This window comes from Umezawaea endophytica (genome assembly GCF_025061645.1).
GTDB classification, from domain to species: domain Bacteria; phylum Actinomycetota; class Actinomycetes; order Mycobacteriales; family Pseudonocardiaceae; genus Umezawaea; species Umezawaea endophytica.
Genome location: NZ_JANYMP010000034.1, coordinates 1 through 57,671 on the forward strand (window position 1 = coordinate 1; position 57,671 = coordinate 57,671).

Sequence of the window (57,671 nt, forward strand, 5' to 3'; positions counted from 1 at the left end):
GAGCTCCAGCACCGCCTCCGCGGCCTGCGAGTGCACCACGATGCTCGTCACGTAGTGCGCCACCACGTCGTGCAACTCACGGGCCAACGCCATCCGCTCGGCGTGCTGCGCCGCCAGCACCTCCGCCTCGACCGACCGCCTGCGCTTCTCGTTGCGGAGCCGGAGGTACAGGCTGGCGCCGATCGAGACGAGCAGCAGGGCGCCGCCCACTTCGAGGCTGATCCTCAGGTTGGGGTCGTAGGAGTAGGTGACGCCGCCGAACTCGGCCTGGAAGTCGGGCCGGAGCCACCAGGTCGACGCGGACGCCGCCACGATCGCGGTCACGCCGATCGCGGCCCGCGACGTCGACTCCCGGTGGACCAGGATCGCGATCAGCGCCAGCAGCGCCGCGATCTCGGTGACGAGCAGCTTGCTGATGAACGTCGGCAGCACCGGCAGGTCGCCGATCCCGACCGCCACCGAGCTGACCACCACGGCCGCCGCGGCGACGAGCGCGGCGGCGAACGGCCTGCGCGGCGCCAGCACGACGATCACGAACAGCGCGGCGGCGGCGGGGAACTGCGCGACCTTGGCCGCGGCGCTGGAGAAGACCGGGTCCGCCAGGACGAACTCGTAGCAGAAGAGGAAAAGCAGGCCGCACACGAGTGGCCACTGGCGTCCGATCGCGGCCGGCCAGTCCGGTGTCGCTCTTTCCACGTGCACAACCTAGGTCCTGCGGGAGGGCACCGCGTCCGACCCAGGGTGGACGGCGGGTCAGCCCGGAGGGTGATCCCGGTCGTCGGGGACGGGTCGGGTCAGCGTGGCGAAGAGGCCCGCGAAGCCGTCCAGGGTCTCCACGGCGGTGGTCGCGTCCCGGTGGGAGAGCCAGGAATCGATGACCCCGCCGAGCGCGGCGACGACCATCTCGGCGAAGGCGCGCGTGTCGATCGTCAGGTGCAGGCGCGCCTCGGCCGCGAAGTGGTCCACACGGGACACGGCCTTGTCCAGGTACGTGCGGTGGCCCCAGGCGGGCAGCTCGCCCAGTTCCGGGTCCCGCAGCGCGAGGTTGACCAGTTCGGACAGGACCAGTTGGGCCTCCGGGTCGGTTTCCACCGCCGACCACCAGGAGCGCAGCAGCGTTCGCAGGTTCTCGACCGGTTCGGCGCGCGGGTCGACGGCGGGCCACTCCACGTCCAGGGTGATGTTGATGTCGGTCGCCAGCAGGGCGGCGTACAGCTCCTGCTTCGAGCGGAAGCAGTAGTGGAAGGCGCCGTGGGGCATGCCCGCCTCCGCGCAGATCGCCCGCGTGGTCGCCGCGGCGATGCCCTCGCGCTTCATCACGCGCAGTGCCGCGGCCACCAGCATCCGACGGCGCGTGTCCGCGTCGATGTGCTTCTTCGTCGTCTTGTCCACCGGCGCCGAGACCATGCGGTCAACCTAGCAGGTTGGCCAGTCGACTTGGCCATGTGACCAAGTCGCTTGACTTGGTCACATGGCCAACATTAGTTTCGGAGGGGAGCGGGGCGCGTCGACGGTCACGGGCCGTCCGCCTCGCGGCACGTCGGGAGAAGGGAATCCCCATGTCCACAGCCACTCCACCGGCGCGGGCCGACGCCGTGATGCCGGGTCCGAAGGCGCTGCCGCTGCTGGTGGGCAGCCTGGCCGAGATGATGAGCGGGTCGGACGAGACGAGGAACATCGACTTCGCCAGGGAGAACCACGGCAGGTACGGCCCGATCTTCGCGCTGTCGACGGGCGGCGAGCGGGTGGTCTTCGTCGCCGGTCACGCGCTGGTCGCGGAGATGTGCTCCAGTCCACTGTGGACCAAGTCGGTGCACGCGACCCTCGCGGAGGTGCGGGCCTTCGCCGGGGACGGCCTGTTCACCGCACACAACCACGAGCCGAACTGGGCGGTCGCCCACCGGCTGCTCATGCCCGCCTTCAGCGCGGTCGCGATGAGGGACTACTTCCCGGCGATGCTCGACATCGCCGACCAGATGTTCACCCGCTGGGAGCGCTTCGGGTCCGGCGCCCGCGTCGACGTGCCCGACGACATGACGCGCCTGACGTTGGACACCCTCGCCCTGTGCGCCTTCGACGTGCGGCTGAACTCCTTCTACAGCGAGGACCTGCACCCGTTCGTCGGTGCGATGGTCCGCAGCCTCGTCGAGGCGGGCGCGCGCGGCGAACGGCTGCCCGGCGTGCAACCGCTGCTGTTCAAGACCAATCGCCGGTACCGGGACGACATCGCCCTCATGCGCCGGATCACCGAGGAGATCGTCGCGGAGCGGAAAGCGCTACCCGCGCACGCGCGCCCCGACGACCTGCTGGAGCGCATGCTCACCGCGGTCGACCCCGTCACCGGGGCGGGGCTGCCCGAGGAGAACGTCCAGTACCAGCTCGCGACCTTCCTGATCGCCGGGCACGAGACGACCTCCGGCCTGCTCTCGTTCGTCACCTACGAACTGCTCGCCCACCCCGACGTGCTGCGCCGGGCCCGGCAGGCCGTCGACGACGCGCTCGGCGCGCGCACGCCCGGCTTCGACGACCTGTCCCGCCTCGGGTACCTCGGCCAGGTCCTGCGCGAAACGCTGCGGCTGCACCCGACCGCGCCCGCCATCGCGCTCACGCCCAGCGAGGACACCACGCTCGGCGGGCACGTCGTGCGGCAGGGCGAGGACGTGCTGATCATGCTCCCGATGCTGCATCACGACCCGGCCGTCTGGGAGGCCGCCGAGGTGTTCGACCCGGACCGCTTCGCCCCCGAGCGGATGGCCGAGATCCCCGAGTACGCGTGGCTGCCGTTCGGCCACGGCGCCCGCGCGTGCATCGGCAGGCCGTTCGCGCTCCAGGAGGCGACCCTGGTGCTGGCCATGATGTTGCAGCGCTTCGACATCGAGTTCGCCGACCCCGGCTACGAACTGGTCGTCCAGGAGACCCTGTCGATCAAGCCCAAGGACTTCGCCATCCGTGCCACGCCGCGCACCCCCGTACGGCCGCGGGAGGCAAAACCGTCCACTGTGGACACGGTCGTCGACCCCGTTCCGGGGCACGGGACCCCGCTGCTGGTGCTGTACGGCTCCAACGGGGGGAGCAGCGAGAGCCTGGCGCGGACCATCGCCGCCGACGGGGAGCTGCGGGGCTGGAAGACGACCACCGCGCCGCTGGACGACCACACCGGGCGTCTGCCCACGACCGGGCCGGTCGTGATCGTCACCGCCTCCTACAACGGGACCCCGCCGGACAACGCGCGGCGGTTCGTCACCTGGCTCACCACGGCCGAACCCGACCTGAGCGGGGTCGACTACCTCGTGCTCGGCTGCGGGAGCCTGGACTGGGCGGCCACCTACCAGCGCGTCCCCACGATCGTCGACGAGGCGCTGCGGGCCGCCGGGGCACGTCCGCTCCGCGACCGGGGCGCGATCGACGCCCGCACGGACTTCTTCGGGGACTGGGAGCGCTGGAGCGGGACGCTGTGGCCGCTGCTGGCCGAGGAGTACCAGGTCGAGGACGTCACCCGGACCGGTCCCCGGTTCCGCCTCGTCGAAGCGGTCGGCGAGCCCGAGGACAGCGGCGCGATCGCGGTCGTGCTGGAGAACCGCGAACTCGTGCGCGGCGCGGGGGAAGGGTCGAAGCGCCACCTGGAGATCCGCCTGCCCGACGGCGTGCGGTACCGAACCGGCGACTACCTCTCGGTGCTGCCGCACAACGACCCCGGCGTGGTCGCCAGGATGATCGCCCGGCTGGGCACCCGCGCGGACCGCGGGTACACCGTGGAGTCGAGCGCGCCGCTGGGGCTCGTGCCGATCGGGCGTGCGCTGCGCGTGGACGAACTGCTGACCCGGTACGTCGACCTGGCTGCTCCCGCTTCGCCGGGCGTGGTGGGGCGGTTGGCGCGCACCACCGGCTGCCCGCCCGAACGAGCGGAGCTCGAACGGCTCGCCGCCGACCAGGAGCCGCACCGCGGGCCCGCGCTGGTCGACCTGCTGGAGGCGTTCCCGTCGTGCCGGGTGGACCTCGCCCTCGCCCTCGAACTGCTGCCCGCGCCACGGCCGCGGTTGTACTCGATCAGCTCCGCCGCCGAGGTGCGGGACCACGCGGCCCTGACCGTGTCGGTCCTGGAGGTGCCCGCCGCGTCCGGCGTGGTCCACGGCACCGCGTCGGGCTACCTGCGGCGCGTGCGGCCCGGTGACCGCGTCGTCGCCACCGTCACCTCACCCCCGGAGGCGTTCCGGCCGCCCGTCGACGCCGGCACCCCGGTCGTCATGATCGCCGCGGGCACGGGCATCGCCCCGTTCCGCGGGTTCATCCAGTCGCGGGTGGCCGCCGCGGCGGCCGGACCGACGGTGCTGTTCTTCGGCTGCCGGCACCCGGACTGGGACGACCTCTACGCCGACGAGTTCACCGAGCACGTGGCGGCCGGCCGCCTCGAGGTGCACCGCGCGTACTCCCGGATGGCCGACGACGGCGTCCGCCACGTCCAGCACCGGTTGTGGGACCAGCGCGACCGCGTGCGGGCCCTGGTCCGCGCCGGCGCGCACGTGTACGTCTGCGGCGACGCCGCGGGCATGGGAGCGGCCGTCGAGGAGACGCTGCGGCGGATCGGCGCGGACGAGGGCAGCGGGTGGCTGGAGGGGCTGCGAGCGCAGGGGCGCTACGCCACGGACGTGTACTGACGGCACGCGGGCTCAGCGGGTCGGCGCGACCGCCCGGCGCAGTTCGTCGGCGGCCTGGACGATGAGGTCGGCCAGTGCCGCGTCCGGGTCGGCCAGCCAGCGGGACGTGGCGCGCCGGGAGACCGCTATCGCCACGTCGATGGTGAAGCGCGCCTCGCCGGGCTCGACGCCGCGGCGTTCCAGCGCCCCTGTCAGGGCGTCGGCGATGTCGGCGAGCTTGATCAGGTCCCGCTCGGCCAACGCCGGGTTGGCGGCGACCACCGCGACGCGGCGCAGCAGGAAGTCGCGCGGGCGGAAGATCTCGTCGGCGGTCCCCAGAGCGGTCAGCAGCGCCTCGAACGGCGTGAGGCCCGGATCGGCCGCCTCGACCCCGGCGACGAGGTGGGCTTCGAGTTCGTCACCCGCGAAGAGGACCTCCCGCTTGTCGGGGAAGTAGCGGTAGAAGGAGCGCTCGGTCAGACCGGCGGCGCGGGCGATCTGCGCGACCGAGGTCCGCTCGAACCCCTGGCTCTCGAACAGGTCGAGAGCGGCGCGTTCGAGACGGCCCTGCGCGTCGGATTCCCATCTCGGCATGCCCGCCAGGATATGACAGCAGGGGCTGTCATCGCGGTGCTACGGTTGATGACAACAGATGCTGTCATCACTGGGAGGTCGTTGTGAAGGCTCTTCAGTTCGACCGGTTCGGCTCCCCGGACGTGATCGTGCTCCGCGAGGTCCCGCGGCCGGAGCCGGGACCGGGCCTGATCCGGATCGCGGTGCGGGCGTGCGGGGTGAACCCGGCCGACTGGGTGGTCGTCGACGGCCTCTTCGCCGACCGGTTGCCGCCGCTGCCGCGCGGGCTCGGCCTGGAGGTCGCGGGCACCGTCGACGCGCTCGGTGAGGGCGTCACCGGCGTCGAGGTCGGCGACCGGGTGTTCGGGCCCGCGACCTTCGACGGCCCCACGGCGGGGGCCGCCGAGTACGCGCTGATGGCGGCCTGGGCGCACGTTCCCGAGGGCGTCACCTTCGAGCAGGCCGCCGCGCTGCCGATGGCCGCCGAGACGGCGTGGCGCGCGCTCGACGACCTCGGTGTCCAGCCGGGAGAACTCCTGCTCGTCCACGGCGCGGGCAGCACGGTGGGCGAGGCGGCGGTGCGCCTCGCGCTGCACCGGGGCGTCCGGGTGATCGCCACGGCCGGACCAGCGCGGGCAGGCGCGCTGGAGGAGATCGGCGCCGCGGTGACCGGTTACGGCGAGGGCATGGCCGACCGCGTCACCGCGCTGGCCGGAGGCCGGGTCGACCGCGCCCTCGACGCGGCCCCGACCGGCGGCCGGATCGACCGCGCCGACCAGGTCAGCCCGGCGGGCGGTGCGCTGCCGACCCTGGTCGGGCTGACCGGCGACCCGGACCGGGTCCTCACCGTCTCGGACTTCGCCGCCGCGACCGACCTGGGCGTCCGGACCACCACCGAGATCCGCTACGACCTGATGGACGCGGTCGCCCGACTGGCGGGTGAAGGGGTCCTGGTCGTGTCGATCGCCCGCACCTTCCCGCTCGACGGGATCCAGGAGGCGGCGGCGCTCAGCCGGTCCCGCCGGGCGGGTGGCAAGCTCGTGCTCGTCCTGTGAAGCCCCGCACGACGCCGTCAGCCCAGCGGGATCTCGTCCTTGTGCGCGGCCAGCCACGCGTCCAGGGGTTCGAGGTCGGGGTTCAGTCCTCGGACCACGTCAAGGTCCCGCGCGCCGGTGAAGTACTCGGACGCCTCGGTGAAGAACTGGAAGGTGTTGGCGATCTCCTCCGCGCCGGGGTACCCGGCCGCGCGGGCCTCGGCGTGGGTGACGGGCCGGTAGACGACCTCCTCGCCGAGCACGGCGGTGAACGTCGCGGCGAGTTCGACGCCGGTCGCGTGCGTGCCCGCGATGCTGACCGTCCGCCCGACGAACTCGGCACCGCGACGGAGGATCCCGAGCGCGGTGCGGCCGATGTCCTCGGCCGCGATGAGCGACATCCGGGCGTCGGCCATCGGGATGGTCAGCGCCAGCCCGCCCCGCTCGTCCCGGCGCGGGCCCTGGCCGCCGACGACGAACGCCTCGTAGTAGAACGTGGTCTGGAGGAACGTGGTGGGCACGCCGAGGTCGGTGAACACCGCGTTCGCCTCGCCCTTCGCGTCGAAGTGCGGCACCTTGTACCCGCCGAACAGGTCCGGAACGTCGCTGCCCAGCCGGGCGAAGTGCGGTCGGGTGTCCTCCAGGGTGGACCACACGACGTGCCGAAGGCCCGCGTCCTTCGCGGCCCGCGCCGCGGTGGAGGCCTGGCGGAACTCCATCTCGGCGCGCGTGCTCGCTGCTTCCTCCTCCGGCGTGCGCGGCGCCCAGAAGTTCGTGACCACGAACGCGCCGTGGGCTCCGTTGAAAGCCTTGCGGATGCTGGACTCGTCGTCCAGGTCCGCCTGGACGACCTCGGCGCCGCGGGCGGCGAGGTCGCGCGCCGCGGCCGAGTCGGGGTTCCTGGTGAGCGCTCGCAGGGCGAACGGCCCGTCGGGGTCGGCCAGGACCGCCCGTGCCAGGCCCCCGCCCTGCGCCCCGGTGGCGCCCACCACGGCGATGATCTTCTTCTCGGACATCCCGGTACTCCCTCCGCGCCCTTTCGGGCGGTGGTCCTCCTTGGTCACCACCACTTTCACCCCGAGCGGGGACACGCGCCGCCCCCTGTCGTGGGTACCCACCACAGGGGACGGCAGAGCCGGACGGCGCGGCCTCAGCCGGTGGTCAGCGCGCGGTCGAGGAGCGGGAGCAGGCGGTCCCAGTGGCGGCGCAGCGCGTCGGCGTTGAAGGCGTCGGTGTCGGCCATGGTGAAGCCGTGGACCGAATCGGGGTAGACCTCGCACGTGTGGTCGACACCCGCGCTGTCGAGCGCCCGGTTCAGCTCGGCGATCGTCTCCGGTGTCATGTCGTTCTCGGCGAGTCCGATGTGGACACTGGCGGCGAGGTGCGGGACGAGGCGGTGCGGGCTGTCGGGCGCCTCGGTGACCAGTTGGCCGGGGTGGAACCCGGCGACGGCGGCGACCTGCTCGGGGTGGGCCGCGGCGGTGCGCAGCGCGAGGACGGCGCCCATGCAGTAGCCCATGGCGGCGACCGGGCCCGCGGTGACCTCCGGCTGGGAGGTGAGGAACGCGAGGTAGGCCTCGGCGTCGCGCAGGGCGTGGTCCGTGGTGTGCGCCTTGAGCAGCGGCAGCACCCTGGCGAACACCTCGGGCCGCACGTCCTGGCCGATGTGGTCGGGGAGCTCGACGACCGGCGCGGGGCCGTGGCGGTAGTAGACGTTGGGCACGAGCACGTAGTAGCCGTGCTCGGCCAGTTCGCGGGCCATCTCCCGCAGCACGGGCCGGAGACCGAAGGCGTCCATGTAGAGCAGGACGCCGGGGTGGCGGCCTCCGCCGTCGGGGAAGACGGCGAAGGCGTCGGCCTGGCCGTCACCGGTGGGGATCTGCACTTCCTTGGTGGGAATGACGAGCCTGCTTTCCTCGGAACGGTGTCACCGCTGAGCTTTCACCACCGACGCGCCCGCCGCTCGGTGGCCTGGTCCTCCGAGCGGAGGGTCATTCCGCGTGGTCGTAGGCGTTCTGCGACGCCGACACGTCGCCCAGGTGCTCGATCGACCACTTCTGGAGCGCCCGCAGCGGTTCCAGGAGGGTGCGGCCCGCTTCGGTGAGCGCGTACTCGACGCGCACCGGCACGGTGGGGTGGACCGTGCGGCGGACGAGGCCGTCGCGTTCGAGGCCGCGGAGGGTCTGGGTCAGCATCTTCTGCGAGACGCCGTCGACGCGCCGCCGGATCTCGGAGAAGCGGGCCTCGCCGTCGCCGAGGACACCGACGACGAGGACGGTCCACCGGTCGCCGATGCGGTCGAGGATGCGGCGGGTCGCGCAGTTGGCGTCGTACGGGTCGCCGCGGAGCGCCGCGGCCGACGATGTGGTTACCAAAAGGTGCCTTCTTCCCGATGGTGATCTGCTCTCCTACGGTAACCGAAGCGGGCCGACCACGGCTCGTGGAAACCAAGGGAGAGAGGCAACCCGATGTCCAGGATCACCGTTCTTGGCGGCACCGGCTACGCGGGGTCGGCCATTGTCGCGGAGGCCGCCGCGCGAGGTCACGAGGTCACCGCGTTCAGCCGCTCGCTGCCCGCCGAGCGCGTTCCCGGCGTGAACTACGTCGAGGGTGACGCCACGGACGAGGCGGCGCTGTCGTCGGTCGTGTCCGGTGCGGACGTCGTGGTGGGCGCGCTCGCGCCACGGGGTCCGCTCGCCGACTCCTTCCGCGACGTCCACCGCACGATCGCGCGCCTCGCCGACGCCGAGGGGGTCCCGCTGTTCGTCGTCGGCGGGTTCTCGTCGCTGCGCCCGGCGGCGGGGGCACCGCGCTTCGTGGAGGACCTCGGCCACGCTCCCGCCGAGTTCCACCACGAACTCGTCACCGTGGCGGCCCTCGTCGTCGACGACCTCCCCGCCACCCCGCCGACGCTCGACTGGGTCTTCGTGAGCCCGGCCGGGAAGTTCGGCTCGTTCGCGCCAGGCGAGCGGCTGGGCGAGTACCGGGTCGGTGACGACGTCGCCGTCCAGCCCGACGGTGGCGGGGCGATCTCCGGCGCGGACTACGCGCTCGGCTTCGTCGACCTCGTCGAGGCCCGGAACCACCACCGGGCCCACGTCAACCTGGCGTACTGAGGCGTTTCTCGCCCACCGCGCCCGCCACCAGGAGCACCATGACCGACCAGCGCTTCCCCCTGCCGACGGCGAAGGGCACCCTGCCGATCGCCGACTCCCACCTGTTCCCCGACCTGCTCCCGCCGGAAGCGGCGTCCGAGCTGGACGCCCTCTTCCGACGCCACCTGGAGCCGTACGTCGGCGTCACCGACGACGGCACCCCGCGCCGGGACCTCTACCGACTCGACGCCGCCGGGACGGCACCGAGGGCCGCCGTCGTGGCGGCCGAGGCCTACCTCGACGGGCTCGCGCCGCACCAGCGGATCGTCGGCGCGCTGCCCATGGACGCCACCGAGTGGCGCTTGTGGACGAACGCCGTCCCGACCTGGCACCCCAAGGGGATGCGGCTGGAACGGCTCGCCGAATCCGACCGCGACCGGGCCCTCGCCGTCGTCGAGGCGAGCCTGAGCCCGGCGGGATACGCCCAGGTGCGGGCGGCCATGGCGCTCAACGCGAACCTGGGTGAGCTCATCGACGACTACCGGGACACCCTCACCGAGTTCGCCTACTGGTTCACCGTGTTCGGCACCCCCTCCGCGGACTCCCCGTGGGGGTGGCAGTTGATGGGCCACCACGTGGACCTGCACTGCGTGTTCGTCGGCGGGCAGGTCGTGCTCGCGCCGGTGTTCCTCGGCGCCGAGCCGACGACCGGGACCGGGCGGTTCGAGGGGGTGCGGGCGTTCGACGAGGAGACCGAGGTGGCGCTGGCGTTCCGCCGCACCCTGGACGCCGACCGCGCGGGGGAGTTCCTGATGGGACCGTCGCTGCGCGCGGAGGACCTGCCGCCGGAGCTGGCCGGTCCGTGGAACGGGCGGCACGTCGCCGGGGCGGGTGGCGACAACCTCGTGCTGCCACCGGAGGGGATCGTCGCGGCGAGCCTGACGGCCGATCAGCTCGACGGTCTGGTGGACCTGGTCCGCGTCTACCTCGGCCGCCTGCCGCCCGCCCAGGCCGAACGCGACCTGGCGCTGGTCCGCGAGCACCTCGACAAGACGAGGTTCGCCTGGCGGGGCGGCCACGACGACGAGTGCGCCTTCTACTACCGCGTCCACTCGCCCGTGCTGCTGGTCGAGTACGACAACCACCCCGGTGTCTTCCTCGGCAATCCCGAGCCCGCCCGGTTCCACGTCCACACCATCGTGCGGGCGCCGAACGGGAACGACTACGGACGTGACCTCCTCGACCAGCACTACCGGCTGCACCACGGCGGGCGGTGACGGCGCGAGCGCCCGGATTTGGGCCCTGGACGTGCGCTGGCTGGGACTTTCGACTCACGACCCGCGCGGTGCCGCGCCCTACCTTTCGGCTCGTGGTCCCGTTTCCCGCGGGCGAAGGAGGAAGCTGTGCCAGGTGACCGGAAAGATCCTTCTCAGGCTGTACGGCGGATCGGCAGGGTGGTGACCGCCGGACGGATCGGGTTGTCCGTCGCGGCCGCCGCGGTGGCCGTGCTGGGCCTCGTGCTGGTGCCGAACGGAGGGACGGCGGCGGTCTCGCAGCACGGGTACCAGCACGCCGGGATGACGATGGCGGCCGGGACGTGGATACCGGTCGACCAGGCGAAGTGGAACGCGCAACTGGCCGCGTTCCGGGCCATGACGCCGAGGCCCGTGCCGCCGAACCCGAACCGGAACGCCGAGTTCAACGCCACCTGCGCGTACAGCCACTCCGCGCCGGACGACCCGATCGTGTTCCCCGGCCAGCCGGGGGCCTCGCACCTGCACTCGTTCATCGGCAACGACGGCACCGGCGCGCGCACCACGTTCGAGGACCTGATGCGCTTCACCGCGTCGAGCTGCCAGCCGTTGCAGGACCACTCGGCGTACTGGGTCCCCACCCTGTTCGAGCACGAGCAGCCCGTTCAACCCAAGCAGGTGGTGGTCTACTACGGATCGCTGCTCAACGACAAGTCCAAGACCGTCCCGATGCCGCAGGGGCTGCGGATGATCGTGGGCGACGCGGCGCGCCAGGTGCCGACCCCGGTCGGCGCGGTCAACCAGTTCTACTGCGCGGGTGGGCCCCTGGAGGGGAAGAGCCGGAGCCGGGACGGCAACTGGCCGGTGTGCGACGGCGGCACGCTGCACTTCACGATGCGCTTCCCCGACTGCTGGGACGGCAGGAACCTGGACAGCCCGGACCACAAGAGCCACGTCGCGTGGGGTCAGGGCGGCCAGTGCACCGAGCAGTTCCCGGTGCCGATCCCGGCGGTGACGTTCTCCATCTCCTACCCCACCAGCGGGAGCGTGGACGGTTTCCGGCTGGCCTCGGGAATGGCGTCGTCGATGCACGGCGACGGGTTCTTTGCCTGGGACGAGGACGCGCTGGGGCACCGGGTGAAGGACTGCGTCGTGCAGGTGGTGCAGTGCAACACCGCGGGCGGGTACTGATCTCCGGCCTCAGCCCAGCACGATCTCGTTGATGTCCGGTGCCGAACCGGTGTCGTTGAAGAACCTGATCCAACTGTCCCCGGCGGGCACGAAGACCTCGACCGACGTGGTCGCCGGGATCAGCAGGCTCGCGGCACCGGTCAGCCGCCTGCTCTGCGCGGCGCCGTCGTTCACGGCGACCATGAGCGTCCGCGGTTCCTCGGTCTCGTAGACGATCGTCAGCGTTCGGGTCCCGGCGGTGGCCACCCCGGCGACGCGGACGGCGAGGGTGTTCGGGCCGCCGATGTAGCCCACCCGGCTGCCACCGCGACAGGTCGCGCACTCGATGACGCGCGCGCCGGACCGGAGGTTCGCCGGATCGGCCGCGTGGACGGTGGTGCTCCGGAACGGGAGCGGCTGGGACGACGTCGCGGGCGGCGGTGGATCGGCCTCCGGCGAGTGGGCGGGCGGAGCCGCGGCGGACGGGGTGACCACGGGTGGGACGGCGGTCGGGATGACCGAAACCGTTGAGGTGACGACGGATGGGGGAGCGGGAGCGGTGGACGAGGGTGGTTGCGCCACCGGTGGGGACGGCACGATCAACGGCGGCACGAGGACCGCCGTCGCCGCCACCCCGACGGCGAGCACCGTCCACCCCAGACACCGCAGCGCCCGCCTGCTCGACCCGTCCCGGTCCACCCCGCCTACCGCTCGCCCGTCCAGCGCAGGGCGGCCTCGGTGCGGTTGCCCACGCGCAGCTTCGTGAAGGCGTGGTGCAGGTGGTTCTTCACCGTCTTCTCGGTGAGCACCAGCCTGCGGGCGATGGCCGCGTTGGACAACCCCTCCGCCACCAGCCCGAGGACGTCCTCCTCTCGCCGGGTCAGTCCCAACCGGACTCGGTCCCGCCGCTGCCACTCCCGCAGGTCGCGCTGGGCCCGTTCACGATCCGCCTGCTCGCGCACGGCGGACACGGCGACGGCGGCGGCGGGCGCGGACAGCCAACCCTGACCGCGGGCGACCGCGAGCACCGCCCGGTGCAGCTCGTCGGGGTCGAACTCGCCGTGCACCAGGTAACCGCGCGCGCCACCGCGCAGCATGTCGCCCACGAGGTCGGGGTCCGCGTCGCTGGTCAGCACGAGCACGGCGGTGTACCGGCACAGCTCGCCGAGCACCGACAGCCCGTCCGCGATCGGCATGCGGTGGTCCAGCAGGGTCACGGCGGGGCGCAGCCGCCGCGCGGAGGTGAGCGCCTGCCGCCCGTCCCCGGCCTCGGCGACGACCCGCACGGACCCGGTGCTGTCGAGGAAACCGCGCAGCGCCGCCCGGACGATCGGGTTGTCGTCCACGACGAGGACGTCGGTCACGACGCCATCCGGACCGGCTGGGCGACGGGCACCGACACCTCGACCGTCGTGCCGTGACCGGGTTTCGACGTCACGTGCAGCACACCGCCCGCGTACCGGGCGCGTTCCGCCATGCCCACGATCCCGTAGTGGCTCCCGGTGGTGAGGACGGAGAGGTCGCCGGGCACGCGGAAGCCGCCGCCGTCGTCGTGCACGCGCAGGCGGAGCCGGTCGGTCTGGGTGAGGGTGACGGTGATCAGCTCGGGTCGGCCGTGCCGCACGGCGTTGCGCAGGGCCTCGTCGAGGACGCGACTCAGTTCGTAGCGCACGTCGGCGGGCGGGTCCACGGGTGCGGCGGTGAGGCGCACCGCGATCCCGGACGACTCGCCGCAGCTCTCGCAGATCCGCCGCAGCGTGGCGGCGAAGTCCTGGTCCGGGGCGTCGAGTCGAAGCCCGGTCAGCAGTTCACGCGCTTCGCGGGCTGCCGCCACGGCCCCCTGGGACACCGTGCTCGCCAACCGCTCGGCGAGTTCGGGGTGCCTGCGCAACGAGGACGGCAGCGCGAGCGCGGCGAACGACACCCCGCGCAGGGTCTTGCCGACCGAGTCGTGCAGTTCGCGGGCGAGGCGGGCCCGCTCCGAGGCCGCCGCCGAACGCTGGGCCGAGGCGACCACGTCCACGGAGAGGTCGACGTACCGCCCGAGGGCTCCGGTGGCGACGGCGGCGCCGATCCCGGCGAGGACGTCCACCGGCGGGAAGGCCAGCGCGAACACGGCGACGTTCGGGCTCGGCGTGCCGGTCCGCAGCAGAAGGGCGGCCACGGAGTAACCGAGTGCGACGTGCGGTGCCCAGACCAGCAGCCCGCGCATGCCGAGCACCACGCCGCCCAGCGCGCACGCTCCGGCCGCGAAGCAGAAGAAGGGCACACCACCCCGGCTGGCGACGAGCACTCCCAGCACGACCACCGAGTCCACCAAGACCACGGGCACCGGATGCCGCACCACCTCGGGACGGCGGGCGAGGACCACGAGCCCCACGGCCGTGGTGACCACCACGACGACGAGCACGGCGAGCGCTGTCCGAGGATCGGGGAGGACCCGCAGCCCGACCCCGGCGGCCGTCAGGGTGAGCGCGGCCCGGCCCAGCAGCACGGCGCGGCCGAGCGCGGCAGCGGCCACGACCCGGTTGGCGGGGAGAGCCACGCGCCTACCACCTCCCGCCACTCACATGACCTCGTCGTCGAGGCTCCAGCACTGAGGGTGACAGCACTGTAGCGCAGATCGACGATGGTGAGAGAGCGCTCTCTGAGACCTGTCCGCCGCACCGGCGCGATCACCGGTGCGGCGGATTCCCGGTCAGCGGGAGGTGGGGGAGCGGGGCCCTGGAGAACCCTCGGCGGGAAAGGTCAGATGTAGTCCAGGTAGAGATCCCAGACGGTGCCGAGAGGCCTGTTGTTCTGCTCGCAGTAATAAGCGCGGGCGTGTCCCACCGCGACTTCCCCGATACCGCTCAACTCGCAGGCGGACGGCGTGCCGTAACTGCCCTGCTTCGCCCAGAGCTGAATGGTCACGGGTGAATCGGCCACGGCGACACCCGCTGTACCCAGCGCCGCTCCCGCGGTGAGCAGTACCGCGGAGATGGCAGTCCTCAGCTTCATGGAGAATGTCCTCATTCCATTGTGGGAATCGAACGATGGAACTGGGCCGGCTTCTCGGCTCGGCGTCGATGAATGCGTTCGTCCGCTTTCGTCGAATCGGGCCGACTTCATCCTGGCATAGGTGATCTTGCCTCACAAGAAGATCGTTCGCGGCGATCTCAGGTTCCACCGAAGGATGCAACCACCCCGGTTTCCCGTGACGAATCGGAGTCGGAGGGCGTGGACGCAACGCCGTGGAGGGCTGCGGGGACTTCAGGGTATGAGGACCACCGCGGAGCGAGAGTGGGAGTGGGGCATGCGGGCAGAGCCCGAGAGCGTCGGTGCGGAGGACGGCCCGCCGTCGCCCCCGGCCGACGACCAGGCGTTGTGGGGGCGGGCCGCGGACGGTGACGTCGAGGCGTTCGGGGAGCTGTTCCGGCGGCACTCCGGCGCGGTGTGGAACTACGCCTACCGGTTGACCGGATCTTGGTCGGTGGCGGAGGACCTCACGTCGGCGGCGTTCCTCACCGCGTGCCGTCGGCTGGGCGAGGTGACGCTGGTCAACCGGAGCGTGCGGCCCTGGCTGTTCGCCGTGACCGGCAACCTGGCCCGCCGGGAGCGCCGTGGGCGTGGGCGGCTCGCGGCGGCGCTGTCCCGCGTGCCGCGAGGCGGGACCGTGCGGGACCACGCCGACGACGTGGCGGGCAAGGTCGACGCGGACCACCGGCTGCGCGAGGTGCTCGACGCCGTCGCCCGGCTGCCCAAGGCCGAACGCGAGGCCGTCGAGCTGTGCCTGATGGGCGACCTGCCCACCGCCGAGGCCGCGGCGGTGCTCGGCGTGGCCGAGGCGAGCGTTCGCTCACGGCTGTCCCGCGCCCGCGGCCGGCTGCGGACCCTGCTGCACCACACCACCCTGGACGCTGCGACCACCGAGGAGCGGTCATGAACAACGACGTGGATCTGCCAACGAACCGCCCGATGCCCATCGAACTGCAAGAACACCTGTGGAACCGGCTCAGGCCGGAGGTGGCGGAGGCACTGGCGGGCAGGCGTCGCCGGTCGCCGGTCCTGCCGCTGGTGGCCGCGGCCGCCGTGGGGACGCTCGTCGTCGGGGGCGTGCTGGTGTTCGGCCAGGCCGGGCCGTCCGAGCGGGTGGTCCCCGCGGCCGACCCGGCTGACGCGCGGCTCGCGCGGGACTGCGTGGACGCCACCATCGCGGCCGGGGTCGACGTGCCCGATCCGGGGGACTGGGTGCCGGCCGTCAAGATCGAGGCGGGAACGGCCGCGGACAACGGCGCCGTCTGGCCGGAGTTCCTGGTGGTCCGCACCGACGCGGCCGCGGCGATCTGCCTGGTCTCCGGTCAGGCGACCGGCGGCATGACGGGTGCCGACGTGGCCACCATGGAGGGGCGCGGCAGGCACGGCTACGCCACGCTCACCGCCGCGCGCCCGTTCGACTACATCGACGCGTGGAACTTCCACGACGGCACGAGCATCCAGTTCGGGATCGCCTCCGCCGACGTGGTCTCGGTCTCGGTGGTGCGGCAGGACGGCACCGAGACGCCCGCGCTGCTGCGCGACGGCACGTTCGCGGTGAAGATCGACCGTGGTGAGCTGTGCGGCACGCCCCCGGACTTCGCGACGTCGGCCGAGGACTCCGTGGTGTCGCCCGCGGGGAGCAACGTGCTGCGGGTGACGCTCAGCGGCGGGCAGGTCGTCGAAGGTCCGCTGTGCAAGCCCGCCGCATAGGCAGCGCGCTCCGTTAACCCAGGGGCTCCGCGTCGCCCGTCCGCACGATCCCGCGTTCGATCGCACCCGTGGCGAACGCGATCAGGTGGGCGGGCCGGACGCGGCTGGTCCGCGATCCCCGGAGCAGCAGGTCGTCGGCCAGGCCGATCAGCGAGTCCCACACCCAGTGCGGCAGGGCGGGGTCGTCGATCAGGGTCTGGCCGCACGCCTGCGCCGCCTCCGTCAACGTCGTGGCCAGCAGGGTGATCGTCGTGCGGTAGACCTTCACCGAGCCCGCGGCGCCCTTGCCGCGCGGGCCGCCCGCGAGCACCTTGGCCTCCCACTGCGCGGCGGAGCGGCCGAACCGCCGCCACAGCTCGGTGACCTGCGGCTCGATCTCCCGGAGGACCCCGGCGACGCCCAGGCCCCGGTCCACCTCCGCGAGGGTGCGCTGGAGGTCGTCCAGCCGCCGGGCCATGAGCGCGGCGAACACGGCCTCCTTGCCGTCGAAGTACTGGTAGACGGTCCCGGTGCTGACGCCCGCGCCGACGGCTATCGCGCGCATGGTCAGGCCCGAGTACCCGCCGTCCTCGAGGATCACCTCGGCGGAGGACAGGATGTCGCGGCGCCTGCCCGCCGCGTCGCCCCAGGCGGTGGTCTGCTGCTCGGTCTCGGCGCTCACCGGGGAAGCCTACAATGAACAACGTTCAGATTCATATTGAACGTTGTCCAGTTTCCTTGCTACGGTGCCGCCATGGCAGCGGGCGGGGTGACCTCCTGGCGGGTGCGGAGCGGTGGAACGCCGGACGACGCCCGCGTGGCGGCGGGGGTGGTCCGGTGACGCTCGACCACCTCGCCCGGCTGGAGGCCGACAGCATCGACATCTTCCGCGAGGCCGTCGCGGAGAGCGAGCGGCCGGTGCTGCTGTACTCGATCGGCAAGGACAGCTCGGTGCTGCTCCACCTGGCGCGCAAGGCGTTCCACCCGTCCCGGCCGCCGTTCCCGCTGCTGCACGTCGACACCACGTGGAAGTTCCGGGAGATGATCGAGTTCCGGGACGCGACGGTCGCGCGGCTCGGGCTGGAGCTGATCGTGCACCGCAACCCGGAGTGCGTGGCGCTGGGCGTCAACCCGTTCGACCACGGCTCCGCGCGGCACACCGACCTGTGGAAGACCCAGGGGCTGCGCCAAGCGCTGGACGAGCACCGGTTCGACCTGGCCTTCGGCGGCGCGCGCCGGGACGAGGAAGCTTCCCGCGCCAAGGAGAGGGTGTTCTCCTTCCGCACCGCGTCGCACCGCTGGGACCCGAAGAACCAGCGCCCTGAGCTGTGGCGGCTCTACAACGCCCGCGTCGCGCCGGGGGAGAGCATCCGGGTGTTCCCGCTGTCCAACTGGACCGAGCTGGACGTCTGGCGCTACGTCGACCGCGAGCGGATCCCCGTGGTGCCGCTGTACTTCGCGGCCGAACGCCCGGTCGTCGACCGCGACGGCACGCTGATCATGGTCGACGACGGGCGGATGCCGCTGCGCGACGGCGAGGTGCCGTCGCGGGAGGTGGTGCGGTTCCGCACGCTGGGCTGCTACCCGCTGACCGGAGCGGTGCGCAGCGCCGCGGCGACCGTGCCGGAGGTCATCGAGGAGATGCGGACCGCGACCACCTCCGAGCGGCAGGGCCGGGTGATCGACCACGACGGGAGCGGGTCGATGGAGCGCAAGAAGCAGGAGGGGTACTTCTGATGGACGACCTGCTCCGCTTCATCACCTGCGGCAGCGTGGACGACGGCAAGAGCACGCTGATCGGCAGGCTGCTGTACGAGTCGAAACTGCTCTGCTCGGACCACCTCGCGGCACTGGCGGTCGACTCCAGGCGCGTCGGCACCCGCGGCGACGAACTGGACTTCGCGCTGCTCGTGGACGGGCTGGCCGCGGAACGCGAGCAGGGCATCACCATCGACGTCGCCTACCGCTTCTTCGCCACCGGGGCTCGCTTGTTCATCGCGGCGGACACGCCGGGGCACGAGCAGTACACCCGGAACATGGTCACCGGCGCGTCCACCGCGGACGCCGCGGTGATCCTGCTCGACGCGCGCAAAGGCGTGCTCAGCCAGACCCGCAGGCACGCGCACCTGGTGTCGCTGCTGGGAATCCGGTACGTCGCGCTCGCGGTGAACAAGCTCGACCTGGTCGGCTACTCGCGCGAGGTGTTCGACTCGATCAGCGCCGAGTTCGCCGAGTTCGCCACCGAGCTGGAGTTCGACGAGGTGACCTGCGTGCCGATGTCCGCGGCGGACGGCGTCAACGTGGTCGGCGGCGGTGAGCTGACCCCTTGGTACGAGGGGAAGACGCTGCTGCGGTGGCTGGAGTCGGTCGAGGTCGGCGGCACCGGCGCGGACGACCCGGCCCGGTTCCTGGTGCAGTGGGTCAACCGGCCGGACGCGGACTTCCGCGGCTTCTCCGGGCGGGTGCTGCGCGGCAGGCTGCGCGCGGGTGACCGGGTCCGGGTGGTGCCCGGCGGTCAACTGTCCAGTGTGGACCGGATCGTCACCATGGGCGGCGACCTCGCCGAGGCGCCGACCGGGTCGTCGGTGACCGTGGTGCTCGCCGACGAGGTGGACGTGAGCCGCGGGGACGTGCTGGCGGCGGCGGGCGACCCGCCGGAGGCGGCGAACGCGTTCCAGGCGCACCTCGTCTGGCTCGCCGACGACGACCTGCTCCCCGGCAGGCACTACCTGGCCAAGGTCGGCGCCCGCACGACCGGCTTCACCGCCGATCCGCCGAAGTACCGCGTCGAGATCGACTCGCGCAGGCGCGCACCCGCGAAAGTGCTGCGGTGCAACGAGATCGGTGTCGCCAACGTCCACTTCGACGTGCCCGTTCCGTACGAGCGCTACCGCGTCAACCGGGACCTCGGCTCGTTCGTGGTGCTCGACCGGATGACCAACGCCACCGTCGGCGCCGGCATGATCGACTTCGCGCTGCGCCGCTCGGCGAACGTGCGCAGGCAGCGCCTCACGGTGGACAAGCGGGCGCGGGCCGAGCGCAACGGGCACCGCCCCTGCGTGGTCTGGTTCACCGGCCTGTCCGGGTCGGGCAAGTCCACCATCGCGGACCTGGTCGAGAGGATCTTGCACGCCGAGGGCAGGAACACGTTCTTGTTGGACGGCGACAACGTGCGCAACGGGTTGAACAGGGACCTGGGGTTCACCGACGCGGACCGCGTGGAGAACATCCGCCGCATCGCCGAGGTGGCCGCGCTGATGGTGGACGCCGGGCTGATCGTGCTGGTCTCGTTCATCTCGCCGTTCCGCACCGAACGCGCGCTGGCCAGGGACCTGGTGGCCGAGGGCGAGTTCTGCGAGGTGTTCGTCGACACCCCGCTCGCGGTCGCCGAGCAGCGCGATCCGAAAGGCCTGTACGCCAAGGCGCGGCGGGGCGAGCTGGCCAACTTCACCGGTATCGATTCACCCTACGAGCCACCGGAGTCCCCGGACGTCCGGCTGGACACCACGGCGCTGACCCCCGTGGAAGCGGCGCGCGCGGTGGTGGCCGGACTGCGCGGCCTCGACGTCTGGTGAACGATGTTCGGAATCGCTATCTTCAACTAGAACACGTTCTAATAGGAGGTCTGCGTGCCGGATCAGACGTGGTCGGAGTTCTGCCAGGCGCTGGAGCGGGCGGGCCAGGTGATCCTCTCCGAGAAGGCCCCGGACACCCCACTGGACCGTGCCGAGGGCTTCCGCTACCTCACCAGGCTGACCCGCGAGATGCTCTACTCGTGCGTGGACAACGCCGACCCGGACTTCCCCCGGTTCCACGAGCTCGACCTGGTCAAGATCGGCGCGGACAACCCGGACAACGTGTACCTCTCGGCGAACATCCGCGGCGACCGGACCTACCGGATCACCGGCACCCGCGGCACCATCGCGTACTTCAGCATCGGCTCCAAGGCCAACCGCTACGCCAAGGACGGCACCATGGCCTCCACCGGCGAGCTGTCCGACGCCGACCTCGTCGTCGAACCCGACGGCACGGTCGAGATCCTGGCCTGCGCGGAGAAACCCGACTCCGGCGGCCGGAACTGGCTGCCGCTCGCCCCGGACTCGACCGGTCTGGTGGTGCGCCAGACCTTCCTGGACCGCACCACCGAAACGCCGGGCACGTGGCACGTCGAGCAGGTCGACGGCCCCGCCGAACCGGCACCGCTCACCCCGGAGTCCCTCGCCAAGGCGCTCCGGCGCGCGGCGCTGTCCGTGCACGGGACGGCGGCCACCTTCGCCCACTGGACCGAGACGTTCGCGAGCAGGCCCAACGAGCTGGTCGACTTCGGGCAGGAGATGTTCCAGCGGGCGGGCGGCGACCCGGAGATCTTCTACCTGCACGGGTACTGGTCGCTGCGGCCCGGCGAGGCGTGGGTGATCGAGACCGACGTGCCGGACTGCCCGTACTGGAACTTCCAGTTGAACAACTGGTGGATGGAGTCCCTCGACCACCACCGCGCGATCACTCTCAACAAGCACACCGCGACCCTCGACCCGAGCGGTCGCCTGACCATCGTGGTGGCCGAGCGCGATCCCGGCGTGGGCAACTGGATCGACACCTGCGAGCACGGCTCCGGCACGGCACTGCTGCGCTGGCTCGGCGCCGCGGTCCACCCGGTGCCGACCAGCCGAGTGGTCTCGCTGGACTCGCTCACGGCCAGGGTGGGGTGACGGCGGTGACCGCCACCCTGGACGTCGACGAGCTGCTCGCCAAGGCCGCGGCCAAGACCGGCCTCGACGACTTCGGCGACGACTGGTTCCGCGAACCGCTGGACGTGCTCGTCACGAGCCTGAACACCGAGGCGGCCCTGTCGCCCCTCGGCCTGGAGCTGACCAGGCGCAGGCTGACCGCGCTGCTGGGCGACCGGCTGCGGCTGCGCGCGCTGCAACGCGAGCACCCGGAGGTCCTCGACCTGGAGGTGCGGGTCGCGGCCGAGATCTGCGGTCTTCCCCGCACCGGTTCGACGCTGCTGCACCGGTTGCTGGCCGCGTCGCCCAAGCTCGCCGCCGCGCTGTCCTGGGAGGTGGCGTACCCGATCCCGTTCCCCGGCGAGGGGCCGGACGCCCCGGAGCGCAAGCGCCGTGCCCAGGAGCGGATGCGGGTGTTCGCCGAGTTCTCGCCCGGCTTCGGCGGCATCCACTCGGTGGTGTGGGACGGCCCGGAGGAGGAAGTGATCCTGCTGGACCGGACGTTCGTGTCGATGAGCTTCGACACGTTCTACTGGGTTCCCGGCTACGGCGACTGGCTGCGCGCGGCCGACCAGGGCAAGGCCTACGGCGAGCTGCGCGAGTGGTTGCAGGTCTTGCAGTGGCAGAACCCGGCGCGCGCGAGCCGCCCGTGGGTGCTCAAGTCGCCGCACCACCTGACCGCGGTGGACACCGTGCTGGACACCTTCGACGACTGCAAGATCGTGATGACGCACCGGTCGCCGGTCAGCGCCGTGCCCTCGTTCGCCTCGATGGTGCGGACGATCTCCCGGCAGCACAGCGAGGACGTCGACCCGCTCCGCCTCGGGCCGTACTGGTCGAACCGGTTCGCCGTGGCGCTGCGGGACTTCACGGCGGCGCGTGCCGCGCGACCGGAGCGGTTCGTGGACGTGAGGTTCACCGACACGGTCCGCGAGCCCACGGCGGTCGCCCGCCGGGTGCTCCGCGAACTCGGGGCGCACCCGGACGCGGCCGACGACACGGCGTTCGAGGCCTACCTGACCCGCAACCGAGCGGAACGGCACGAGTCCCACTCCTACACGCCGCAGGACTTCGGTCTGTCCGAGGCGGAACTGGCCGAGGAGTTCGCGTTCTACACGGAGGTGTACCTGTGATGCTCGACGACGAGGTCGTGGTGATCACCGGGGTGGGCCCCGGCCTGGGGTCGAAACTGGCCGTCCGGGCCGCGGCCGAGGGCGCGAAGGTGGTGATGGCCGCGCGGTCCGGCGACGTGATGGCCCAGGCGGAGAAGGACATCGCGGCGGCGGGCGGCGAAGCGATCAGCGTGCTGTGCGACGTGCGCAGGTCCGAGGACGTCGCCCGGCTCGCGCGGGCCGCCGTCGACCGGTTCGGCACCATCACCGGCCTGGTCAACTCGGCGTTCGGGCACCCCGGTTTCGCCGACCTGCTGGACACGCCGGAGAAGGCGATCCGCCGGTCGGTGGACGTCATCCTGCACGGCGCGCTGGGCGTCACCCGCGAGGTGGTGCCGCACATGAAGGCGGCGGGGCGGGGCTCGATCGTCACCATCGGCACGATGGCCACCCGCAAGCCGAACCGCGGCGAAGGCGGGTACGCGGTCGCGAAGGCGGCCATGGCCACCGCGACCCAGTACCTCGCGGCGGAACTCGGTGAGCACGGCATCCGCGCCAACCAGGCGGTCCTGGGCTGGCTGGACGGGCCGGGCGTGCGCTTCTACCTCAAGATGACCGCCGACGCGCGCGGCGTCACCGTGCAGGACGTCTACGACGAGATCGCCTCGCGCAACCCGCTCGGCCGGATCCCGACCGACGAGGCGTGCACGGGCGCCGTGCTGTTCCTGCTGTCCCGCGCCGCGTCGGAGATCACCGGCGCGACGCTGGACGTCAACGCGGGGGAGCACATGCCGGCATGAACCCCGTCATCGAGTCGGTCGCGGTCGAGATCGACGTCCCGGCGGCGTTCGCCTGGGACGTGCTGACCGACTACGCCCGCTACCCGCTGTGGAACCCCTACACGATCGAGGTGGACACCACCCTGGTCATCGGTTCGCCGATCGACCTCACCCTGCCGAACCCGAACGGCGGCGGCGGGACCTTCGTCAGCCGCGAGTACGTCCGGGTCGTCGACCCGCCCCGGCTGCTGCGCTACGACACCGGCGACACCTTCCCCGGCCTGACCGGCGTGCGCGACCAGTGGCTCACCGCGCTGGGTCCGGCCCGCTGCCGCTACCTCACCCGCGAGACCTTCACCGGTCGACTCGCCGACGTGGTCCTGGCCGCGCAGGGCGCCTGGGTCAAGACCGGGTTCGACGCCGTGGCCCACGCCCTGCGCGACCGCGCCACGACGTTGTTCGCCTCACGGGAGGCGGGCGGCTGACCGCGGCTCGGTGGCCTCCCGCTTCGGCGCCTTCGTGGCTTCAGTGTTGACCAAAACAAACGACCGGTGGGGAGCCGTCAGGCACCGCACGCCTCTGACGCCGGGTCGGCCGCGGTCGCGGCTTCCTCCCCGTCCAGCTCCCAGCCCGTGGCGTACGCGGCGGCGAACTCGGCCTCGCCCAGTGCGGCCCGACCTCGGCGGGTGAGGTCCCGGACCTGTGGGTCGGTGTGGTCGTGCGCGCCCCGGAGGCGGGCGGCGGCTCCGAGCAGCACGGCGGACCTGCGCGGCAGGCCACGCGCCGCGGCGAGCGCGGCCCCGGTCACCGCCACCGTCGACAGGACCGGCAGTTCACGGGTGGCGAGCGCGGCCGTGTGCGCGGCCCGCAGCGCCTCGTCCGCGCCGGGCAGGTCGCCCAGCGCCAGGCGGAGCGCGGCCCGTGCGGTGCCGACCTGCGTCCGGGCGTGGTCCGAGAGGGCCGTGGTGTCGACGTGCGGGTGGTCGAGCAGGGCACGTGCCCGGTCCAGGTCGCCCAGCCGCACCCGGAACGCGGCCTCCTGGGCGTCGACCAGGGCCAGCATCTCCGTCAAGGACGCGCGTCGCGCTCGGGCGCGGGCCGCGTCGATCATCGTCATGGCCTCGTCGGTGTCGCCGCGCCGCAGGAGCACGTCGATCCAGCGCAGGTCGCCGTAGAGCTGGTCGCCGAGGCTCTGCGCGCCGAACTCGTCCGCCAGCGCGCGAGCCTCGCGCAGGTCGGCCAGCGCGCCGTCGAGGTCGTCGTACCGCCGCAGCCGGGCGCGCATCGGCAGGGTCGCGGACTGGCCCCACCGATCGCCCACCTGCCGGAAGGACGCCAGCGAGGCGTCCACGTGGGTGCGCGCCCGGTCGAGCGCCGCCGCGTTCTCGGCGATCTCGGCCAGGAACATGTGGGCCAGCCCGGACAGCCACACGTCGTCGCCGTCGGCCAGGAGCCGGAAGCTCGCGAGCGCGGCCTCCTCGTCCAGCAGGAAGAGCAGGATCGGGCCGAACACGCGGTGGTGGCCCGGCATCTCCGGGTGCGCGAGCAGCCGTTCGGCCAGTCCGCGCATCTCCGCGCGGTCGGCGGCGGCTTCGCCGGTGGAGATCCCGGACAGGGCGTCCGCCCGGTTGAGCAGGTGGACGGCTCGGGCGCAGTCGCGGTCGGGCGTCGGCTCGCCGCCGGGCACCGCCAGGACCTCGCCCATCCGGTGGGCGCCGTCGGACTGGCGGCCGGACATCTGCCAGTACCAGGTCAGGGACAGCGCGAGCGCGGTCGCGCCGGGGGCGTCACGGGTCGCGCACAGGTGCCGCAGGGCGGCGAGCGCGTTGTCGTGCTCGGCGCCGATGACCGCCATGGCCGCCAGTTGGTCGGGGCCGCGGAGCAGGGCGTCCTGGCGGGCCACCAGCCCGGTGAAGTGGGCGGCGGCCAGGCCGGTGGCCGTGGCGAGGTCGCCGGTGCCGGTCAAGCGGTCGACGCCGTACTCGCGGATGGTCTCGAGCATGCGGTGACGGCCGGTGTCGGGCGCGAGCCGCAGCAGTGACCGGTCGACGAGGGTGGCGAGCAGGTCGGGGACGTCGGCCGGGGGCACGGCGGAACCCGCGCAGACGGCGGCGGCCGAGGCGGGCGTGACGCCGCCGGGCAGGACGGAGATCCGCTCCGTGACGGTGCGCTCGTGCTCGCTGAGCAGGTCCCAGCTCCAGGCGATGACCGCGCGCAGGGTGCGGTGCCGGGGTGGCGCGGTGCGGGTGCCGGTGTTGAGCAGCCGGAACCGGTCGGAGAGCCCGTCGGCCAGGTCGGGCAGCGACAGCGTCCGCAACCGGGCGGCGGCCAGTTCGAGTGCGAGCGGCAGGCCGTCCAGGCCGCGCACCACGCGGACCACGTCGGACAGCGTGGTGTCGTCGACGGCGAAACCGGGGCGCACGGCGGCGGCCCGCTCGGTGAACAGCCGCACCGAGGCCGCCCTGCCTGCCTCCTCGACGCCGTCGTCCTCGCCGGGCAGCGCGAGCGGGGCCAGCGGCAGGAGCACCTCGCCGTCGACCGCCAGTGGTTCCCGGCTGGTGGCGAGCACGCGCAGCGCGGGGCAGCGGGCCAGCAGCGCCGCGACCAGGTGGGCGACGGCGTCGACCAGGTGCTCGCAGTTGTCGACGAGCAGCAGGGTGTCCGAGCCGCGCAGTTCGCCGACGAGGACGTCCACCTCGTCGCCCTCGACCCGCTTGCCCGCGTCGAGCATCGCGCCGCTCCGCGACCCGATCGCGGCGAGCACGGCCGCGGCGATCTTCGCGGGCTCGGCGACGGGGGCGAGGTCCACGAGCCGGACGTCCTCGTGGTGTTCGCGCCGACGGGCGGCCTCCAGCGCGAGCCGGGTCTTGCCCGCGCCGCCGGGGCCGAGGACGGTGACCAGACGTCCGGCGGTGAGCAGGGCGTCGACGCGGGCGAGGTCGTCGTCACGGCCGATGAAGCTGGTCAGCGACGCGGGCAGGGCGCTCTGCCTGCTGACCGGGACCGACCGCAGGAGGCGCAGGTGGCGTTCCCGCAGTGCCGTGCCGGGATCGGCGCCGAGGGTGTCGGCCAAGGCCTCGCGGACCCGCTCGTACTCGGCGAGCGCCTCGGCTTGGCGCCCCAGGGCGGTGAGCGCGTCCACCAGCAGCGCCGCTGCCCGCTCGTGGGTCGCCCGCGCGGCCGACAACCCGGTCAACCGGGCGGCGGCAGGCTCGGCCCGCCCCAGCGACAGTTCGGCGTCGGCGAGGTCGACGACCGCCTCGACCGAGACCTGCGCCAACCGCGTCGCGACGCCGGGCGCGACCGCGGCGACGAGCGCGGGTTCGGCGCCGGGACGGGGGCCCCACAGCGCGACGGCCTCGGCCAGCACGACGTGGGCGGCCCCCGGATCACCCGCCCGGAGCCCGTCCCGACCGGCGGCGGCGAGCCGCTCGAAGCGCACCGCGTCCACGTCGGCCGCGTCCACCGCCAAGCGGTACCCGCCCGCGACCTTCACGACCGCGTCGGGCGAGGCGAGGGCGCGGCGCAGCCGGGTGACGAGGGCGTGCAGGGCCGGGACGGCACCGGGCGGCGGCTCCTCGCCCCAGATCGCGTCGACCAGCGCACCCGGTTCGACCGCGTGGCCACCGGCGAGCGCGAGCCGGACGAGCAGGCCCCGCAGCCGCTCGCCGGGAACGGGCAGGACCTCGCTGCCGCGGGTCACCTCGAACGCGCCGAGCACCGTGACGCGAAGCCGCGCACCCCCGTCCATCTCCCGATCTTCCCGCGCTCGCGGGCGGGACCCCAAATCAGGACGGCCGTGTCCGCCCGGCCGCTACTCCCAGATCGCGATGCTGCGCCTGGTGGGCGCCGTGGTGGAGTTGGAGGAGAACAGCTCCGGCGAGCGGGCCCTGATCCGTTCGACGTCGTCGAACACGGCCCGCAGGTGGGCGCGCATCGCGGTCCGCGCCTGCTCGGCGTCGCCGCGCGTGACGGCGTCGAGGATGTCCGCGTGCTGGTGGACGAACGTGCCCGGTGAGTCGGCCTCGTAGAGGCCCAATCGGCGGGCCCGGTCCAGGTGGCCCTTGGCGGCGACGACGGTCGCCCAGGCGTTCGCGTGCCCGCTCAGCCGCAGCAGCCCGTGGTGGAACTCCTCGTCGAGCGCGAAGAACTCCTCCAGGTCGATCCCCGGTCGGCGCTGCCTCTCCACGTTCGACCGGAGGTCGGCCACCACGGCCGGGTCCAGCGCGGCAGGCAGGTCGTCCAGCGCGGCCAGTTCGACGGCCTCGCGCAGGAACTGGGCGTCGGCGACCTTGACCGGGTCCACGCGGGAGACGAACGAGCCCACCTGCGGGAACACCTGGACCAGGCCTTCCTCGGCCAGCAGGATCAGGCTCTCGCGCACGGGGGTGCGGCTGACGCCGAGGGTGGCCGCCAGTTCGTTCTCCGACAGTGCCGCGCCCGGCGGGAGTTCCATGGTCAACACCTGCCTGCGGAGGACTTCGTACACCGCTCGGCGGCTCGTCTTCCGCTCGTTCGCTTTGACCACGCGGCCCATCATAGTGCGCCGTTCCGCTTGACTATCTGGTCGACAAGTACTTGTATACCAGTACTGCTCGACAGGGAGTCGCGCCTGGTCGGCGGCGTCGTAGTCACAAGGGAGTGAACTCGTGAGCACCATCGCCCGCGCGGAAGTCCTCGTCTCCTCACCCGGCCGCAACTTCGTCACGCTGCGGATCACCACCTCCGACGGCGTCACCGGGTTGGGCGACGCCACGCTGAACGGACGTGAGCTGGCCGTGGCGTCCTACCTGCGGGACCACCTCGTCCCGCTGCTGATCGGCCGCGACCCGGCCCGCATCGAGGACACCTGGCAGTACCTCTACCGCGGCGCCTACTGGCGTCGTGGCCCGGTGACGATGACCGCCATCGCGGCGGTGGACACGGCGCTGTGGGACATCAAGGGCAAGGTCGCCGGACTGCCCGTCTACCAGCTCCTCGGCGGCCGGTCGCGCAACGGCGTGCTGGTCTACTCCCACGCCAGCGGCGTGGACGTGCCGTCGCTGCTCGACGACGTGGCCCGGTTCCGGGACCTCGGCTACCTCGCCGTGCGGGCGCAGGCCGCCGTGCCGGACATCGGCGGTTCCTACGGCGTCCGCAAGGGCGAGGTGTACGAGCCCGCGGCGACGTCGTTGCCCGACGAGCAGCCGTGGAGCACCGAGGCCTACCTGAACTTCGCGCCCGGCTACCTGCGCGCGGTGCGCGACCGCTTCGGCTTCGACTTCCACCTGCTGCACGACGTGCACCACCGGCTGACCCCGATCGAGGCGGCCCGGTTCGGCAAGGACGTCGAGGAGTGCCGGTTGTTCTGGATGGAGGACCCCACTCCCGCGGAGAACCAGGAGGCGTTCCGGCTCATCCGGCAGCACACCACCACGCCGATCGCGGTGGGGGAGAACCTGACATCCATCTGGGACGTGCAGCACCTCATCACCGAGCAGCTCATCGACTACGTGCGCACCACGGTCGTGCACGCGGGCGGCATCACGCACCTGCGGCGGATCTTCGACCTGGCCGCGCTCTACCAGGTCCGGACCGGCTCGCACGGCGCCACCGACCTGTCGCCGATCTCCCTGGCCGCCGCCGTCCACGTCGACATCTCCGTGCCGAACTTCGGCATCCAGGAGTACATGGGGCACGCGGCGGAGACCGCGGAGGTGTTCCGCAGCGGGGTGCGGTTCGAGAACGGGATGCTGCTGCCGTCGGAGGAACCCGGTCTCGGTGTCGAGTACGACGACGAGGCGGCGGAGCGGTTCCCGTACGAGCCCAAGTACCTGCCCGTGGCGCGGCGCCTCGACGGCTCCGTCCACGACTGGTGACCGGCATGACGAGACTCACCGCGACCACCGCGCGCGACCTCGCCCCGGCGCTGCGGCCACTGGTCGACCCCGGCGCGTCGGAGCCCCGGATCGTCCACTTCGGACTCGGTGCGTTCCACCGCGCCCACCAGGCCGTGTACACCGAGGCCGCCGCCGCGCGCACCGGTGAACCCTGGGGCATCACGGTCGTGGCGCCGCGCTCCGAGACGTCGGTGGCCGCGCTGCGCGCCCAGGACTGCCTCTACTCCGTCACCGAACGCCACCCGGACGGACCGCGCACGCGGGTCGTGGGCTCGATCGTCGGCGCGTTGCTGATGCGGCGGGACGCGGCCGAGGTCGACGCGCTGCTGGCCGCGCCCGCCACCACCGTCGTCACCCTCACCATCACGGAGAAGGGCTACCACCGGCGTCCCGGCACGACCGACCTGGACACCGCCGCCCCGGAGATCGCCGCCGACCTCGTGGCGGACGCGGGTGACCAGCGCACCGCCGTGGCGCGGCTGGCGGGTGGCCTGGCGGCCCGGTACCGCGCGCACGGCGCGCCGATCAGCGTCGTCTCGTGCGACAACGCCACCGCGAACGGAGCCGTGCTGCGGGGTGTGGTGCGCGGCTTCGTGGAGGCGTCGCCGTGGCCGGATCGGCGCGCGCTGCTGGCCTGGCTGGACGAGTCGGTCGCGTTCCCGTCCACGGTGGTCGACCGCATCGTGCCCGCGACCACCGACGAGGACGAGGAGGCGGCGTCCGCGGCGCTCGGCCTGCGCGACCGGATGCCGGTGGTGGGCGAGCCCTACCGGCAGTGGGTGCTGGAGGACTCCTTCACCGCGGCCCGACCCGCGTGGGAACTCGACGGGGCGGTGTTGACCGGCGACGTCGCCCCCTACCAGTCGATGAAGTTGAGGCTGCTCAACGGATCGCACTCCGCGCTGGCCTACCTCGGGTTGGCGGCGGGGCACGGTTCCGTCCGCGCGGTCCTGCACACCACGTGGGGCGAGCGGTTCGTCCGCGACTTCGGCGCCGAGGTCGCGCGCACCCTCCCGGAGGGCGGGCCCGACGCGACCGCCTACGTCGAGGACCTGGTGCGCAGGTTCCGCAACCCGGCCATGCGGCACCTGCTGCGGCAGATCGGGTCCGACGGCTCGCTGAAGATCCCCGAGCGGTGGTTCGGCGCACTGCGGGAAGCACGCGGGGACACGCCGCTGCTGGAACTGGCGCTCGCCGGCTGGGTCAACTCGACCCGGCCCGACGACCGCCACCCGGTGTTCGGCACGACCGATCCGCTCGCCGAACCACTGGCCCGCTGCTGGTACGACCGCCCCGACCACGTCGAGCTGGTCGCCAGGCTGCTCCACCTCGTCGGCGCCCCGGACCTGGCCGAGCGCGCGGACCTCGTGAAAGCCGTGGCCGCCCGGCTGCCCGCACTGCGGGCCGGGCGGATCGAACTCTGACCACCACTCCCCGCTGAGCAACGGAGCACAGGATGACGGGCACCCCCGGCGCGACGCACGACGCGCCCGCGACGCGCACCACGAGAGACCTGACCAGGGCCGCGATGTCCGGCTGGCTCGGCACGGCCATGGAGTTCATGGACTTCCAGCTCTACTCGCTGGCCGCCGCGATCGTGTTCAACAAGATCTTCTTCCCGGACGTCAGCCCGGCCATCGGCCTGATCGCCGCGATGGCCACCTACGGCGTCGGCTACGTGGCCCGCCTCGCGGGCGCCGTCTACTTCGGACGGATGGGCGACCGGATCGGCCGCAAGAAGGTCCTGTTCATCACCATCGCGCTCATGGGCGCGTCGACCACCCTGATCGGCGCGCTGCCGAGCTACCAGACGATCGGCATCGCCGCGCCGATCCTGCTGGTCGCGCTGCGGCTCGTGCAGGGCTTCGGCGCGGGCGCGGAGATCGCCGGTGCCACGGTGATGCTGGCCGAGTACGCGCCGGTGCGGCGCCGGGGCCTGGTCTCCTCGCTGGTGTCGCTGGGCACGAACTCCGGCACCCTCGCCGCCTCCGGGCTGTGGGCGATCCTGATCGCGGTCCTGTCCGAGGAGCAGTTGATCTCCTGGGGCTGGCGCCTGCCGTTCCTGCTCAGCTTCGTGCTGATGGTGTTCGCGGTGTGGTTGCGGCGCAACCTCAAGGAGAGCCCCGTCTTCGAGGAGCGCGCGGATGTCGTCGACGGGGTCGCGCTGTCGCGCACCGAGGCCGAGGAGGCCGCCGCCGCGAGTGGTGACGACGTGCTGCGGCAGGGTCTGCGGCAGCGCAAGGGCAGGGCGTTCTTCGTCGCGCTGGGCCTGCGCTTCGGCCAGGCGGGCAACTCCGGGCTCGTCCAGACGTTCCTCGTCGGCTACATCGCCACGACGCTGCTGGTGAGCAAGACGGTGCCCACCACCGCCATCGTCTACGGGTCCCTGGTGGGGTTCGCGACCGTGCCGGTGGTCGGGTTGCTCGGCGACCGCTTCGGCCGCCGACCGGTCTACCTGGCGCTGACGCTGCTGACCGCCGCGTTCGCGTTCCCGATGATGCTGCTGATCACCAGCGGCAGCACGGTGGCGATCGTCGTCGCGATGGTGCTGGGCCTCAACATCGGTGTGCTCGGCCTGTTCTCGCTGGAGAGCGTCACGATGGCCGAGCTGTTCGGCTCCCGCACGCGGTTCACGCAGTTGGCGCTGGCCAAGGAGATCGGCGGCATCCTCGCCACCGCGATCGGCCCGGTCGTGGCCGCCACCCTCACCGCGGTCACCGGCCACTGGTGGCCCGTCGCGGCGATGCTCGTCGTCTACTCGCTGATCACGTTCGTGTCGGCGTACCTGGCCCCGGAGACCCGCGGGCGCGACCTGGTCCGGTTGGAGGACGCGGTATGAAGGCGGTCGTCGTGCACGGTCCGGAGGACCTGAGGATCGACGAGGTGCCCGACCCCGTGCCGGGGCCGGGGGAGGTGCTGCTGGCCGTGGAGTTCGGCGGGGTCTGCGGCTCCGACCTCGCGTACTGGAAGAACGGCGCCTCCGGCACGGCGGTGCTCCGGCACCCGCTCGTGCTCGGCCACGAGGTCGCCGGACGCGTTTCGGCCACCGGCCCCGGCGTCACCGGGTTCGCCGTCGGCCAGGCCGCGACCGTGCACCCGGCCACCCCGCTCGGGACCCTCCCGCAGCGGCTCGCGGGGCGAACCAACCTGCACGAGCGGGTCCGCTACCTGGGGTCGGCGGCGTTCGACCCGCACACCGACGGCGGTTTCAGCGAGTACGTCAAGGTGCGCGCCGACCAGGTGCGCCCGCTGCCCGACGGGGTCGGCACCCGGCTCGGGGCACTTGCCGAACCGCTGGCCGTCGCGCTGCACGCGGTCCGGCGGGCGGGCGACGTGCGCGGACGCGACGTGCTGGTCAACGGAGCCGGGCCCATCGGCTGCCTGGTGGTCGCCTCGGCGAAGCTCGCGGGCGCGGCGGGCGTCGTGGTGGCCGACGTCGCCGACCAGCCGCTGGCGATAGCGCGCGCCCTGGGAGCGGACGACGTGCGGAACCTCGCCACGGGGGACCGGCTGCCCGAGGACGTCGAACTCGTCTTCGAGGCGTCCGGAGCCCCGGCCGCGCTGGCCGGGGTCCTCCGCGCCACGGCACGCGGCGGCACCGTCGTGCAGGTCGGCAACCTGCCCGGCGCGCAGGCGCGCAGCGCGCTCGGCGACCTCGTCACCAGGGAGATCACCTGGATAGGCTCCTACCGGTTCGCGGACGAGATCACCGACGCCGTGCGGGCGCTCGGCGACGGACTGGACCTGGAGCCGCTCATCACCCGCACGTTCGACCTGGCCGACGCGGCGGCGGCGCTCGACTTCGCCGCGTCCTCGCACGGCGGCAAGGTGCTGCTGCGGATGGGAGGAGGGGCATGACCGGTGTCGTCACGCTCGGGGAGACGATGGCGCTGCTGGCGCTCCCGGAGGGCCGGATCGGCGTCGGCACGCCGGTCGTGGTCGGCATCGGGGGAGCCGAGTCCAACGTCGCCATCGCGCTGGCCCGCCTCGACGTGCCGTGCACGTGGATCAGCCGCGTGGGCGACGACGCGCTGGGAACGCTGGTGGGCAGGGAGATCCGTGCCGAGGGCGTCGCGGTGCGGGCGCGGCGCAGCACCGACGCGCCGACCGGGATGATGGTCAAGGAGCACCTCGGCGGCCGTCCCTCGCGCGTCCGGTACTACCGGAGCGGCAGCGCGGCCTCCCGGATGTCGCCCGCCGACGTCGACGAGGCGGTGGTGGCGGAGGCCGACGTCCTGCACGTCACCGGGATCACCGCCGCGCTGGGACCGGGGCCCCGTGCCGCGCTCGCCAAGGCGGTGGAGGTCGCCCGCGCCAACGGGACGCTGGTGTCGTTCGACGTCAACCACCGCAGCACCCTGTGGGGGTCGGACGAGGCGGTACCCGTGCTGTCCGGCCTGATCGCCGCCGCGGACCTGGTCTTCGCCGGCAGCGACGAGGCCGCCCTCGTGCTGGGACGGCCCGGTCCCGACCCGCTGACTCCGGAGAGCGGCGCGGAGCTGGCGGAAGCGCTCGTCGGGCTCGGGCCCGCCACCGCCGTGGTGAAGCTCGGTGAGCTGGGTTCGGTGGCGAACCGGGCGGACGAGTCGGTCTTCGCCCCCACCGAGCCGGTGCGGGTCGTCGACCCGGTGGGCGCGGGTGACGCGTTCGTCGGCGGCTACCTGGCCGAGCTGCTCCGCGGCGGGTCGCTCGCCCGGTGCCTGGCCGCGGGCAACGTCCTGGGCGGGATCGTCTGCACGGTGCCCGGCGACTGGGAGGGGCTGCCCACCAGGGCCGAGCTGGCCGCGAGGGGAAACCCGCACGAGGTGGTCCGCTGATCGTCCGCGGGGCGGTTCTCCCGCCACTTCCCATTGTGGACCGCTGGGGCAGGTGGTCCTGTTCACAGGTCGAAGGCGTGATCCGCGGCTTTCCGCAGCATTGTGGTTGTCCGATGGTCGCGGGATTCACCGTTGGCGTTTAGAGCAGTGGCGGCGAAACGCGTGGTAGTGGTTTCGTAACTTTGTTACCGATGTGTTCGAGTACGGTGATGGCTCTGCTCTATTGAGATGCGCGACCCCAGGGTTTCAGGGAGTGGAATAACCCTTGACCTGCGGTTTTGCCCCTGTCGTGGGATCGCGTGGGAGAGCTGTTGAAGTTTGTTCAGCGCTGCGGGATGATCTGCCGCGGGCGGGCTATTCCGGTTTTGTCGATGGGAGTGTTCGACCGGCCGACTCGGAAAAACGGTGATGGCTGACCGGTATGTCCGATTGTCCGAGTGCGGCCATCCGAAAGCGTGGGGCAGCGATAGTGTCGAGGAGGGTGATCATCGCTCTTTGTTCGCACGGGCTTGGTCGAGCGCGGCGTGGCGGCGCAATCCTATCCGACGTCGTTTCGAATACGCGCGGGAAGAATCGTCGACAACCCCCGGTCGGGCCTGGACCGGTGAACGGCGACGGTCGCGAAGGCTGATCATGTCGTTCACGTTCGATGGTCGGGCATGGGGGTTGGCCGCCGAGGCGGCCGTGGTGACCGAGCGGCTGGCGGACGTCGGTCGCGACCGCGGCCGGGTCGTCCTGATCTCGGGTCCGTCGGGGTCGGGCAAGACCTCGCTCCTGGACGTCGCCGCCGAGCAGGCGCACGGCGCGGGGTTCCGGGTCCTGCGGACGGCCGGAGGGCCGCTGGCGCGCCACACCGAGTTCGGGGCCGTCCGCCGGATCTTCCGGACCTCGTCGGTCGACGCCGCGGGACGGCGGGCCATGACGGACGCCATCCGGTTCACCCGGAGCCACACCGAGGTCGCCGTCGCGTACGGCGAGGCGCGGTGGGCGGGCATCCCGATCGAGGTGCTGCACTCCCTCTACCGGTCGATGGCGACCCTGGCCGCGGTCCAGCCCGTCGCCCTCGTCGTCGACGACCTGCACCAGGTCGACCTGTCGTCCGTCAGGTGGCTCGTCCACCTCGCCCGGCGGGTGGCCGGACTGCCGGTGGTGGTGTTCGCGACGGTGGCCGACGACGTGGACAACCCCGCGGACACCCTGCTCGCCGAACTCGGGGCGGCGCCCCGGTGCCAGGTCCTCCGCCTGGCGCCACTGGGTCCCGAGGCGGCGACGACGATGGTCGCCCGACACCTGGAGGCCGAACCGGCCGCCGAGTTCACCGCCGTGTGCCACGAGGTGTCGGGGGGCAACCCGCTGGTGCTGCGGGAAACGCTCCGCGCGCTCGCGAACCGGTCGGTGCCACCGCTGCCGGACCGGGTGGACCTCGCGCGCGAGGTGGGCGTCCGCGCGCGCTGCAAGTGGGTCCTGGACGTGCTGCGCGCGCAGGCCGGTCCGGTCGTCCTCCTGGCGCGGGTGATCGCCGTGCTCGGGGACGACGCCGACCTGTCCGTCGTCGCCGAGGTGGGGTCCGCCGAACTGACCGCGACCCGGCGGGCGGCGGCCGTGCTCGGCCGGGTGGGCGTGCTGGTCCCCGGCACGCTGGAGTTCACCCACCCGGCTATGGCCGAGACGATCGCGCGGGACACGACCTCGTCGCAACTCGTCCGGCTGCACCAGCGGGCCGCCAGGTCGCTCAGCGACCGGGGGGCGCCGGTCGACGTGGTCGCCGCCCACCTGCTCGCCGCGGGCCCGCCGGAGCAGCCGGAGATGGTCACCGTGCTGCGCGAGGCCTCGTCGACGGCCGTCGAACGCGGTGCGCCCGACCTGGCCATGTCCTACCTGCGGCACGCGCTGACCGGGCGGTGGGAGCCCGACCTGCGGATCACCCTGCTCGGCGCGCTCACCCTGGTCGAGCGGTCGGCCGACCCGAAGTCGGCGTGGGAGCACCTGGTGGAGGCGCTGCGGATGATGGACTCGCCGCTGCGCAGGGCCCGCGCGGCGATCAGCCTGTTCCCGCTGCCCACCGGTTCCGCCGCGGCCACCCTGGTCGACGTGCTGGAGGACTGCCTGGAACGGCTGGGCCCGGTGGCCGGGACCGAGCCCGAGGTCGACGAGTTGCGTACCAGGCTGTTCGCCCACACGATCTGCGTGGCCGTGGGGGACCGCGACGTGATGGCGCGGCTGAGGCCGCGCGTCGACGCGCTGGACGAGGACTCGCTGGGCGGCACGCCGGGGCAGTGCGCGCTGCTGGCGATCAAGGTGTTCTTCGCCGCGATGGAGGGTGAGCGGGACGCGGCGTCCGCGGTCGAGTCGGTCACCCGTGCGATGCGGGGCGACCTGCTGCTGCGCGACGACATGCTGCACCCGATGTTCATGTCCGCGCTCGCGGTGCTGCAGGTGGCCGAGCGGTTCGACCTCGTCGCGCCCCTCTACGACATCGGCATCGCCGAGGCCAAGGCGCGCAACCTGCCGATGGTGCACGCGATGCTGTGCGGCGCGCGGTCGGCGCTGCGGTTCCACGGCGGTGACGTGCCCGGTGCGCTGGCCGACGCCAGGGCGGCGTCGGAAGCGCACTCCGCCGGGTACCGGGGTGACAACCAGCCGCTGACGGTGGCGGCGGCCGTCGCGTGCCTCGGTGAACTCGGCCGGTGGGACGAGGCCGCGGACCTGCTGGACACCGACTTCTCACCCGCCGCCGAACGGTCCTACCGCTGGTGCTCGGTGCTCGCCGCGCGGGCCTGGGTGTTCGAGGGCCGGGGCGACCTCAGGTCCGCGCTGGACCACCTGCTCGAATGCGGCCGCAGGCTGTCCTGGTGGAACATCCACAGCGAGGTGTACCTGCCCTGGCGGGGCCGGGCCGCGCTGCTGCACCACCGGCTCGGCAACACCGCCGAGGCCCGCAGGCTGGCGGGGGAGGCGCTCGACTCGGCCCAGCGCTGGGGCACCGACGGCGCCATCGGCTCGGCGCTGCGGGCGCTGGGGGTCGTCGAGGGGGGCGTGCGGGGGATCGCCCTGCTGCGCCGGGCCGTGGTGCACGGCGAGAGGTCCGCGGCCCGGTTGGAGCTGGCCAAGACCCTCATCGAGCTGGGGTGCGCGCAGCACGCGGCCGACGACCACGAGGTGGCGCGCAGGACCCTGCGCCGGGGTCTGGACCTGGCGACCCAGTGCGGTGCCGCGGTGGTGGCCGCGCGCGCCCGGACCGAGCTGATCGCCGCGGGGGGCAGACCGCGGCGCAACCGCCTGCACGGGACGAACGCGCTCACCCCGGCCGAGTCGCAGGTCGTGCGCTTCGCCGCCCGCGGCATCAGCAACGACGAGATCGCCCAGGCCCTCTTCGTGACCCAGCGGACCGTCGAGTTCCACCTCACCAACAGCTACCGCAAGCTCGGCCTGACCGAACGCTCGCAGCTCACCGACGTGGTGGAACCGGACGACCCGCGGTGAGGTCACCGCGGCTCGGCCGTGTGGTAGGCGCGGCAGCTCAGCGGGACGGTCACGGCGGTGATGACCGTGAGCATCACCAGCGCGGTCGCCAGCGGGTGCTCGGACACGACGCTGCCGGTGCTCGCGGACGCCGGACCGCCCCACAGCTCCCGGCACGCGCTGGACACGGCGCTGATCGGGTTCCACTCCGCCAGCACCCGCAGCCACATCGGCAGGTCGTCGAGCGGCACGAAGGCGTTGGACAGGAACGAACCGCACACCAGCACCAGGCCCGAGAACGCGCCGAGGGCCTCGGGGCTGCGGATCGACAGCCCGAGCAGCACGCCGAACCACAGCATGACGTAGGTGAAGAGCAGCAGCAGCGCGAACCCCGCGGCGATCGACAGCGCGCCGGTGTCCGGCCGCCAGCCGAGCAGCACCCCGACGACGGAGGCGATGGAGATGCCGATGGCCGCCAGGCCGAGGTCGGACACCGTGTGGGCCACCAGGATCGCGACGCGCGACGTCGGCAGCGACCGGAACCGGTCCACCAGCCCGTTGCGGAGGCTGGTCGCCGTCCCGATGGCGATGCTGCCGACGCAGGCGAGCGCGACCTGCGCGCCGACGCCGGCCATCATGTAGTCGAGGTAGTCGCCGCCCTGCACGGAGATCGCCTTGTTCAGCATGTAACCGAGCACCAGCACCATGGTGATCGGGGTCAGGGTGACGCTGAGGATCCTCGTCGGCATCCGCCGCAGGTGCAGCAGGTGCCTGCCGATCAGGGCGGTCGTGTCGCCCAGCACGCCGTTCACGAGTTGCCCCGTCCGGTCAGGTGGACGAACACGTCGTCGAGGGACGGGCGGCGCAGGGCGAACTCCGCGATCTCCAGCCGGGCGGCCTCCAGCGCCGTCGCGGCCGTCGCGACCGCGCCCATCCCGTCGGGCAGCCGAACCGAGACGCCCCTCCCGTCCCCGGTCTCCCGCGGCGGTGTCGCCGCCATCGGTGCCAACACGGCCAACGCCGCCCCCACGTCGTGGCTGTGCGCCACGGTGACCTCCAACCACTCGGTGCCGACCTTGCGCTTCAACTCGTGCGGAGTGCCCTCGGCGATCACCACGCCGTGGTCCACCACGGCGATCCGGTCGGCGAGCACGTCCGCCTCCTCCAGGTACTGCGTGGTGAGCAGCACGGTGACGCCGGACGCGACCTGGTCGCGGATCATCCGCCAGAGCGTCGCCCTGCTGCTCGGGTCCAGGCCGGTGGTCGGCTCGTCGAGGAACACCACCGGGGGTGAGGAGACCAGGCACGCGGCCAGGTCCAGCCTCCGGCGCATGCCGCCGGAGTACGTGCGGGTGAGCCTGTCGGCCGCCTCGGTCAGCTCGAACCTGTCCAGCAGCTCGACCGCGCGGTCCCTCGCCCCCTGCTTGCCGAGGCGCAGCAGGGTGCCGAGCAGCACGAGGTTCTCGCGACCGGTGAGCTGCTCGTCGACGGCCGCGTACTGGCCCGCCAGGCCGATCCGCCTGCGCACCTCGCGGGGCTCGCGCAGCACGTCGTAGCCGGCGACCACGGCCCGGCCCGAGTCCGGCCGGGCGAGGGTCGCGAGGATCCTCACCGTGGTCGTCTTCCCGGCACCGTTGGGACCCAGCACACCCAGCACCGTTCCCGCGGGCACGGACAGGTCCACACCCTTGAGCGCCTGATGGTCCGAAAAGGACTTCTTCAGCCCCTCGGCCTCGATCGCAGCGTTCATGCCCGCCTCATCCACGTCGACAACCTTCCGACGTGAGTGCACCAGCACGGCTGCTTGCCAAGGGCCAGTCGTCCTTGCCGCACGCCAGTTCCGGCCGACCTACTGTCCAGCAGTCGCCGAGAACGAAAGGGGAACAGGCCGATGAAGTGGACGCCGACGGAGATCAGACCACAGGACGTCGCGGCCCGCGCGGACGTGGAAGGTCTCACCGACCACCTCCGGAGCATCGACCTGGACGATCTGCTCGTCCGGTCGAAGGTCGTGGTGTTCAGGGGGTTCGACATCCCCGAGGACGCCCTGGAGGGCGTGCTGGACCTGGTGCTCCCCGACCGCTTGGCCTACGTGCACGGGAACACGCCGCGCACCAAGGTCGGCAAGAACGTGTACACGTCGACCGAGTACCCGCCCGAGTTCTCCATCTCCATGCACAACGAGATGTCCTACGCCCACCACTGGCCCGCGCGGCTCGCGTTCTACTGCGCCAAGCCCGCCACCTCCGGTGGCGCGACGCCGGTGGTGGACGGCACCGCGTGGCTCGCGGCGCTGGACGACGACCTCCGCGAGCGGTTCGCCGACGGCGTCTGCTACACGCAGAACCTGCACGGGGGCATGGGTTTCGGCAAGAGCTGGCAGGACACCTTCGAGACCTCCGACGCCGCCAAGGTGGAGGAGTTCCTGGCGGGCAGCGAATCCACGTGGGAATGGCTGTCCGACGGCACCCTGCGGGTGCGCCAGCAGCGCCGGGCGCTGCACGTCCACCCCGTGACCGGCGAGGAGGTCTGGTTCAACCAGGCCGACCAGTGGCACGTCGCCGCGCTGGACCCGGAGACGTCCGCCGCGATGTCGGAAATCCTGTCCGAGGACGAGATGCCCCAGTCGGTGACGTTCGCCAACGGCGACCCGATCCCGGCGGAGTACGTCAAGCAGATCCGCGACCGCGGCCTCGACACCGCCGTGGACGTCGACTGGCGGCAGGGTGACCTGATGCTGGTGGAGAACGTGCTGGCGGGCCACGGCCGCAGGCCGTTCGAGGGACCTCGCCGCATCCTCGTGGCGATGTCGGACTGACGAAGAGCACAGGGAGTCCAGCATGTTCCAGCCGTCGTTCGCGGTGATCTCCGGGGCCCAGGTGCACCGGGCGCTCACCGGCAACGAGAAGATGATCGTGGACCTGGTCGAGGCCACCTACCGCGTGCACGGCCGGGGTGACACGGTGAACCCGCCGTCGTACTTCCTGCGGATGCCCGACCGGCCCACGTCCCGCATCATCGCCCTCCCGGCCGCCCTCGGCGGGGAGTCCGCGGTGGACGGTCTCAAGTGGATCTCCAGCTTCCCCGAGAACGTGGCGGCGGGCATCCCGAGGGCGTCCGCGGTGCTGATCCTCAACGACCACGACACCGGGTACCCGTTCGCCTGCCTGGAGAGCTCCATCATCAGCGCCGCCCGCACGGCCGCGTCCGCCGCGCTCGCCGCGGACCGGCTGACCGAGGGCACCGGCCGTCCGCGCCGGATCGGGTTCTTCGGGGTCGGCCTGATCGCCCGCTACATCCACACCTACCTGGCGGGCACCGGCTGGTCGTTCGACGAGATCGGCGTGCACGACCTGTCGGCCGAGCACGCCGCCGGGTTCCGCGACTACCTCGACGGGACCGGCACCACCGCGCTGATCACCGTGCACTCCGATCCCGAGACCCTGATCCGCGACTCGGACGTCGTGGTGTTCGCGACCGTCGCGGGCGCGCCGCACGTCACCGACGTGAGCTGGTTCGACCACAACCCGCTCGTGCTCAACGTGTCGCTGCGCGACCTGGCCCCGGAGATCATCCTGGCCTCGGCGAACGTGGTCGACGACGTCGAGCACTGCCTGAAGGCCGACACCTCGCCGCACCTCGCCGAGCAGTTGACGGGCAACCGCGACTTCATCGACGGGACGCTGGACGAGGTCATCAGCGGCGCCGTCGTCCCCAGGACCGGCAGGCCGCTCGTGTTCTCCCCGTTCGGCCTCGGCGTGCTCGACCTCGCCCTCGGTCGCTACGTCCACGAGCAGCTCCGCGCGGCGGGCGAGCTCGAACCGGTCGAGGACTTCTTCTACGAGTTGCGGCGCTACGGCGACCCGCGGCGATCCCACACGTCTTAGGAGGTGCCATGTCGATCATCACGGCTCCGCAGGACTTCCACGTCGAAGACCTGTTCGTCGACCTCGGTGCGGTGTTGGACCGGTCCCTGTACCTGAAGTGCGAGGGCTTCAACTTCGCTGGGTCGGTCAAGCTCAAGGCGGCAGCCGAGATGATCGCCGCCGCCGAACGCAGCGGCAGGTTGACCCGCGACTCGGTCATCGTCGAGTCCTCGTCCGGCAACCTCGGCATCGCGCTGAGCATCATCGCGGCGCACAAGGGCTACCGGTTCATCTGCGTCACCGACTCGCGGTGCAACCTGACCACCCGCCGGATGATGGAGTCCCTGGGCAGCCAGGTGCACACCATCACCGAGCCCGACGCCGACGGCGGTTTCCTGGGCGCGCGGATCGCGTACGTGCGCGACATGGTCGCCTCGGACCCGAACTGCCTGTGGCTCAACCAGTACGCGAACGTGAACAACTGGAAGGCCCACTACCGGCGCACGGCGCCCGCCATCGCGACCCAGTTCCCCGACCTCGACGTGCTGTTCGTCGGCGCGGGCACCACCGGCACGCTGATGGGCTGCGCCCGGTACTTCCGCGACGAGGGCCTGCCGGTCCGGATCGTCGCCGTGGACAGCGCCGGATCGGTCACCTTCGGCGGCGCGCCGGGTCCGCGCATGATCCCCGGTCTCGGCACGAGCGTCCGACCCGACCTCCTGGTCGAATCGCTGGTCGACGACGTGGTCTACGTCCAGGAGGCGGACACCATCCGCGCCTGCCACCGCCTGGCGCGGCACGGGTTCCTCTTCGGCGGCTCCACCGGGACCGTGGTCAGCGGGGCGCGCGCGTGGCTCGACGAGAACGCCGCGGGCCGGGACCTGATCTCCGTCGCGATCTCCCCCGACCTGGGGGAGCGGTACCTGGACACCGTCTACCAGGAGAACTGGCTGCGCGACATCTACGGCGAGGACGTGCTCGCCGCCGAACTCGAGAACGCGGGAGCGCGGTCCAATGACTGAACAGACAGGGAAACGACTGCCGCTGTCGGCGGCGCAGACCGAGCTCTGGTACGCGCAGCAGTTGGATCCGGGCAACCCGATCTGGAACATCGCCGAGTACTACACGATCGACGGTCAGCTCGACACCGCGCTGTTCGAGAAGGCGATCCGGCACTGCGTCGACGAGACCGACTGCCTGCGCGTCCGGTTCGAGCAGCAGGACGGCGAGGTCGTCCAGGTCGTGCGCCCCGCCGTGGACTGGGACCTCCAGGTCGTCGACCTGGTCGGTGCCGAAGCCCCGTACTCGGAGGCGTTCGACTGGATGCAGGCCGACCTCACGACCGCGGTGGGCCTCGACGCGCCGCTGCTGTTCGGGTTCGCCCTGATCAAGCTCTCGCTCACCAGGGTCCTGTTCTACCAGCGGGCGCACCACATCCTGTGGGACGGGTTCAGCGAGGCGCTGTTCACCCGCAGGCTGGCCCAGGTCTACACCGCGATGCAGGACGGCGAGCCCTACCTGGACGGCGCGTTCGCCGGGGTGGACGTCCTGGTCGACGAGGAACTCGCCTACCGCGAGTCCCCGCACTTCGAGCGGGACCGCCGGTACTGGGCCGACCGGTTCCCCGAACCCGTCGAGCTGACCGAGATCTCCGGACGTCCCGCGACGCCCGTGCGCCACCACACCCGCCTGGTCCTCGACATCGACCACGACGTCGCCACCCGCATGCGGTCGGTGGCGTGGGACGCCAGGGCGGCCCTGCCGACCCTGGTGGTCGCGGCCACGGCCGCGTACGCCCAGCGGATGACCGGCCGCCAGGACGCCGTGCTGTCCATGCCGGTGACCGCGCGGGCCACCGCCGCCACGAAGGCGGTGCCCGGCATGCGGGCGAACGTCGTGCCGCTGGCCCTGCGCATCGCGCCGACGACGACGCGCGCCGAGCTGCTGGCGCTCGCGGGCGGTGAACTCGGCAAGGCCTTGCGGCACCAGAGGTTCCGCGGCAGGCAGGTCCGCGAACTCATGGGGCTCGCGCCCGACGACCGCCGCCCGTTCGGCCCCGAGGTCAACGTGGTGTCGTTCGTGGAGGAGATGCGGTTCGGCACGTGCACCGTGACCACGTCGAACCTGTCGACCGCGCCGAGCGACGACCTGACGATCACCGTGTTCCCGACCGCCGACGACGGCCTGGGCATGTACTTCGACGGCAACACGGACCTGTACTCGCCGGACGAGCTGGTCGGACACCTCAACCGCTTCCACGACTTCCTCGACGCGTTCACCTCGCTGTCGCCGGACGAACCGCTGAGCCGGATCGACGTGCTGGAGCCCGCTGAGCGGGAGCGGCTGCTGGTGGAGTGGAACGCCACGGATCGGGCCGGTGGGTTCGAGGACGTGGTCGAGCGGGTGCGTGAATTCGCTCTGTCCGTGCCGGATGCCGTTGCGGTGGTTGATGATTCGGGTTCGGTGACGTACTCGGAGCTGGTGGCTCGGGCAAGTGCGGTGTCGCGCCGGGTCGGTGCTCCTCTGGTGGGTGTGCTGTCCGACCCCGGTATCGGGTTCGTGGTCTCGGTGTTGGGCGTGCTCGGCGCTGGTTCCGCTTACGTGCCACTGGATCCTGAGGCGCCGACCTCCCGGAACGCCGCCCTCGTGGCCGACAGCGGTATCGGGCTGCTCCTGGTCGGCCCGGCGCACGCCGAGGTGGCGCGGTCGATCGCGGGCGGCGGTGTCGACGTGGTCGTGCTGGACGACGCCGCCGACGAGCACCTGGCGGAGCTGTCGGGCCGGTCGGACGACCTCGGGTACGTGATCTTCACGTCCGGTTCCACCGGTGTGCCCAAGGGCGCGATGGTGCACCGCGGCGGCATGGTGAACCACCTGTTGGCGAAGGTGGAGGACCTGGGTCTGTCCGATGTGGACACGGTGGTGCAGAACGCGCCACTGACGTTCGACATCTCGGTGTGGCAGTCGCTGGTGGCCCTGGTGGTGGGTGGCACGACGAGGGTCGTCGGCCGCGACACCGCGATGGACCCGGCGGCGCTGTTCGCGCTCGACGGTGTGACGGTACTGGAAGTGGTGCCGTCGCTGCTCCGGACGGCGTTGGACGCCTGGGATTCCGGCGCGGCGCTCCCGGACCTCTCGAAGCTGCGGTGGCTGGTCGTCACGGGTGAGGCACTCGCTCCGGACCTCTGCGTCCGGTGGACGGAGCGGTACCCGGCCATCCCGCTGGTGAACGCCTACGGTCCGACCGAGTGCTCCGACGACGTGACCCACGCCCTCATCACCGGCGATCCCGGAGTTCGAGCCCCCATCGGCCGTGCGGTGCGCAACACGCGGCTGTACGTGCTGGGCGACGACCTGGCACCGGTACCCCAGGGCGTGCCCGGCGAGCTGTACGTCGGCGGCTCGGGTGTCGGCCGCGGCTACCTGAACGACCCGGTCCGCACCTCCGCGGTGTTCGTGGCCGACCCGTTCACCGCCGGGAAGCGCATGTACCGCACCGGTGACCGCGTGGTGTACCGGTCCGACGGCCAACTGGAGTTCCTGGAGCGCCGCGACCACCAGGTGAAGATCAGGGGCCACCGGATCGAGCTAGGCGAGATCGAGAGCGCCCTGCGCGGCCTGGACGGGATCACCGACGCCGTCGTCTCGGTCGGCGCGGACGCCTCCGGGCAGAAGCGGCTGATCGGCTACGTCGTCGGCGACACGGCGGGCGTGAAGGCGGCGGTGAGCGCCGTGCTGCCCGACTACATGGTCCCCTCGGTCGTCGTGGGGCTCGCGGAACTCCCCCTGACGGCCAACGGCAAGGTCGACCGCAAGGCGCTGCCAGCGCCGGACTTCAGCGCCGTGTCGACGTCGAGCGCACCGCGCACCCCCGGCGAGGAGATCCTCTGCGGGCTGTTCGCCGAGGTGCTGGGCGTGCCGGTGGTCGGCGTGGACGACAGCTTCTTCGACCTCGGTGGCCACTCCCTGATCGCGACCAGGCTGATCGGCCGCGTGCGGACCGTCCTCGGCGCCGAGCTGACGCTGCGGGAGCTGTTCGACGCCCCGACCGTCGCCGCGCTCGCCGCGGGCCTGACGGGCGGACGGCCCCGCCGGGCGCTGGTGGGCGCCGTGCGGCCCGAACTGGTCCCGCTGTCCCCCGGACAGCAGCGGCTGTGGTTCCTCAACCAGCTCGAAGGCCCGAACGCCACCTACAACGTGCCCGCCGTGCTGCGGCTGACCGGTGACCTCGACGTGCGGGCGCTGGAAGCGGCGCTCGGCGACTTCGTCGAGCGGCACGAGACCCTGCGCACGGTCTTCCCCGAGCAGGGCGGCACCCCGCACCAGGTCGTGCTCGACCCGGCCGCCGTGGTCACCGGGCTGGACGTCGTGCCGGTGACCGAGGCAGGCCTCGCGAACGCGATCACCGAGTTCGCCGCCATCCCGTTCGACATCGTCTCGGAGGCGCCCGTCCGGGCCCGGCTGTTCGCCGTCGGCCCGCGGGAGCACCACCTCGTCCTGTCCCTGCACCACATCTCCAGCGACGGCTGGTCCGCGGGACCGCTGCGCCGCGACCTCGCCGAGGCCTACTCGGCCCGCGTGGCCGGGCACGCGCCCGTGTGGACGCCGCTCACCGTGCAGTACATCGACTACAGCATCTGGCAGCGCGACCTGCTCGGCGACGAGGAGGACCCGACGAGCCCGGCGGCGCAGCAGCTCGCCTACTGGCGGGACCAGCTCGCGGACCTGCCGGACGACGTGGCGCTGCCCGTGGACCGGCCGCGGCCCGCCACCCGGTCCAACCGCGGCGGAACGGTCGTCGTGGCGGTCGAACCCGCCCTGCACGGCCAGGTCGCCGACCTGGCCAGGGAAACCGGGACCAGCGTCTTCATGGTCGTGCAGGCGGCGCTCGCCACGATGATGCACAAGCTCGGCGCGGGCACCGACATCCCGATCGGCATCCCGATCGCCGGTCGCACCGACGAAGCGCTCGACGACCTGGTCGGCCTGTTCATCAACACCCTGCTGCTGCGCAACGACCTGTCCGGCGACCCGACGGTGCGGGACCTGCTCGGCCGGGTCCGGGAGACCGACCTCGCGGCGTACGCCAACCAGGACCTGCCGTTCGAGCGCCTGGTCGAGGTGCTCCGGCCCGCCCGTTCGCTGGCGAAGCAGCCGCTGTTCCAGGTCGTGATGGCCTACCAGAACGAGATCGCCGACCCGCCGGAACTGGCCGGGCTGGCCACCGAGTTCCGCGTGCACACCATCGGCACGGCCAAGTTCGACCTCAACTTCGAGTTCACCGAGCTGGCGGCCGGAGGCGTCACGCTGTCCGTCGAGTACAGCGAGGACCTGTTCGACGAGACGACGGTCGAGCTGATGGGCGTCCGGTTCCTGCGGATCCTGGAGTCCTTCACCGCCGACGCGGACCAGCACCTGGGCGCGGTCGACGTGCTGGACGGCTTCGAACGGCGGCAGCTCGTCCAGGAGTACCGCGACGCCAGGACGTTCGTGCTCGACGAGTACCTGCGGCCCGTCCCGCGCGGTGTCGCGGGCGAGCTGTTCTTCGCCAGCCCCGCGGTTCCCGGCCTGTCGCCCGAGGTGATGGACCCGGAGGGCGAGCGGTTCGTGTCGAGCCCCGTTGCCGGGGACGGCACGTGGCTGATGCGCACCGGTGAACTGGTCAGGTGGAACGGCACGACCGCCGAGCGGGTCGGCAAGGTCGTGCGCAAGCTCCCGGTTCGGGCGCCGGAGGTGGTGCCCGAACCGGTGTCCGAACCCGAGGACACCTACCGGGCTCCTCGCACCCCGCAGGAGGAGATCCTCTGCGGCCTGTTCGCCGAGGTCCTGAACCTGCCGCGGGTCGGCCGCGACGACAACTTCTTCGAGTCGGGCGGCCAGTCGCTGCTGGCCAACCGACTGGTCAGCCGCGCGCGGACGATGCTGGACTCCGAGCTGGCGGTGCGCGACCTGTTCGAGGCGCAGACGCCCGCCGACCTCGCCGGACGGCTGGGCGGCGGCCGGAACAGGCCCGCGCTGGTCGCGGGGGAGCGCCCCGACGTGCTGCCGCTGTCGTTCGGGCAGCAGCGGCTGTGGTTCCTCAACAGGCTCGAGGGCGACTCGGCCACGTACACGATCCCGCTGGCCCTGCGGCTCAGCGGCAAGCTCGACCGCGGCGCGCTGCGCGACGCGTTCGCCGACGTGGTCGACCGGCACGAGGTCCTCCGGACCGTCTACCCCGAGGTCGACGGCTCGCCGCGGCAGGAGATCAGGACGGTCCTGCCCAGGATGATCGAGCAGGACGTGTCCGAGGAGGAGCTGAACGCCGCGCTCGTCTCGGCCGCGAGCCGCGGCTGGGACCTCACCACCGACCTGCCCGTGCGGGCGGAACTGTTCTCCCTCGCCCCCGAGGAGCACGTCCTCCTGCTGACGTCGCACCACATCGCCAGTGACGGCTGGTCCGCCACCCCGCTGGCCCGCGACCTCGCCCACGCCTACCGGGCCCGCCTGGCCGGGTCCGCCCCGGAGTGGACGCCGCTCCCGGTGCAGTACGCGGACTACGCGCTGTGGCAGCGCGACCTGCTCGGCGACGAGGACGCGCCGGACAGCGTGGCGGCGAAGCAGTTGGCGTTCTGGCGCGCGGCGCTCGCCGACCTCCCCGACGAGCTGGGGCTGCCGACCGACCGGCCGCGTCCGGACGTGTCCAGCTACCGCGGCGACACCATCAGGTTCGAGCTGCCCGCCGACCTGCACCGGGGAGTGGCCGACCTCGCGCGGACGACCGGCGCCAGCACGTTCATGGTGCTCCAGGCCGCGCTCTCGGCCCTCTTCGGCAAGCTCGGCGCGGGCACGGACATCCCCATCGGCGCGCCGATCGCGGGCCGCACCGACGACGCGCTCGACGACCTGGTCGGGTTCTTCCTGAACACGCTGGTGCTGCGCGCCGACGTGGCGGGCGACCCGACGTTCCGCGAACTGCTCGGCCGGGTCCGGGAGACCGACCTCGCGGCGTACGCCAACCAGGACCTGCCGTTCGAGCGGCTGGTGGAGGTGCTCAACCCCGTCCGGTCGAGGTCGCGCCAGCCCCTGTTCCAGGTCGTGCTGATCTTGCAGAACAACGCGACCGCCGAGGTCGACCTGCCCTCGCTGCGCACGTCCGCGGAACTGCTCAGCACGCCCGCGGCAGACGTGGACCTGCATTTCGACTTCATCGAGGAGCACGACGCCACCGGTGTCGGCCAGGGCGTCGAGGGTCTGCTGAAGTTCAGCACCGACCTGTTCGACCGGTCCACCGCGGCCCGCATGGTCGAGCAACTGGTGCGCCTGCTGTCCACGGTCGTCGCCGACCCCGATCGGCGGATCAGCGCCGTCGACGTGCTGGAGCCCGCGGAGCGGGAGCGGCTGCTGGTGGAGTGGAACGCCACGGATCGGGCCGGTGGGTTCGAGGACGTGGTGGAGCGGGTGCGTGAATTCGCTCTGTCCGTGCCGGATGCCGTTGCGGTGGTTGATGATTCGGGTTCGGTGACGTACTCGGAGCTGGTGGCTCGGGCGAGTGCGGTGTCCCGTCGAGTCGACGCGCCGCTGGTGGGTGTGCTGTCCGACCCCGGTATCGGGTTCGTCGTCTCGGTGTTGGGCGTCCTGGGCGCTGGTTCGGCCTATGTGCCTCTCGACCCCACCGCGCCGGTGACGAGGAACGCCGGTCTCGTGGCGGACGGCGGCATCGGGCTGCTCCTGGTGGGCCCTGAGCACACCGAGGTGGCGCGGTCGATCGCCGGGGACGGCGTCGACGTGCTCGTCCTGGACGACGCGGCCGATGACGACCTGGCGCCGGTCTCCGGTGTCGGTGACGACCTCGGGTACGTGATCTTCACGTCCGGTTCCACCGGTGTGCCCAAGGGCGCGATGGTGCACCGCGGCGGGATGGTGAACCACCTGTTGGCGAAGGTGGAGGACCTGGGTCTGTCCGATGTGGACACGGTGGTGCAGAACGCGCCGCTGACGTTCGACATCTCGGTGTGGCAGACGCTCGTCGCACTCGTGGTGGGTGGCACGACGCGGGTGGTCGGTCGGGAGACCGCGATGGACCCGGCGGCGCTGTTCGCCCTGGACGGTGTGACGGTGCTGGAAGTGGTGCCGTCGTTGCTGCGCACCGCTTTGGACGCCTGGGACTCCGGCGCTGCCGTGCCGGACCTGGCGAAGCTGCGGTGGCTGGTCGTCACGGGTGAGGCACTGGCCCCGGACCTGTGCGTCCGGTGGGCGGAGCGGTTCCCGGCGATCCCGCTGGTGAACGCCTACGGCCCGACCGAGTGCTCCGACGACGTGACCCACGCCGTCATCACCGGCGACCCCGGCGCGCGTGCGCCGATCGGCAAGGCCGTCCGGAACACCAGGCTCTACGTGCTGGGCGACGACCTCGGGCTGGTCCCGGTCGGCGTGCCGGGTGAGCTGTACGTCGGCGGCGCGGGTGTCGGCCGCGGTTACCTGAACGACCCCGCCCGCACGGCGGCGGTGTTCGTGGCCGACCCGTTCACGGCCGGGAAGCGCCTGTACCGCACCGGCGACCGGGTGTTGCGCAGGCCCGACGGTCAACTGGAGTTCCTGGAGCGGCGCGATGACCAGGTGAAGATCCGCGGTCACCGCATCGAACTGGGCGAGGTCGAGACGGCGCTGCGCGGTGTCGACGGCGTCCTGGACGTCACGGTCGTCGCCCGTGGCGACGCGCTGGGCACCAAGCGCCTGGTGGCCTACGTCGTCGGCGACACCACCGCCATCAGGGACGAGGCGGGCCTGGTCCTGCCCGACTACATGGTGCCGTCGCTGTTCGTCGGCCTGCCCGAACTGCCGCTCACGGCCAACGGCAAGGTCGACCGCAAGGCGCTGCCCGCGCCGGACTTCGGCGGCGCCGCGCCGTGGCAGCAGCCGCGCACGGTGACCGAGGAGGTCCTCTGCGGCCTGTTCGCCGAGGTGCTGGACGTCCCGAAGGTGGGCGTGCACGACAGCTTCTTCGACCTGGGTGGCCACTCGCTGCTCGCCACCAGGCTGATCAGCCGCGCGCGGACCGTCCTCGGCGCGGAGCTGTCCCTGCGGGAGCTGTTCGACGCGCCGACCGTCGTGGGGCTCGCGGCCGGGTTCGCCGACGACACCCCGGTCCGGCCGCCGCTGGTCCGCTCGGACCGCCCGGACACCATCCCGCTGTCGTCCGGTCAGCAGCGGCTCTGGTTCCTCAACCGCCTGGAGGGCGGGACCTCCACCTACAACATCCCGATCGCGCTGCGGCTGGTCGGGGACCTCGACCGGACCGCGCTCGAACGGGCGCTGTCGGACGTCGTCGAACGGCACGAGAGCCTGCGGACGGTCTTCCCGGAGGCCGACGGCGAACCGCGCCAGCGCGTCCTGGACGACGTCCGGCTCACCATCCCGGTCGCCGCGACCGACGAGAGCACGCTGGACAAGGCCCTCGCCGCGGCGGTGGGCCGCGGGTTCGACCTCACCGCCGACGTCCCGATCCGCGCCGAGCTCTTCGCGCTGGCGCCACGGGACCACGTGCTGCTGGTCGTGGTGCACCACATCGCGGGCGACGGCTGGTCGATGGCGCCGCTGGCCGCCGACCTGGCCGAGGCGTACGCGGCCCGCCGGACCGGCGTCAGTCCCGAGTGGACCCCGCTCCCGGTGCAGTACGTCGACTACAGCGCCTGGCACCGGACGTTGCTCGGTTCCGAGGACGACCCGACCAGCACCGCGTCGCGGCAGCTCGCCTACTGGCAGGACCAGCTCGCCGGCCTCCCCGACCAGTTGAGCCTGCCCGCCGACCGGCCGCGGCCCGCCGTGGCGGGCCACCACGGCGACACGATCCGCTTCGAGATCGACGCCGACCTGCACGAGGCGCTCGCCGCGCTGGCCAGGCAGACCGGGACCAGCCTGTTCATGGTGCTGCAAAGCGGGTTGGCGTCCCTGCTGCACGCGCTGGGCGCGGGCACGGACATCCCGATCGGCACCCCTGTCGCCGGTCGGACCGACGACGCGCTCGACGACCTCGTCGGCATGTTCATCAACACGCTGGTGCTGCGCACCGACGTCGCGGGCAACCCGAGCTTCCGGGACCTGCTCGGTCGGGTGCGTGCGGTCGACCTGGCCGCCTACGCCCACCAGGACCTGCCGTTCGACCGGCTGGTCGACGTCCTGAACCCGGTCCGGTCCACGTCGGTGCCGCCGCTGTTCCAGACGATGCTGGTGATGCAGAACAACCCGCCCGCCGAGGTGCGGCTGCCCGGTCTGGAGGCCGCGGTGCTGCCGGTCGGCACCGGCACGGTCAAGTTCGACTTCCGGTTCGAGTTCACCGTCGACGCCGACGTCCTGCGCGCGGTCGTCGACTTCAGCACCGACCTCTACGACCGCGCGACGGTCGAGCGGATCGCCGCGATGCTGGTGCGCGTCCTCCGCTCGGCCGCGGCCGACCCGGACGTCCGCCTCGCCGCGCTCGACGTCGTCGAGCCCGCCGAGCGGCACGCCGTCACCAGCGGGTGGAACGACACCGCCTTCGCGGTGGAGCCGTTCACGATGCCGGAGCTGTTCCAGCGCCAAGCGCTTGCGACGCCGGCGGCCACCGCGCTGGTGGTCGCCGCGGAGGAGCTGTCCTACGCGGAGCTGAACGTCCGGGCCAACCGGATCGCGCACCTGCTGATCGCCGACGGGATCGGCCCCGGCGACGTCGTCGGGCTGGCGTTCCCGAGGTCGGTCGACCTCGTGGCCTCGCTGCTGGGCGTGCTCAAGGCGGGCGCGGCGTACCTGCCGATCGAACTGGACCACCCGGCCGAGCGGATCGCCTACCTGGTGGGCGACGCGAAACCCGCGCTGGTGCTGGCGGGAGCGGACGCGCCGGTGATCGGTGTGCCGGTCGTCCGCGTCGACACGCAGGCGACGCGCCGCTCCCTGGCGCTCTCGCGGGCCGTCGACCCGGTGGACGCCGACCGCACCCGTCCGCTGGACGTGCGGGACGCGGCCTACGTCATCTACACCTCCGGCTCGACCGGTCGTCCCAAGGGCGTGGTGGTGGAACACCGCTCGCTGACGGACTACCTGGGGTGGACGAGGTCGTCCTACGCCAGCTCGTCGGGCACCGCGCTGGTGCACTCGCGGGTGTCGTTCGACCTCACCGTGACGGCCCTGCTGACGCCGCTGGCGTCCGGCGGCCGGGTCGTGCTGTCGGGACTGGAGGACCCCTCGTCGGCCGAGGGCACCGCGGTCACGCGGACGCCCACCGAGTTCCTCAAGGCCACCCCGAGCCACCTCGCGCTGCTCCGCGAGCTGCCGCCGGAGTTCTCGCCGACCGGCGAACTCCTGCTCGGGGGCGAGGCGCTCACCGGTGAGGCGCTGGCGGGCTGGCGGGAGGAGCACCCGGACGTGGTGGTGTACAACGTCTACGGCCCGACCGAGGCGACGGTCAACTGCGCCGAGCACCGCATCGCGCCGGGCGACCCGGTGCCGCCGGGGCCGGTCCCGATCGGTCTGCCCCAGGGGAACGCCAGGCTGACCGTCCTCGACGACCTGCTCCGCCCCGTGCCGGTCGGCGTGACCGGTGAGCTGTACCTCGCGGGCGGCGGGCTCGCCCGCGGCTACCTGAACAACCCCGGTCTCACGGCCGCGCGGTTCGTCGCGGACCCGTTCGGGCCGCCCGGTTCCCGGATGTACCGGTCGGGTGACCTCGCCAAGCGGCGCGCGGACGGCGAGCTGGTGTACGTCGGCCGCGCCGACGACCAGGTGAAGCTGCGCGGCCACCGGATCGAACTCGGCGAGGTCGAGTCGGTGCTGGCGGAACTCGCCGGGGTCGACCGGGCCGTCGTCGCCCTGCTGGACGACCGGCTCGTCGGGTACGTCGTGGCCGACGGCGACCTGTCCGAGCTGCGGGACCGGATGGCCGCCCTGCTGCCCGACTACATGGTCCCCTCCGTCGTGGTGCCGCTGGAGCGGATCCCGTTGACGCCCAACGGGAAGCTCGACCGCAAGGCGCTGCCCGCCCCCGACTTCGGCGGCGACGCGGCCCGTGCGGTCCGGACGCCGCAGGAGGAACTGCTCGCCGGGCTGTTCGGCGAGGTGCTCGGCCTGCCGGAGGTCGACGTCCAGGCGAGCTTCTTCGACCTGGGGGGCCACTCCCTGCTGGCGGCCAGGTTCATCGGCCGGGTGCGGGCCGTGCTGGGTGTGCGACTGTCCATCCGGGACATGTTCGAGGCGCCGAGCGTCTCCGGCCTGGCCAGGAAGATCGGCCGGGCGGGCAACGGCGGCGCGGCCCTGGACGTGCTGCTCCCGTTGCGGGTCAACGGGGACGGACCACCCATCCACTGCGTCCACCCGTCCGGCGGCATTAGCTGGTCCTACATGGGACTGGCGGCGCACCTCGGTCCGCGCTACCCGCTCTACGGGCTCCAGGCCCGCGGGATGAGGGAACCGGACCGGCTGCCGGGCACCGTCGAGGAGATGGCGGCCGACTACGTCGAGCAGATCCGCTCGGTGCAGCCGTCCGGCCCCTACCACCTGCTCGGCTGGTCGTTCGGCGGTCTGGTGGCGCACGCGATGGCCACGCTCCTCCAGGACCAGGGGGAGGAGGTCGCTCTGCTGGCCAGCCTGGACAGTCACCCGGTCCCCGAACCCGGTGACCTGCCGGACGACCGCGAACTGCTGGGCGCGATCCTCGCGTTCTTCGGCTACCCGCCGGAGGAGAAAGCGTCGACGGCGCTGGAGGTCCTGGAGGTCTTCCGCCGGGACGACCACCCGCTCGCAGGCCTCGACGAGCAGGGGCTGATGGACTGCGTCGCCGCCTGGCGGGCGAACGTCCGGCTCCAGGCGGCCTTCGAACCCGGTCGCTACCGGGGCAGGCTGCTGCACTTCGTCGCCGACCTGGAGCCCGACTCCGGCTCGGTCGACTGGACGCCCTACGTCGACGGCGAGGTCGAACACCACCGGATCTCCTGCCTGCACCACGACATGATGCGGCCCGAGCCGCTGCGGCTGATCGCCGACGTGATCGTCGCCGAGCTCCAGAAAGAGGACAGGTCGTGACCCACAAGTTGTTCTGCTTCCCCTACGCGGGTGGAGGCGCGTCGTTCTACCGGGCCTGGCCCGACACCGGGCTGCACGGCTTCGAGGTGCGACCGGTCCAGCTACCCGGCCGGGAGGAGCTGTTCATCGAGCCCTTCCACGCCGACGTCGCCGCCGCGGCGGACGACCTCACGGGGAAGATCGCCCGTTCGCTCGGCCCGTCCGACCAGGTCTCCCTGTTCGGCCACAGCTTCGGCGCGGTGCTGGCGTTCGAGGTGGCGCGCAGGCTGGTCGACTTCCGGCCGCCGCTCCACCTCGTGGTGAGCGGCTCCGCGAACCCCGTCACCCCGCTGCCCCGCGAGGCGGCCGACCTCGACGACGACCAGTTCGTCGCCAGGGTGGAGAAGCTCGCGGGTTACACCCACCCGGCACTGGCCGACCCCGACCTGCGCGACATCGTGCTGCCCGCGCTGCGGCACGACGTCGCACTGCACGAGTCCTACGTGGCACAGGACCTGCGCCCGATCCCGGTGCCGATCACCGTGGTGCGCGGCGCGGACGACCACATCGTGTCCAGGCAGGACTGCGAGGAGTGGGCGGTCGCGACCTCCGACCGGTGCGACCAGGTCGAGTTGCCCGGTGGGCACATGTACCTGGTGGACGACCCCTCGGCCCTGTTCGACCTGCTGCGCCGGGTCTCGGCCGGGAGCCTGCTGTGAACGCCGGGTTCGCGGTGCGGTCCGCGCTGGTGGACGCGAGCGCCGTCACGTCCGCGGCGCTGGAGGAGCACTTCGCCCTCACCGGCGAGGACGCCGCGAGCGCGTGCCGCCGGGTCATGGCCCGTCCCCTCGACCCGGACCGCGGGCAGGGCACGAGGGTCGTGCTGGTGCACCTCGCCGACGACGTGCGGCGCCTGGTCGTGACGGCGCACGCGACCGTCATGGACGAGGAGGGCCTGCGCGAGTGGGCGCTGTGGCTCGCGGACCCCCGCGGCCCCGCCCCGGAGCCCCGGCCGCCGGTCGAGTTCGACGGGCCCCTCGCGGGGTCGGTGGAGTGGGCCAGGATCGGCCAGGAGAGCGGCACGGGGCTGCGGGACCGGTCCCTGGAGACCGGCATGGCCCCGGTGCCGGTGCGCACGCTGGCCGCCGCCTGCGCCGTCGTCCTCTCGCGCTACACCGGGACCACCGCGCCGCTGATCGGTCTGCCCGGCGGCACGGCGATCACCGCCACCGTGGACGAGGACGCCGCGGGCACCGAGCACGTCGCCGCCGTCCACGCACTGGAGGCGGCGCTGGCCGACCGGACGCCCACGCTGGCCGTCGGGACGCCGAAGCCCGTCGCGATCCTCGACGAGCTGGAACAGGCCCAGGCCGCTCCGGTGGTGGTCCGCCTGGACGAGGGCGGGCGCCTGCACTGCCGCTACCGCGCGGACCTCGTCGACGACGCGGCGGCGGAAGGCCTGCTGCGGTCGCTGCACGCCGTGCTGGTCGCCTTCGACCGCGACGTGGTCGTCGGCGAGATCGACCTGCTGCGCGGGGTCGACCCGGTGTCGGACGGTGGACCGCTGGCGGCCTCCGACCACACGATCCACGGCCTGGTCGCGGAGCGGGCGCTCGCGCACCCGGACGCCGTCGCGCTTACGTGCGGCGTGGAATCCCTGTCCTACGCCGAACTGGACGCGACGGCGACGCGCGTGGCGTCGTGGCTGGTGACCGTCGGGGTCAAACCGGGTGACCGGGTCGGCGTGTCGCTGGTCCGCACGCCGTACCTCGTGGCCGCGCTGCTGGGCGTGCTCAAGGCGGGCGCCGCGTACGTGCCGCTCGACCCCGGCTACCCGGCGAAGCGGCTGGAGTACATGGTCGCCGACGCGGGTCTCGCCGCGGTGATCGACGGTCCGGTGTCGGCGGAGCCGGTGGCGCTGCCCGAGGTGTCGCCGGACGACGCGGCGTACGTGATCTACACGTCGGGGTCGACCGGGAAGCCCAAGGGCGTGGTGGTGGACCACCGCAACGTCGTCTCCCTGCTGGAGTCCACGAAGGACTACGACTTCGGCCCCGACGACGTCTGGACGTTCTTCCACTCCTACGCGTTCGACTTCTCGGTCTGGGAGATCTGGGGCTGCCTGGCCACCGGCGGCCGGGTCGTCGTGGTGCCGCAGGAGGTCGCCCGCGACCCGCACGAGTTCCACAATCTGCTGCGCGCGCAGTCGGTCACGGTCCTCAACCAGACGCCGTCCGCGTTCACCCAGTTGCTGGCGGTCGACCTGGCCGCCGAGGAACGGCTCTCGGTGCGGCTGCTGGTCTTCGGTGGCGAGCAGCTCGACTCCCGGATGCTGCCCGCCTGGTTCGACCGCAACCCGGAGGACCGCTGCCGGGTGGTGAACATGTACGGCATCACCGAGACGACCGTGCACTGCACGTGGTTCCCGATCGACCGCCGCGCCGCGCTGGCTGGCAGCAAGTCGGTCGGCACGGCCATCCCCGGATGGCGGCTGCGGGTGCTCGACGCCCGCGGCCGGGCGGTCCCCGCGGGTGTCGCGGGCGAGATCGTGGTCAGCGGCGCGGGCGTGACGCGCGGCTACCTGGGCAAGCAGGAGCTGAGCGCCGAGCGGTTCCCGACAGGGCCCAACGGACGCCGCTACCGCAGCGGCGACAAGGGCAGGATGCTGGCCAACGGCGAGCTGGAGCACCTCGGCAGGCTCGACGACCAGGTCAAGATCCGCGGCCACCGGATCGAACTCGGCGAGATCAAGGCCGAGCTGCTGGCCGATCCGACGGTCGTGGCCGCCGCGGTCGTGGTCAACCGCCGCGGGGACGCGGGCGACGTGCACCTGGACGCCTACGTGGTCGGACCGGTCGACCTGGACGCGGTGCGGGACCGGCTGGTGGGCGCCCTGCCCGCGTACATGGTGCCGAGCACGGTCACCGCTGTCGGGCGGCTCCCGTTGACGGACAACGGGAAGCTCGACGTCGGGCGGCTGCCCACGCCGACGACCGAGGCGCCCGCGCCGACCGGCGTGGACACCGCCGACCAGGTCGCGCAGGTGTGGCACTCGATCCTCGGCGCGAGCGCCGGGCTGGACGACAACCTGTTCCTGGTCGGCGGGAACTCCTTGGTGGCGGCCAGGATCGCCGCCGAGATCCGCGGCAGGCGACTGGGGGAAGTGACCGTGCAGCAGATCTACCGCACCCCGACCATCCGCGGCCTGGCCTCGGTCCTCGCGGCGGGAGGAGTGGCGTGAGCGGCAAGCTCGTGATGATCACCGGCGCGGCCCGCGGCATCGGCCGCGCGTGCGCGACCGCGTTCGCGGCCGACGGCGCCGACCTGGTCCTGCTGGACGTCGCCCAGGACCTCCCCGGCGTGCCGTACCCGCTCGGCAGCCGCAGCCAGCTCGAGACGACCGCGGACCTCTGCCGCGACCACGGCGTGAGCGTCACGACCGAGCGGGTCGACATCCGCGACACCGCGGGCGTGGCCGCCGTGGTCGACCGGACGCTGGAGCGGCACGGCCGGATCGACGTCCTGGTCAACAACGCGGGACTGGTGTCGCCG

41 protein-coding genes (1 of these 41 running past the window's edge) are annotated in these 57,671 nt (G+C 72.5%); 26 read left to right on the forward strand and 15 right to left on the reverse strand.

Going from position 1 to position 57,671, the window contains the following annotated elements:
* Nucleotides 1-696, reverse strand: a 696-nt coding sequence (locus NZH93_RS51065; protein ID WP_259628986.1) for a histidine kinase, incomplete at its 3' end; no start/stop codon positions are given.
* A 57-nt stretch (nt 697-753) separates the two neighbouring features.
* Nucleotides 754-1,407: a TetR/AcrR family transcriptional regulator gene (locus NZH93_RS42385; protein WP_259628987.1), complete on the reverse strand. Its 654-nt coding sequence runs from the start codon at nt 1,405-1,407 to the stop codon at nt 754-756.
* Between the two features lie 152 nt (nt 1,408-1,559).
* On the opposite strand from NZH93_RS42385, the gene NZH93_RS42390 reads away from it, so the two are divergent.
* Nucleotides 1,560-4,655 carry a bifunctional cytochrome P450/NADPH--P450 reductase gene (locus tag NZH93_RS42390; RefSeq protein WP_259628988.1) on the forward strand — a complete coding sequence of 1,032 codons (3,096 nt, stop codon included), beginning with the start codon at nt 1,560-1,562 and terminating at the stop codon, nt 4,653-4,655.
* Between the two features lie 12 nt (nt 4,656-4,667).
* Here the strand turns inward: NZH93_RS42390 and NZH93_RS42395 are convergent, their stop codons facing one another.
* The gene (locus NZH93_RS42395; RefSeq protein ID WP_259628989.1) at nt 4,668-5,228 is read right to left on the reverse strand and encodes a TetR/AcrR family transcriptional regulator; all 561 of its coding nucleotides are present in this window, start codon (nt 5,226-5,228) and stop codon (nt 4,668-4,670) included.
* A gap of 83 nt (nt 5,229-5,311) precedes the next feature.
* On the opposite strand from NZH93_RS42395, the gene NZH93_RS42400 reads away from it, so the two are divergent.
* Nucleotides 5,312-6,262, forward strand: coding sequence for an NADP-dependent oxidoreductase (locus tag NZH93_RS42400; RefSeq protein ID WP_259628990.1), 951 nt, complete (start codon nt 5,312-5,314; stop codon nt 6,260-6,262).
* Between the two features lie 17 nt (nt 6,263-6,279).
* Here NZH93_RS42400 and NZH93_RS42405 read toward each other — a convergent pair whose 3' ends face one another.
* The 3 genes from NZH93_RS42405 to NZH93_RS42415 all read right to left on the reverse strand — a co-directional run bounded on the left by NZH93_RS42405 (nt 6,280) and on the right by NZH93_RS42415 (nt 8,616).
* Nucleotides 6,280-7,257, reverse strand: a complete 978-nt coding sequence (locus NZH93_RS42405; protein ID WP_259628991.1) for an NmrA/HSCARG family protein — start codon at nt 7,255-7,257, stop codon at nt 6,280-6,282.
* Nucleotides 7,258-7,391: 134 nt separating this feature from the next.
* Complete coding sequence (locus tag NZH93_RS42410; protein WP_259629055.1) at nt 7,392-8,141, reverse strand: dienelactone hydrolase family protein; 750 nt, start codon at nt 8,139-8,141, stop codon at nt 7,392-7,394.
* A gap of 91 nt (nt 8,142-8,232) precedes the next feature.
* Nucleotides 8,233-8,616, reverse strand: a complete 384-nt coding sequence (locus NZH93_RS42415; protein WP_259628992.1) for a winged helix-turn-helix transcriptional regulator — start codon at nt 8,614-8,616, stop codon at nt 8,233-8,235.
* A 93-nt stretch (nt 8,617-8,709) separates the two neighbouring features.
* Between NZH93_RS42415 and NZH93_RS42420 the strand changes: the two genes are divergently transcribed.
* The 3 genes from NZH93_RS42420 (at nt 8,710) to NZH93_RS42430 (ending at nt 11,780) form a co-directional block, all read left to right on the forward strand.
* Nucleotides 8,710-9,357: an NAD(P)-dependent oxidoreductase gene (locus tag NZH93_RS42420; protein ID WP_259628993.1), complete on the forward strand. Its 648-nt coding sequence runs from the start codon at nt 8,710-8,712 to the stop codon at nt 9,355-9,357.
* A gap of 38 nt (nt 9,358-9,395) precedes the next feature.
* A complete protein-coding gene (locus NZH93_RS42425; RefSeq protein ID WP_259628994.1) occupies nt 9,396-10,613 on the forward strand; it encodes a DUF3500 domain-containing protein in 1,218 nt (405 codons plus the stop codon).
* Nucleotides 10,614-10,793: 180 nt separating this feature from the next.
* A complete protein-coding gene (locus NZH93_RS42430; protein WP_259628995.1) occupies nt 10,794-11,780 on the forward strand; it encodes a DUF1996 domain-containing protein in 987 nt (328 codons plus the stop codon).
* Between the two features lie 9 nt (nt 11,781-11,789).
* On the opposite strand, the gene NZH93_RS42435 is transcribed toward NZH93_RS42430, so the two are convergent.
* From NZH93_RS42435 to NZH93_RS42450, 4 genes are all read right to left on the reverse strand, one after another.
* Complete coding sequence (locus tag NZH93_RS42435; protein ID WP_259628996.1) at nt 11,790-12,458, reverse strand: carbohydrate-binding protein; 669 nt, start codon at nt 12,456-12,458, stop codon at nt 11,790-11,792.
* Between the two features lie 5 nt (nt 12,459-12,463).
* Nucleotides 12,464-13,123, reverse strand: a complete 660-nt coding sequence (locus tag NZH93_RS51070; RefSeq protein ID WP_259628997.1) for a response regulator — start codon at nt 13,121-13,123, stop codon at nt 12,464-12,466.
* Nucleotides 13,120-14,304: a sensor histidine kinase gene (locus NZH93_RS42445; protein WP_259628998.1), complete on the reverse strand. Its 1,185-nt coding sequence runs from the start codon at nt 14,302-14,304 to the stop codon at nt 13,120-13,122. The genes NZH93_RS51070 and NZH93_RS42445 overlap by 4 nt, the downstream gene beginning before the upstream one ends.
* 203 nt (nt 14,305-14,507) lie before the next feature.
* Nucleotides 14,508-14,759 (reverse strand): hypothetical protein, encoded by a 252-nt coding sequence (locus NZH93_RS42450; RefSeq protein ID WP_259628999.1) that lies wholly within the window; start codon nt 14,757-14,759, stop codon nt 14,508-14,510.
* Nucleotides 14,760-15,054: 295 nt separating this feature from the next.
* On the opposite strand from NZH93_RS42450, the gene NZH93_RS42455 reads away from it, so the two are divergent.
* Nucleotides 15,055-15,684: an RNA polymerase sigma factor gene (locus NZH93_RS42455; RefSeq protein WP_259629000.1), complete on the forward strand. Its 630-nt coding sequence runs from the start codon at nt 15,055-15,057 to the stop codon at nt 15,682-15,684.
* Nucleotides 15,681-16,487: a hypothetical protein gene (locus NZH93_RS42460; RefSeq protein ID WP_259629001.1), complete on the forward strand. Its 807-nt coding sequence runs from the start codon at nt 15,681-15,683 to the stop codon at nt 16,485-16,487. The genes NZH93_RS42455 and NZH93_RS42460 overlap by 4 nt, the downstream gene beginning before the upstream one ends.
* 13 nt (nt 16,488-16,500) lie before the next feature.
* Here NZH93_RS42460 and NZH93_RS42465 read toward each other — a convergent pair whose 3' ends face one another.
* Entirely contained in the window at nt 16,501-17,148 is a 648-nt protein-coding gene (locus NZH93_RS42465; protein WP_259629002.1) for a TetR/AcrR family transcriptional regulator, read from the reverse strand.
* 155 nt (nt 17,149-17,303) lie between these two features.
* Here NZH93_RS42465 and cysD point away from each other — a divergent pair, with 155 nt between their 5' ends.
* The 6 genes from cysD to NZH93_RS42495 are packed head-to-tail and all read left to right on the forward strand — an operon-like array spanning nt 17,304 to nt 23,569.
* The gene (gene cysD / locus NZH93_RS42470; protein ID WP_259629003.1) at nt 17,304-18,203 is read left to right on the forward strand and encodes a sulfate adenylyltransferase subunit CysD; all 900 of its coding nucleotides are present in this window, start codon (nt 17,304-17,306) and stop codon (nt 18,201-18,203) included.
* Nucleotides 18,203-20,041, forward strand: a complete 1,839-nt coding sequence (cysC, locus tag NZH93_RS42475; protein ID WP_259629004.1) for an adenylyl-sulfate kinase — start codon at nt 18,203-18,205, stop codon at nt 20,039-20,041. Before cysD ends, cysC begins: the two co-directional genes overlap by 1 nt.
* Nucleotides 20,042-20,095: 54 nt before the next feature.
* Nucleotides 20,096-21,175: a DUF1214 domain-containing protein gene (locus tag NZH93_RS42480; protein ID WP_259629005.1), complete on the forward strand. Its 1,080-nt coding sequence runs from the start codon at nt 20,096-20,098 to the stop codon at nt 21,173-21,175.
* A gap of 5 nt (nt 21,176-21,180) precedes the next feature.
* The gene (locus NZH93_RS42485) at nt 21,181-22,326 is read left to right on the forward strand and encodes a sulfotransferase family protein (RefSeq protein WP_259629006.1); all 1,146 of its coding nucleotides are present in this window, start codon (nt 21,181-21,183) and stop codon (nt 22,324-22,326) included.
* The gene (locus NZH93_RS42490; RefSeq protein WP_259629007.1) at nt 22,326-23,105 is read left to right on the forward strand and encodes an SDR family oxidoreductase; all 780 of its coding nucleotides are present in this window, start codon (nt 22,326-22,328) and stop codon (nt 23,103-23,105) included. The genes NZH93_RS42485 and NZH93_RS42490 overlap by 1 nt, the downstream gene beginning before the upstream one ends.
* Nucleotides 23,102-23,569, forward strand: coding sequence for an SRPBCC domain-containing protein (locus NZH93_RS42495; protein ID WP_259629008.1), 468 nt, complete (start codon nt 23,102-23,104; stop codon nt 23,567-23,569). The genes NZH93_RS42490 and NZH93_RS42495 overlap by 4 nt, the downstream gene beginning before the upstream one ends.
* A 77-nt stretch (nt 23,570-23,646) precedes the next feature.
* Here NZH93_RS42495 and NZH93_RS42500 read toward each other — a convergent pair whose 3' ends face one another.
* On the reverse strand, nt 23,647-26,835 hold the full coding sequence (locus tag NZH93_RS42500) for an ATP-binding protein (RefSeq protein WP_259629009.1): 3,189 nt from the start codon (nt 26,833-26,835) through the stop codon (nt 23,647-23,649).
* A 63-nt stretch (nt 26,836-26,898) separates the two neighbouring features.
* Entirely contained in the window at nt 26,899-27,612 is a 714-nt protein-coding gene (locus tag NZH93_RS42505) for a GntR family transcriptional regulator (RefSeq protein ID WP_259629010.1), read from the reverse strand.
* Nucleotides 27,613-27,733: 121 nt separating this feature from the next.
* On the opposite strand from NZH93_RS42505, the gene manD reads away from it, so the two are divergent.
* From manD to NZH93_RS42535, 6 genes are all read left to right on the forward strand, one after another.
* Nucleotides 27,734-28,942 (forward strand): D-mannonate dehydratase ManD, encoded by a 1,209-nt coding sequence (manD, locus tag NZH93_RS42510; protein WP_259629011.1) that lies wholly within the window; start codon nt 27,734-27,736, stop codon nt 28,940-28,942.
* A 5-nt stretch (nt 28,943-28,947) separates the two neighbouring features.
* Entirely contained in the window at nt 28,948-30,387 is a 1,440-nt protein-coding gene (locus tag NZH93_RS42515) for a mannitol dehydrogenase family protein (RefSeq protein WP_259629012.1), read from the forward strand.
* A 32-nt stretch (nt 30,388-30,419) separates the two neighbouring features.
* Nucleotides 30,420-31,802, forward strand: a complete 1,383-nt coding sequence (locus NZH93_RS42520) for an MFS transporter (protein WP_259629013.1) — start codon at nt 30,420-30,422, stop codon at nt 31,800-31,802.
* Nucleotides 31,799-32,821: an L-idonate 5-dehydrogenase gene (locus NZH93_RS42525; protein WP_259629014.1), complete on the forward strand. Its 1,023-nt coding sequence runs from the start codon at nt 31,799-31,801 to the stop codon at nt 32,819-32,821. Before NZH93_RS42520 ends, NZH93_RS42525 begins: the two co-directional genes overlap by 4 nt.
* Nucleotides 32,818-33,780 (forward strand): sugar kinase, encoded by a 963-nt coding sequence (locus NZH93_RS42530; RefSeq protein ID WP_259629015.1) that lies wholly within the window; start codon nt 32,818-32,820, stop codon nt 33,778-33,780. Before NZH93_RS42525 ends, NZH93_RS42530 begins: the two co-directional genes overlap by 4 nt.
* A 633-nt stretch (nt 33,781-34,413) precedes the next feature.
* Entirely contained in the window at nt 34,414-37,263 is a 2,850-nt protein-coding gene (locus NZH93_RS42535) for a helix-turn-helix transcriptional regulator (protein WP_259629016.1), read from the forward strand.
* A gap of 2 nt (nt 37,264-37,265) precedes the next feature.
* Here NZH93_RS42535 and NZH93_RS42540 read toward each other — a convergent pair whose 3' ends face one another.
* The gene (locus tag NZH93_RS42540; RefSeq protein WP_259629017.1) at nt 37,266-38,054 is read right to left on the reverse strand and encodes an ABC transporter permease; all 789 of its coding nucleotides are present in this window, start codon (nt 38,052-38,054) and stop codon (nt 37,266-37,268) included.
* Nucleotides 38,051-38,992 carry an ATP-binding cassette domain-containing protein gene (locus NZH93_RS42545; RefSeq protein WP_259629018.1) on the reverse strand — a complete coding sequence of 314 codons (942 nt, stop codon included), beginning with the start codon at nt 38,990-38,992 and terminating at the stop codon, nt 38,051-38,053. Before NZH93_RS42545 ends, NZH93_RS42540 begins: the two co-directional genes overlap by 4 nt.
* 141 nt (nt 38,993-39,133) lie before the next feature.
* On the opposite strand from NZH93_RS42545, the gene NZH93_RS42550 reads away from it, so the two are divergent.
* The 7 genes in view from NZH93_RS42550 to NZH93_RS42580 are tightly spaced (at most 22 nt apart) and all read left to right on the forward strand, a layout consistent with a single transcriptional unit that may run on beyond the window.
* Nucleotides 39,134-40,060: a TauD/TfdA family dioxygenase gene (locus tag NZH93_RS42550; RefSeq protein ID WP_259629019.1), complete on the forward strand. Its 927-nt coding sequence runs from the start codon at nt 39,134-39,136 to the stop codon at nt 40,058-40,060.
* Between the two features lie 22 nt (nt 40,061-40,082).
* Nucleotides 40,083-41,129 carry a 2,3-diaminopropionate biosynthesis protein SbnB gene (sbnB, locus tag NZH93_RS42555; RefSeq protein ID WP_259629020.1) on the forward strand — a complete coding sequence of 349 codons (1,047 nt, stop codon included), beginning with the start codon at nt 40,083-40,085 and terminating at the stop codon, nt 41,127-41,129.
* 8 nt (nt 41,130-41,137) lie between these two features.
* The gene (gene sbnA, locus NZH93_RS42560; RefSeq protein WP_259629021.1) at nt 41,138-42,130 is read left to right on the forward strand and encodes a 2,3-diaminopropionate biosynthesis protein SbnA; all 993 of its coding nucleotides are present in this window, start codon (nt 41,138-41,140) and stop codon (nt 42,128-42,130) included.
* A complete protein-coding gene (locus NZH93_RS42565; protein ID WP_259629022.1) occupies nt 42,123-54,140 on the forward strand; it encodes a non-ribosomal peptide synthetase in 12,018 nt (4,005 codons plus the stop codon). Before sbnA ends, NZH93_RS42565 begins: the two co-directional genes overlap by 8 nt.
* Complete coding sequence (locus tag NZH93_RS42570) at nt 54,137-54,838, forward strand: thioesterase II family protein (RefSeq protein WP_259629023.1); 702 nt, start codon at nt 54,137-54,139, stop codon at nt 54,836-54,838. The genes NZH93_RS42565 and NZH93_RS42570 overlap by 4 nt, the downstream gene beginning before the upstream one ends.
* Nucleotides 54,835-57,360: a non-ribosomal peptide synthetase gene (locus NZH93_RS42575; RefSeq protein WP_259629024.1), complete on the forward strand. Its 2,526-nt coding sequence runs from the start codon at nt 54,835-54,837 to the stop codon at nt 57,358-57,360. Before NZH93_RS42570 ends, NZH93_RS42575 begins: the two co-directional genes overlap by 4 nt.
* Nucleotides 57,357-57,671: the 5' portion of an SDR family oxidoreductase gene (locus tag NZH93_RS42580; protein ID WP_259629025.1), read on the forward strand. 504 nt of this gene lie beyond the right edge of the window; the window shows 315 of its 819 coding nt (coding positions 1-315); the start codon lies at nt 57,357-57,359; its stop codon lies off the right edge, out of view. The genes NZH93_RS42575 and NZH93_RS42580 overlap by 4 nt, the downstream gene beginning before the upstream one ends.

Bases quoted from the DNA above. Each gene is read 5' to 3' on its own strand.
- NZH93_RS42385 (WP_259628987.1), bottom strand. From the start codon at position 1,407: ATGGTCTCGGCGCCGGTGGACAAGACGACGAAGAAGCACATCGACGCG.
- NZH93_RS42390 (WP_259628988.1), top strand. From the start codon at position 1,560: ATGTCCACAGCCACTCCACCGGCGCGGGCCGACGCCGTGATGCCGGGT.
- NZH93_RS42395 (WP_259628989.1), bottom strand. From the start codon at position 5,228: ATGCCGAGATGGGAATCCGACGCGCAGGGCCGTCTCGAACGCGCCGCT.
- NZH93_RS42405 (WP_259628991.1), bottom strand. From the start codon at position 7,257: ATGTCCGAGAAGAAGATCATCGCCGTGGTGGGCGCCACCGGGGCGCAG.
- NZH93_RS42420 (WP_259628993.1), top strand. From the start codon at position 8,710: ATGTCCAGGATCACCGTTCTTGGCGGCACCGGCTACGCGGGGTCGGCC.
- NZH93_RS42425 (WP_259628994.1), top strand. From the start codon at position 9,396: ATGACCGACCAGCGCTTCCCCCTGCCGACGGCGAAGGGCACCCTGCCG.
- NZH93_RS42450 (WP_259628999.1), bottom strand. From the start codon at position 14,759: ATGAAGCTGAGGACTGCCATCTCCGCGGTACTGCTCACCGCGGGAGCG.
- NZH93_RS42455 (WP_259629000.1), top strand. From the start codon at position 15,055: ATGCGGGCAGAGCCCGAGAGCGTCGGTGCGGAGGACGGCCCGCCGTCG.
- NZH93_RS42460 (WP_259629001.1), top strand. From the start codon at position 15,681: ATGAACAACGACGTGGATCTGCCAACGAACCGCCCGATGCCCATCGAA.
- cysC (WP_259629004.1), top strand. From the start codon at position 18,203: ATGGACGACCTGCTCCGCTTCATCACCTGCGGCAGCGTGGACGACGGC.
- NZH93_RS42490 (WP_259629007.1), top strand. From the start codon at position 22,326: ATGCTCGACGACGAGGTCGTGGTGATCACCGGGGTGGGCCCCGGCCTG.
- NZH93_RS42495 (WP_259629008.1), top strand. From the start codon at position 23,102: ATGAACCCCGTCATCGAGTCGGTCGCGGTCGAGATCGACGTCCCGGCG.
- NZH93_RS42500 (WP_259629009.1), bottom strand. From the start codon at position 26,835: ATGGACGGGGGTGCGCGGCTTCGCGTCACGGTGCTCGGCGCGTTCGAG.
- NZH93_RS42515 (WP_259629012.1), top strand. From the start codon at position 28,948: ATGACGAGACTCACCGCGACCACCGCGCGCGACCTCGCCCCGGCGCTG.
- NZH93_RS42520 (WP_259629013.1), top strand. From the start codon at position 30,420: ATGACGGGCACCCCCGGCGCGACGCACGACGCGCCCGCGACGCGCACC.
- NZH93_RS42525 (WP_259629014.1), top strand. From the start codon at position 31,799: ATGAAGGCGGTCGTCGTGCACGGTCCGGAGGACCTGAGGATCGACGAG.
- NZH93_RS42530 (WP_259629015.1), top strand. From the start codon at position 32,818: ATGACCGGTGTCGTCACGCTCGGGGAGACGATGGCGCTGCTGGCGCTC.
- NZH93_RS42535 (WP_259629016.1), top strand. From the start codon at position 34,414: ATGTCGTTCACGTTCGATGGTCGGGCATGGGGGTTGGCCGCCGAGGCG.
- NZH93_RS42545 (WP_259629018.1), bottom strand. From the start codon at position 38,992: ATGAACGCTGCGATCGAGGCCGAGGGGCTGAAGAAGTCCTTTTCGGAC.
- NZH93_RS42550 (WP_259629019.1), top strand. From the start codon at position 39,134: ATGAAGTGGACGCCGACGGAGATCAGACCACAGGACGTCGCGGCCCGC.
- sbnB (WP_259629020.1), top strand. From the start codon at position 40,083: ATGTTCCAGCCGTCGTTCGCGGTGATCTCCGGGGCCCAGGTGCACCGG.
- sbnA (WP_259629021.1), top strand. From the start codon at position 41,138: ATGTCGATCATCACGGCTCCGCAGGACTTCCACGTCGAAGACCTGTTC.
- NZH93_RS42565 (WP_259629022.1), top strand. From the start codon at position 42,123: ATGACTGAACAGACAGGGAAACGACTGCCGCTGTCGGCGGCGCAGACC.